The organism is Paenibacillus etheri, from assembly GCF_001012825.1.
Lineage (GTDB): Bacteria > Bacillota > Bacilli > Paenibacillales > Paenibacillaceae > Paenibacillus_AQ > Paenibacillus_AQ etheri.
Genome location: NZ_LCZJ02000033.1, coordinates 274,139 through 331,809, shown reverse-complemented (window position 1 = coordinate 331,809; position 57,671 = coordinate 274,139). Strand labels below are relative to the sequence as shown.

Genomic DNA, 57,671 nt, shown 5'->3' with positions numbered 1-57,671 from the left:
TTTATTCGGCAAAAGGTCTTGGTGGTATGTCGCGTACGTATCATAAGTTGTACCGCTCGCGCATATGTCGTGGATTGTTCCGAGATGAGCCACGTCCTGTTCTGGTGAATAACTGGGAAGCGACGTATTTCGACTTCACTGCAGAGAAGATTGAAGCGATTGCTGAAGTAGGTAAAGAACTTGGTATCGAATTATTTGTACTCGATGATGGTTGGTTTGGCAAACGCGATAATGACCAAAGCTCGTTAGGGGATTGGTTTGTCAATCGTAAGAAGCTGCCGGACGGTCTCGAAGATTTGGTTGAGCGTGTGCACAAGCTTGATATGCAATTCGGTATATGGTTCGAGCCGGAGATGATTTCGCCTGACAGCGACTTGTATCGCAGCCACCCAGATTGGTGTCTTCATGTACCAGATCGTGGACGGTCACTCGGACGTAACCAACTTATTCTTGATTTTTCACGTCAGGATGTCTGTGATGAAATCATTCAGATGCTGTCGGACATTTTGAATAATGCGCCGATTTCATACGTAAAGTGGGATATGAATCGTAACATGTCGGAGATTGGTTCGGCGATGTTGCCACCACATCGTCAACGGGAAACTGCCCATCGTTACATACTGGGCCTCTACTACGTACTGGAAACGATCACTACGAAGTTTTCGCATGTTCTTTTTGAAAGCTGCTCTGGTGGTGGTGGTCGCTTCGATCCAGGCATGCTCTATTATATGCCGCAAACTTGGACAAGCGATAACACTGATGCTGTAGAACGTTTGAAAATTCAGTATGGAACAAGCATCGTTTACCCTATCAGTGCCATGGGGGCACACGTATCGGCGGCGCCGAATCATCAAGTTGGGCGGTTAACTTCGCTTAAGACACGTGGGGACATCGCGATGTCCGGTAATTTCGGCTATGAGCTGGATCTGTCCAAGTTCACCGATGAAGAGAAAGAGCTTGCCAAGCAGCAGGTTGCACTGTATAAGGAAATTCGTTCACTTGTTCAATTCGGTGATTATTACCGCTTGCTGAACCCTTTCGAAAGCAATGAGGCTGCGTGGATGTTCGTAAGCGAGGATCAGAGTGAGGCTATTGTTGTATATAGCCGTGTTCTGGCGGTTCCGTTCGAGCCTTTTGATTCTCTACGCCTAAAAGGACTAGACGCGGGTGCGGATTATGTTGTTGTAGAAACCGGACAACAGCTTGGCGGTGACGAACTGATGTACAACGGCATTCACACACCAAGACTTCATGGTGATTTTCAAAGCTGGCTGTTTAGATTGAAACGTGTGAATTAAGAATTTGGAGAAGGTTGTGGATGAAGTTCATATGAGGTATGCGTTGAAACGGCATTTGATTTGAATCGCTTTACTGACGCATCTGGCATTTCAGCGTATTCGGTAGATGCATTGGCGGCACTAGTCAAGAACGGCATTATTTCAGACAGAGGAGCAGGTCTGATAAGCCCGAATGCAACGACAACTAGAGCAGAAGTGGCAGTTATTTTGTACTGGTTGATGAACCAATATTTTGGTTCCACTAATCAGGAACAGTCTTAACGAATGAGGAAGGCATGACCTTGAGTCGTGCCCCTCTACATTGATCATCCAGTTGGCTGATATCAGATTAGCAATGTATAAAGCGCCTTTATGATGAAGATCATTTTTTACAAATTAGTGTTTATTAGACTTAGTGCCTCTTACTTATTATTCTTTGCTAGTAAATTACTACCATGTTAACAGAGGAGTGCCTTAACTTGATATTTAAAGAATATCATTTTCTTTTGCGGGAAACGACTCGTGGGAATCATCGGCACCATTAGGAACCTTTCAGAGGCAGCCGAAAAGGCGCAAATAGTCGAAATCAAGGGATCTGAAATCATCAAGAACTGGGAAAGGGCGTTAAAATAAAACGGACAAAAGCAACCCACGAACGGTCGGGTTGCTTTTGTGTTGTTTACCTGTGCTCAGGTACTGAGTAGCTTAACAAACGATTTCACATTGTTGGGGAACTTCGGAAACGGAGAAGACATGAAGGAATATCACTCAATGTTTTACGGTGGGAAGTCAAAGGGGAATTGATCCTGGGATTATTACTGTGTTTACGAAATTAACAGATTCCTTTTGTTATACTAATTAAGTAATCTTTGTAAAGGTTGTTCAGTTTAGTATGGACATTAAAATCTCAAGTGAGGCCTTAGAACAGGCATTGTAATAAAATGACATCACATCATGTCCATAACCTCAAAAAATTCGATAACACCGGAGAAGACATGGAGGATTTAATCTCCATCGGCACCATTGGCCTGATCAAGGCTATTGAGAGCTACCGACCAAACAAAGGGACAAAACTGGCCACATTTGCAGCTCGTTGTATTGAAAATGAAATCCTGATGCATCTAAGATCTTTGAAGAAGACTCGTAAAGATGTATCTCTGCACGATCCAATTGGGACAGACAAGGAAGGCAATGAAATTACACTTATCGATATCCTTGGCTCCGAAGCTGATGATGTCATTAAAGAAGTCGATCTTAAGATTGAGAAGAGCAAGATTTACCGCAATCTCGATATTCTGGATGACCGGGAAAAGGAAGTTGTCGTTGGTCGTTTTGGATTGGATACAGGCGGGGAAGAGAGCACGCAGAGGGAGATTGCGAAGGAGTTAGGGATTTCGCGGAGTTATGTTTCGAGGATAGAGAAGAGAGCGCTGATGAAACTATATCATGAGTTTTATAAGGCGAAGCGGTGAATTAAGATAATAGCCTGTAGGGATGAGGAATCGAAGTCTCAATCCTACAGGTTATTTGTGGTTTTTATTATATTAAACTAAAAACACTGTAAGGCCTTCGGCCAGGGCTCCTCCTTAAGCCGATTGGACTCGGGGAGTTGAGGATCGCCCTGCTTGGAGCTTCAGGCACTAAAAAGTATCTATATCAGATTTCGGTAGATATAAGGTAACCGATCTATACAACCCGGTCCCAATATCCGGAAGTACTATTGTCACGGTACGATCCATAGGGATTACTGCTGTTGTATACGTAAGGGTTTCTCCACTTTTAGCTTCCAGCGGGATCGTTGTGATGAGTGTGTTGAGATCTGAAGAGGCGTACACCTCCAGATTGAACGCTCCAGTATAATTCCGTAATACCAGAGACAATGTTTTATTAGGATTTAGTACAATATCATCTACCCGGTCGGAAGTATTCACATTGACTACAACGGCCTGCGGGTCATACACCTCTTGGCTCAATCCCAAACCACTGACCTGCTCCTCATCAGAGAGTGTAATACGACCATCAATTACCTTCAGTCCCAGCGCTTTATTCCAGCTTCCCAGCGGTAGAAAGTCATTGAAGCCTGCACGTACAATCCCGCTGCCCTGGAGCGTTACCGCAGCTGAGCGGCTGCCCCGGGTGAATGTAATCTCTTTGGCCCCTATGGCATACTGAATATGAAATGCTGCGGCGAACTCTTTGAGCGGAACGTAATATTGTCCCTTTAGGAGAAAAGCAGGCTGGCTCTGATAATTCACCATAGCATTCCCTGATCGGATAGCCACTGGCAGAGCAGGGAAGATCATTTTCTCATAAGTGAAATTGTCCCAGGATTTATGCTCCTTCCAATCCCTGTAATCCATGTATGGGATCTGCAGGCTGATACCCGCAGGGATGTAGTAGAATGATGGCGGGTACTTACTTGGATTAGAGAAATAATACTCGATAATGAAAATTTCATCTGAAGCCCATGTTACAGCCGTAACATTCGATTTGTACTGGGAATCGTATTTCCGTACCAGTTCCAGCGTCTTGAGATTGTAAATATGCACGACAGATGATGAGTATCCGTTAAGAGTGCCCTGATCAGTAATCAGCAGCAAATATTTGTGGTTGGGAGATATATACGTCCGCGCGTCCGTGGCGGTATTGTCAAAGAGAACTTTGCTCTTCCCATTAACCGTACCCTTAATATTCCATTTATAGGATAAATATTTGATAAACTTGCTCTGCAGCGTAATTTTTGTGGAGTCTACCGTAATGACTCTGTCGCCGTCCATACCGGATGAATCCCCCTTGTGGTGGTTGAGCGTCACCTTGACAGCTGCTCCTTTTCCCCCGCCATATTGCATTAAATAACAACCCTTGAGATCAGACTTGGGACAAAAGACTGTATAATCCCGCGTCTTTGGCTGTGGAGACAAGGTATAATTGCTATTCTCCACATCCTCCGGCCGGATCAACTCGCCGCCTGTAGAGATGAGCTTGTTATCCGCCAGAGAATAATACTGGTTCGGTTTCTCAAAATATGTATAAATGACATACAGGCCTATGTATTCATGCAGAATAATAGGAGATTTAGATTCAACAACCTTGCGAAGCGAGAAACTGTTATAGTCATACTCATAAAGCGTCCTAACCACTTCTTTTGCAGTACCGCCATACTGTTCCAGAATTGCATAAGCCTTCAATCCCGTGGGGGAATTAACCAGGGAAGCTTTGTTAATAAAGGAGTCGAAATCATCTCCATTAGTTGGCTTAGGCAAATAGGTAGGATTTTTGAAATAATACTCGTTCGCCTTATACTCCCCGGTATCAAAGCTTGTTTTGACTGTTCGGACGGTAATTTTATCCATATTTTCGGCAAAAAGAAAATCAACTTCATGCCGTATTTTGTCTTTAGTTGTCCCTACTGCAGCTTCCGCACCCGCATAATGCGGACCCGGAAAGATACAGGCTAGCAGAACCAGCACGATAAGATGTGCCGTTACTTTCTTCCATTTTATTTGCCGATCCACGTTATGTACGCTCTTCATTTGTTCTCAATTCTCCCCATTCTTGGTATTTTGATAATTCTAAGTCTCTCTATTCTATTATCGGTAATAAATTCCTGGAAAAAAATAATTAGCTCAACTTTCGCAGCCCAAATCTCCAAACAAATCCTCGATATAGATGGGTAATAACAATCCTTAACCTCGTAAAATCCATAATATCATTCAGAAGCTACTCTATTGTAACTTTGATTTACAACGAAGGCTACTACATGAAATGACATCGTGTCGTGTCCACAACCTCAAAAAATTCGATAATACTGGGGAAGACATGGAGGATTTAATCTCCATCGGCACGATCGGCCTGATCAAGGCTATCGAGAGCTACCGTCCGAACAAAGGGACGAAGCTCGCGACCTTTGCCGCCCGCTGTATTGAAAACGAGATATTGATGCACCTTAGATCACTAAAGAAAACGCGTAAAGACGTCTCACTCCACGATCCGATTGGGACAGACAAGGAAGGGAATGAAATTACACTTATCGATATCCTTGGCTCCGAGGCTGATGATGTCATTAAAGAGGTCGATCTTAAGATCGAGAAGAGTAAGATTTATCGCAATCTCGATATTTTGGATGATCGGGAGAAAGAAGTTGTGGTGGGTAGGTTTGGACTGGATACAGGTGGGGAAGAGCGGACGCAGCGGGAGATTGCCAAGGAGCTTGGGATCTCGCGGAGTTATGTTTCGCGGATTGAGAAGCGGGCGCTCATGAAGCTGTACCATGAGTTTTATAAGGCGAAGCGTTGAGATATAGACGATAATTAGAGATTCACAATAGAGTATTTAAGAGCGACTTGCCAACAGGGGAGTTGCTTTTTTGTTAAGTCAAGTAGTTGGCTAAATGAACATGAAAAAAGCATATTCAGAAAATTAACTATTTAATTGCTGAAGGGTGTTATTATGACATACAAAGAAATATATGATCTCCATATTCAATTGTTACATGTATATGAAAATAATGAAAAGTACCAAGGTCCATATCAGAAGTAACTTAATTATTTTAAGAGGCAGTTTTTTATAGCTGAAGATATAGTTCAACGAATTTTTGTTCTAAATCAGTTAATAAAAATTCATGAAAAAAGTAGAGAAATAAAGATAAATTGGTGTTCAGAAGATTTAGATAGGTAACTCTAAAATGATCGTTAGCAAAAAAGGAGTAGTTATAATTGTCGCTAGACTTATATCTACAAGAGTTGAAATGATGTGGAAATAATGAAAACATATTTTTGAGTCACTAACTAATACATGGGATCTTGGAGGTAATATATGAACAATCTAATAAGTAGACATATGATGGATAACCCTTACATTAAAGACGTGATTCGTGAACTTAAACGTCTGGGATATGAGGAAGATGAGGCTACGAAAATTCTAATCAAATACTATAGACCATTAAAGAGGAGCTGGGGTTTTGGGCCTAATGCGATTGAGGGATAGAATGCGGATAACAATTCCCTAAGGGGCCCCAAGATGATAGATAGATTTTGTGAAAGTATCGTGTTAAGTATTCGAATACACGGGTGTGTGGAAGAAGATTTAATCTCCATCGGAACAATTGGCTTGATTAAAGCGATTGAAAAATACCGTCCACTTCTACAGCACGTTATATAGAAAACGAGATTCTAATGCATCTTAGATCTTTGAAGAAGACTCGTAAAGATGTATCTATGCACGATCCGATTGGAACGGAAAAAGAGGGTAACGAAATCACGCTCATAGATATTCTTGGCTCCGAAATTATTTTTAGGTCTACCATAGTTTCGTGTAAGTAAACTCATTCCAAATGAAGCGAACGATTCAATATTTCTGAAAGTAACTCCCATGATCGTGCTTCCAATTTGCCCCTACTGCAGGGAAAATGCGCTAAATCCATAACCACGGCAACCGGATTAAGCAGACCCATGGCAGGATGATTCTCATAATAAGCAAGTAATTCTTTCGATGTCCTGCCTAGAATGATGTCCAGCAAAGAGTCACCACGCAAATCATGCAACCCCGTATTGCAGGTATGACCTTCCCGATAGCAAAATCATCAATACCCAACACCCCTCCAAGTTTCACTCATTCCTCATGATAACATCAGTTTTTTTTGAGTGACTACTTGAAGGGCATAGTTTTAGTATATTTTTGGTGCTTACAGCGTTTGTTGGTTGAGCTTTCTCTTGAACTCCCCAGGCGGCATTCCCATTTCTGCTGAAAAAACAGTGGTAAAATAGTGAACTGTTTTAAAACCTGACATTTCTGAAATTTCTTTGAGGGTAAGGTCGGTATCTGATAGGAGGATACTGGCTTTTCTCATTCTCTCTCTTTTAATATAATTTGAAAACGATTGCCCTAATTCATCCTGGAAAATACGTGATAAGTGTCTCTCTGAAATGTGAATAAAATCCGCTACATCGCTCATTTTCAATGATTGAGATAGATTGTCATGGATGTATAGCTTCGCTTGATATACTAAGGTCGAATAAATACGAATTTCTTTATTTTTTTTGTATTTAATTTGTTGTTCATTAAATAATCCAACAATACTTGAATAGAAAGAAGAACATAAGCCTTGAAAGCAGTCGTTGAACAACAAATAAAAATCACAGGCCATAACGAGGATCGAAGTCCATAATTTCACAACGGAAGATTGGCCAGCATTATTAATAATGAATTTTTTCGTTTTTTCTAGATTAGTGAAAAGTTCTATTAATTTCTTTGTTGATTTTGTTTTTATAATTTCAAATCCAACAAAAATAATTTCCAACCCAGTTTCACTTAAAATTTGATGTTTAACGAAGGGGCGGGAAAGGAAAAGGGACCCACTCGTTATATGAAATGAATGTCCATCATCTATATACTCACCTTCACCGTTGACAATATAACACAGTTCAAAATAAGAATGTTGATGTGGCTTGTTATTGTAATGATAGGGTTGAGCACCCCAATAGTGAATTAGAATGGAAGCATCACTTCCATTGACTTGAATGGATTCCTGATTAAGAACAATTGAACCATCTATAAACAAATCAGTCCATTCCATGACTATCTTCCCCTTCAAAATAATGATGAACCACATTAATGTTCCCGCTTTGATAGTAGCATATTTCTCCACGCGTGTATCACGAATGTCTCAATTTTATAAAAACATGACTGGTTTCTCAAAAGATTAAGGAGAGAACAAGATTTATACTAAAATTAAATATTGAATGATCCAATATAAAAAGGGCATTTTGCCAAAAAGGGATGTGAAGAGTTGTAATGAATAAATATTCGATCGCATTTGATGTCGGAGGATTGTTTATAAAATCAGCTGTTTTAGACGACGATGGGGAAATAGTTCCTAACTCGTATGCTATCTTCCCCTCGAAATCAAAAGAGACTAAAGAAAGTATCATTGAACATTTGGTATTCATCATTAAGCAGCAAACCAATGGAATACTGGATAAAGACTTCGAAATAACTGGAGTTGGCTATGCATTTCCAGGTCCATTTGATTATGAGAGCGGCATAAGTTACATCAAAGGTATCGATAAATTTGAAGAGTTATACGAAGTGAACCTTCGTGATCTATTAATAAATTGTCTTAAACAAGAAAGTTCTTTTCATTCAAAGACAAGTAATGAGTTTCAGATTGTTTTTGATAATGATGCCAGCTTGTTTGCTTTAGGAGAACATGTATCCGGTAAGGCTGGAGGTTACAATAAATCAATTTTTTTAACGATTGGTACGGGTGCAGGATCGGCATTTATGGAAAATGGAAGGTTGGTAAGAGACAGACAAGATGTACCCGAATATGGCTGGATATATAATCAACCATTTAAGCAATCCATAGTCGATGACTATATTTCTAAAAGAGGTATCTTACAACTGGCGAATGAATTAGGCCTTAGTACAACAGACAACGAAGTGGAAACACTAGCCGCTATGGGCAAAAATGAAGATCAGAGAGCAAAGATGGTATTCCAAATGTTTGGGGAATATATTGGAAAAGTTTTAAATCCATATATAAAAAGTTTTAAACCAGATGCGATCATTCTTGGCGGTCAAATTACAAAAAGTAAAGATTTGTTTATGAATGGGATTTATGAAGCGCTTGAGAACAAAACGATAAACATTGAATGTTCCGAAGAAACCTCATTGAGTACATTTAAAGGTGTAGCAAATCTATTAAAGCAATCTATTAGAAAGAAGGGATAAAATAATGGCTAATTTTAATTTGCATCCAGAGATACTAGTATCCAATTCAAGTGATCATGCTTGGCAAGATTACGGAAACATTAAGAATGAGCTTAATCGGGCAATAAAAAAACTAGGAAAGCAAAAGACAATCGTTACAATCGATTGTTACCCTGGCGTAAGAATGGAAGAATTAAAAGTTAACCTTGTTTCAGTAATGGAACCTGCCTATACATTCTTTGCAGATGATTTATATTATTCTAGCGATAAAGTAACGGAAATGATTAAATTTCATCTAACAACGGATAGAGTGTTTGGGAAGATGTCGCTTCATAATTTTGGGGATTTTTTAGATGATGAATGTTTGGAAGAGGCTAGAAGTGATATTAATAACATTGATAGCGGTTTAATCATTATTTATGGTTCTGGTGCTACCCTTGTATGTGATCCTGATATTCTCATATATGCTGATTTAGCAAGGTGGGAAATCCAGAAAAGATATAGTAATAATGAAATTTCCAATTGGAGAGCAGACAACCGTAATGAAGATGCGGTTAGAAAGATTAAAAGAGGCTATTTCTTTGAATGGCCAGTTGCGGACAGACATAAAAGGAAGTTGTTTGAAAAAATGGACTATCTATTAGATACGAACTGCAGCAATGAACCAAAGCTGGTAGAGGGGGCAACCTACTTAGCTGGATTAAAGCAAACAGTCAGCCAGCCCTTTAGAGTTGTTCCTTACTTTGCCCCTGGAGTATGGGGTGGGCAATGGATGAAAGAAAAGCTTGGTCTTGATCCGTCCGTGGAAAATTATGCTTGGAGTTTTAATGGTGTACCAGAAGAAAATAGTCTTTTTCTAAGATACGGGGACGTTAAAATTGAAGTCCCAGCTATTAATGCTGTTTTTAGACATCCAGTTGATCTTTTGGGAGAAAAGGTATATGGACGTTTTGGCGCGGAGTTCCCGATTCGATTTAACTTTTTAGATACTTTTGGGGGCGGAAATCTTAGTTTACAGGTTCATCCATTGGTTGATTATGCGCAACAAACGTTTGGGGTGCATTATACGCAAGATGAAAGCTATTACATCGTTGATGCAGCAGATGATGCTATCGTTTATTTGGGTGTCAAGGATGATATTGATCCCAATGAAATGATTCAAGATTTAAAACAATCATATGATGAAGGCAGTAAATTTGACGATCAAAAGTACATTAATCAATTTCCAGCTAAAAAGCATGACCATTTTTTAATACCAGCAGGTACTATTCATTCGCAGGGTAAAGATTCCTTGGTATTAGAAATAAGTGCAACACCCAATTACTTCACGTTTAAATTATGGGATTGGGGACGGTTGGGGATGGATGGGATGCCAAGACCTGTCCATCTTGAACACGGAATCAATTCTATTCAATGGGAAAGAGACGAGATATGGGTCAGTGAAAATATAGTCAATTGTCTAGAACAAATGGGTGAAGGCGATGGATGGATCGAAGAAAAGACAGGCTTACACGACAGGCAGTTTATTGAAACAAGAAGACATTGGTTCTCAGGACCAGTCATCCATAACACTGATGGCGGTGTCAATGTTCTCAATCTAATAGAGGGGGAAGAAGCTATAGTCGAAAGCCCTACAAATGCCTTTGAGCCATTTGTAGTTCATTATGCTGAAACATTTATCATTCCTGCAATAGTTGCCAGCTATTCGATACGCCCTCATGGTAATAGCGTAGGAAAAAAAATTGGGACAATCAAGGCCTATGTTAGAACATAGCAAAATTTTCGAATAAAGCTGAAGTAAACGCTGTTCGAATCATTAAAGAAAGAGCATTTCGAGAAGGAACATAAGCTTACCCTTGGTATTATTGCAGGGTTGCATTTGACTCTAATCCACATATTTGATAGCTCATGACCCACGTCGAAGAGGACATCATTCAATGATGTCCTCTTCATGGTCCATATGCTATTAAATGAAAGAATAGTATCCTAGAACAGGACAGTTCGTAGCTTTTGCGGTTTTAAAGGCTTCATCTACGTTATTCGAATCATTTAGCAGAAGGGAATAACGATATTGATGGAATCCGCCTAAATCTACTTTGAAATTGGTTTCCCAGAAATTATTCATTACCCATGCATATACATCATCAATATTGTTGACACCTTCTTCACCACATAATTTGATCTCATGTGATTTGATATCTCCCATTGCAATAAGAGGTGTATCAGGTGTCGCGATGATTAGAGAGCTGTTCGATGACTGATAGCACATGCCATCTTGCAAGGCATAGAAATCCGTACATGTTCCAGGTAATTGGTCTATTCTTGGACGGAAGATCGTACCCGTTTTTTCAACCCAAAATTCTTCATTGTCATAGCCTGTTGTGAACGGCAATGCCAAATACAAATTTTCGGGTTCCCACACACTTGTTTTATGGAAGCGGAAATCGACATCAATTCGAGGAATCTCTTTGTATGCAGTTAGGATAAGAGAGCTGGCATTGGTGCCTTTCAGCTGGTAACCGAGCTCAACACGAGAATAAAGTAGTCCGTCTTCCAATACAGTGGCAGATAGGAGTTTTCCGATATCTCTTTGCGTATGCACGGCCTTACGGTTGCGTCCCATCAGGCGCCTTTCCTCGTACTGGGTTGTTTTCACTGGCGTTACTTCATAAATTGGAGTAAAGGCGCTAAACTTGCTGGTTGGTTTGATTAGCTCCTTACCGTTGATTTTGTCATAGATCGAAGTGATGCCTTGTCCTTCTTCATATTGAATACGGAAGAACTTGTTTTCCAGTTTATAAGGAGTTACAACTGAGCCCGTCTGAAGTGTTTCGGTATATGTTGTTGCCAAATCGTTTACACCCTCGACTGCTATCTTGGCACAATTACCTGCTGAAATTAAAGGAGGTTCGGCAATGTCTCTGATCACGTAGCTTTTCTTTTGCTTAGCATCCAGCTTCACTAGGATATTGACTTCGTATCCACGAGCATAATGTCCGATTTGATGAGGTACAACTTGCCCCGTATCCTTCTCCAGTATTTCAACATGCTTATGTCCAAATAAAGATTCCAAACTAACATTTAGGACATCTATTACAGGGAAGTCATGTGGATTAATAGCTCCAAAAGTCAGCTCCTTATGGACTGAGGTAGGAGTTTCACCATGGAAATAAGTTATTTTATTGATAGCTCTTGATGCAGATTCATTGGCTTTGAGCGCAAATAAGCTTTTCCTTAAATCGAGTTTATTGACATTCGGATGCCATGGCTCAACGATGGATGAAGAATAACCCCAAGTGTGCTCAGCATAGAACATTAAATTATATTCGGTACTGTCGAATACTTCTTTGCCAATGATTTTCCCATCCGGATCCAGCTGACGTGCAGCGTACAGCTTTCTGCTTGCTTCGCGATAATGCTGGACGATATTTGGTGTAGAGCCTACGCCATCAGCCCACCAATCGGTCCAATCGCCAGAATAGGTTGGAATTTCAACTTCAGCTTGGTTTAGAATATCAAAGAATTCATCCAGTGTTACCATCTGAAGCTCAATTTCCTGACCGTGTATCGCATTGTATTCATGAATGAACTCGATGATTTTGGTACTTGCAGGAGAGTTATCTCTCATTATTCCTGAGATACTGACTGGTACGAAATCATATGGATGCTGCTGCTCTCTTAGCACTCTTACATAGGCCTCGATTCTTTTTTCGGCCATTTCGAAACTACTCAAGTGTTCATGCATTAGACCATCATGAATCGTATACTCATAATCATATTCGTTACAAACCAGCTCATTCCCGATCAGGTAATGCTCTCCATTCCATACAAGCAACTTATTCCCCTTTGGCGACTGCCAGTAGAAAGGCATTTGCTTCTTGAATAAAGGGTGGTAGCCATGATGGGTATGAATGCAGGACATCAAGTTTCGCATCCCATTCTCATATAGCGCATCAGCATATCCCCAGCCATAGCCGTTAATATCAGCGGTCATGGCAGAAGTAATTTGAATAGAGTAACGCTCCATACTATTTACACTGCGAGCGATGGTATTGTTTAGAACGGTATAATCAACTAATTCTGTCATGTTGAGATAGTTGCCGGATAGTCCGATCTCACCCGATTTGACATATTTAATAAAATCATCTATATAGGATTGATCAGCGGTTTCGAGGAATTTCTCTACGCACCAGAAGCTTTCACAATTCCATTTGAAGCCTTCCCACTTGGTTTTCCCCGCATGAATGGCATTTAGAATATCAATGACTTCTTTAATATAATTAATATGATGCAGTTCTATTTTTTCTTGATAATCGGTATAGCCTATATCTGTGTGACTGTGATGAATCAAATACAGGGTGAATTTTTGTTCTGACATTTGATAACCTCCATCATAAAATTCGTAAAAATAAATCATATGTAATTACAAATGTGGGGAGGAGATATAAAGGTTTCTTCTAGGCATAAGCATATACTCAAACACAAATTCTTTCTCAGTTAATCGATACTGCTCGATGGTGTAGGGACCACAGCTTCCAGAGCCGACTCCCGTCATCGCATAGTCAATGTTCCAGACAGTGCAGCCGCTTTTTTGTAGCTCGAAATGATGTTTTTTGGCAGCCAGTTCTTCTCGGGTATACTCCGAGGCGCAGAAACTGAAAGGCTTTGTGCTGTATGCCTTAAGTGTTGTGTTCGCATTCGAGAGTGAACATTCTTCTGTGCCATAGTGCGAGCCGTTCTCCTGCGGATAAATATAGTTTTCAAAAAGCTCAGGTACGGTTGCGATAAACATACTTTTATAACTACCAGCGTGTTTGTCGCTGTAGCTCTCTTGAGGGCCATAGCCAAAATAGGTGCAATTTTGAAAATCTTCGGTCAGAAAATATCGCATGCCAAAGCGCGGCAGATAGGCTAGGTCCTGACGGACGGATACATGCAATGACACTTCTATAGCACCGCTTCCATACACATTATAAACTGCTTGAATATTGCAGAAAGAAGCAGCACGATCTGCAACAAGTGATAGAGGGCAGGTAATGGTAACACAAGTATTAGATTGTTCTACCGATGTTTCGTAAGTATAGGTATAAGCTGCATCCAGTTCTAGGCTTTTCCATGACCGTTTACTATAACTAGCTATTCCAGCCTCATTCATATCGTTATCAGTAGGGGCACGGTAAATATCAAACTCAGCTGGTCTGGCAAAACACTCGATGCCGTTTATCACACACGAATCAAACGTGCCCAATGCAGTATTGAAATGATAGGAAAATGCTTCTCCACACACCAGCCATCCGGTTTTGGTTTGCTCAGCCGTTACGGCAGAGTACGATACAGGCAAGGACACACTCATGTCCTCTGTGGAAAGATCAAACTGATCAAATCCAAGCGATGTTCCGGCCGGGATCAGCGGATGAGTGTTTTTTTGCAGATATTCAAACTTCAGATAAACACGAGCACCGTCTATTGGCGGCAGCGAAAGCGGTAATGGTGCTTTTGCATGCGGAGCAAGGTTGAAGTTAGCAATGCTACCTTCTGCAATTTTAGTACCGTTTTGCTCCAGCGACCAGACGATGGTAACAGCATCGGAGAGGTCTGCAAAGTCCAGCTTGTTTTCTGTAGAGAATGTATTTCCTGCTCTTGTTATATGAACAGGGCGAGCACAATTCTTCAGCTCCAGCAATCCGGTGTGCGGTGTACGGTCGGGATAAACCAATCCATCCACACAGAAATTCCCATCATGCAGCTTTTCGCCAAAATCCCCGCCATAAAGATACTGCGTATTGCCAATTGAATCATACTGTAGAATGGCATGATCACACCATTCCCACACAAAGCCTCCGGCAAAGCCATCATAACGATAGAACAAATCATAGTATTCGGATAGACTGCCGGGACCATTGCCCATAGCATGGGCAAACTCACACAAGATCAATGGCTTTTTGCATTCCTGAGCCAGCTTTTCTGTATATTCTAGATCAGGGTACATATAGCTTTCTACATCCAGAATATCAAAGTTGAATTTCCCCTGATCCTCAGGTATAAAGTTTTTTGATTCATAATGAAGCAGACGTGAGCTATCTAGTTTTCGCACAGCATCAACAGCAGCTAACGTATTGGCACCTAATCCACTCTCGTTGCCAAGTGACCAGATTACTACACAAGGGCGGTTGATGTCGCGAGTGACTAGACGCTGCACACGATCTACAATAGCCGTTTCAAACCGCGGATCGTGATGGACAAGCGCATACCAGTCATCTTCGCGATCGCCATGACTTGTCCATGCGCCATGCGTTTCCATGTCACCCTCGTCAAGCACATAAAAGCCGTATTCGTCACACAGATGATAAAATTCCGGCGCATTCGGATAATGCGAAGTGCGAATGGCGTTGATGTTATGCTGCTTCATCAAATGCAAATCCATTACCATTTGCTCGCGCGAAGTCACATAGCCGGTATCGGGATAGCTGTCGTGACGGTTTACACCTTTGAACTTGATCGCCTGACCGTTGACAAGCAGCACATTACCCTGAGCGGATATCGTGCGAATTCCGATCGTGTCAATAATTCGTTCCTGTAAGGTATCAAGAACCATCTGATATAAATACGGCTGCTCGGCATTCCAAAGCACAGGATTTTCTAAAGTCAGGCAAAGCGTGTCGTCGCATGTTTCCCCCTGTGCCACGGCCCTGCCCTCGGCGTCCAGGATTTTGACGGATTTAACAAGTGTCGTGCCGAAATCATCAAACTTGAATGATACCGTGGCACGTTCTTGTTGTAAGGACGTTTGTACAACATAATGGCGTACATGATGTTGCGGGCGTTGCAACAGATATACATCACGGAAAATGCCCGACATACGGAATTTATCCTGTGCTTCCAGATAGGTTCCGTCGCACCATTTTAAAACCATAACGGCGATTTCATTCTCACCATCTTGCAAAAACGGAGTTATATCATATTCCGCAGTGGAATGTGAGATCTGACTGTAGCCTATAAATACGCCATTGAGAAATACATAGTGACAGGAATCCACACCTTCAAAATTCAAATAAAACTGCATTTCCTCTGTAAGCTCCACGGAGAAGGTGCGCTTATAAACACCGCATGGGTTCTCTTTTGGCACAAAGGGCGGATTATACGGTATCGGATAATCAATGTTGACATACTGATGCTTGTCGTACCCGTACATTTGCCAGTTGGACGGAACCGGGAGGACGTTGTCCGAAACACCCTCCAGAGAAGTTTCCGCAAAGGAAGGATAATACGTAAACTTCCAGCTTCCGTTCAAGAGCAATACACGCTCATTATTTTCTTTCGATGTGGTGTTTTTGCTGGGTGCACATGGAATGTAATAAGCCCGGTCTGGCATCGTGTTCATGCGAACGATATTCAAATCCTGATGATAAGTATAATTCATACTATCTCTCCATTATCGTTTGATTTATAAAGTGACAGGATAAAATTGATCGCTTTCGGAAAACGCTTTGGCTTGCAGACATACAAGGGCGCTGCGAATCCCGTCCTTTAGTGGGGCGATCGATTCGGTTGTTCTGCCCTGCATCAGGTGTACAAAATTCCGCATGAGTACAATATCACCACCGCCATGACGCGAGCCTTGATCATCGAGACGCACAGTGGTTACTTTATCACTCATATGGTCAAATACTTTGATTTCATTGGTGGCGAAATCGAATTCCACGGTGCCCTTATAGCCATATAACCTAGCCCCTCGCCGCGCAGCCCCTTTACGGGCAAAGAAGTTCTGCGAATACATGACGTGCATGCCGCTTTCGTATTTCACAATCATACTGCCGGAGTCTTCGTTACCGGTGTCTACCGCAAAGCCGCAATAGTCGTTACGCGGAATGTCATTCCGCACATGAGTGATATTGTAAGTGCTATCCATACAGGTTTCCCATTTGTCACATTCGCTGCAGCGAAGGCCGGCAGGCATGTCGCCTTTATAAATTTGTTTGGATTTCATGGCACAAACGTTCACGGGTTCTTCACCGAGCAGATAGTTGATGACATCGATATCATGCGTTGCCTTTTGCAGGAAAAGCCCCTTAGAAGCGGATTCATCTCGATACCAGTCGTGGAAATAAACAAATCCATAGGGAACATCGTTGAACGCCTGTACATGCTCCACCTTACCAATCGTGCCGGCATCCAGAATACGCTTGACCTCCTGCACCAGCGGTGTAACGCGTAACGGGAAGGAAACAACTGTGGGAGCCGTTGCGTTCGCTTCGCAGTCGGCTAACGTTCTCAGATCCTCCATCGTAGTCGCCACCGGTTTTTCCAAAAACAGAGGCAGATTGCGATCCAGTACCTTTTTGGCGAAATAAGTATGCGTGTTGCAGTTCGTACCTACGATCACACCGTCCAGTTTTTCGTTGTCCAGCATTTCATCCGCATCTGTATAAAAGGTAATAGTATCCGGATTCATCTCGCAGCTGCGCAAAAGTCCGTCGATTTTATCGATTCCCATTTGGTGCATCGATTCTTTGGAGCCGTCTTTCTTCATTAAAGCCTGCACGCGCTCATGGTCGGGATCTGCTACTGCCTTGATCTGGACTTCATAAGGTAGCGCGAATAAATCATCCATTAGCATGTCGATCCGCACGCCGTATCCAATAACACCAATATTCAACAAAGGGAGGACCTCCTATTATTTTTTTAGTTCAATTTGTATACGCTCACCGGCTGAAAGGGGAACCGTCTTCATATTTCCAAAGTAATTATGCGTTAAGCGCCGGGCGTTTGTGCGTTCATCCGCAAGTAGCGTAACCATCGTGCTGTACGCTGTAGGATTATACAATTCCAGGTGTATGGAATCCTGATCCCACTGTGTAACATAGCATTCGACATGGTCGAATACCTGAACAGTGCAGCTGGTAAAATCCACATAGACCCCGGGTACTTCCACAAACGTAAGCAGCATGGAAACTTCCGGCCAGTTGGAGCCATAGAGGAATTCACCAACGGTTTCCTTGCCTTCCCAATCACTTGTTTGCACACGTTCATTCATATAGCCTGGAGGCAAATATTTTTTTTCGAGGGTAAACTCCAGATCTTCCGCAAGAGATACATACTGCGGTAAACTGTGTGCAATGGCATGTAGATCCTGCAGATATTTTGCATTACCAGTAAAACGAAACAGCTTGAGAAGACTGTTGCCTGAAAGTGTACAAATCCCAGGAGCAGAATGCTTGTTCTGCGCGTTGGCAAATATCGTGCCGCTGCTATGCACACCACGCTTTGCAGCTGTACTATGTGCAGGGAACACAAAGTCATAGCTCATGACCCATGTCATGGCAATTTCACAGGTATATTCCGCATAGGATAGCCAGATGCTCTTTCGGGTCGTTTCATAGAGCTGGAGATAGCTTTCCAGCATAGCGAAGGCCGCTTCGCTGTCCGGTGCTTGACAGATTTCTCCTGGACAGCCGTTCAGCATGCCTTTTTCTAAATAGTTATTGTAATAATACTCACCGAGCTGTTCGGCGACATCGAGGTATTCCGCAGACTGAAAATATTCGCTTGCCAGTGCCAACGCGCCTACAGCCATACACGCTCCGGCAGAATTGCCTATTACTATTTCTTCTGTAGCCATATCAATGAACTGTCCGAGCTGCCCGTATTTTCGGAACAACCGTACAAATGCATCGCAAAGAGCCCTTACGGGTTGCTCAAACTCGATTGTGGAGTGGTGATTCTCCGAAAGCCACAATAGTTGCTTCATTACGAAATAGAGCAAGTCGGCATTTTTCCGGACGAGCAAAATGGTGTCAGAGTTACTGTCGAAGCCGTCACCATAAAATTTTCCGTTTCCATACATGCCGAACACCCATCCGCTGGGATGCTGCAACCGTGAAAAAATAAAGCGAAGGGTAGACAGTGCGCGCTGACGTGCTTCGGATGTATCTTCCAGTAAGAACGGATAGCTGTTCATGCCTCCACCAATCCAGCCTGCCTGCCAACACTGTTGTGGTATATTCCAGTCGGTCCCTACGGAGTAATATCCTTCTTCTATAAAGTTTTCTCTTTGGTATTTTTCTTTGATACTTATATAGGCCTTATAAAATGGAACGTTATAAAAATGCTCCGGAATCTCCAATGTTGTTTTCGAACTATTCACCTGTTTGAAAAAGTCCCATAAAGATATTTGCTGCCAATGAAAGACACAAGCAGTAAGAGTCAATGTTTCACCTTGCTTGAACAAAGCTCCGGTATCTTGAGATGGAGCTGAGACATCTGGACGAAAGCCCTGTCCGTCGTTTTGATCTCCAAAAAAATATTGCGTATTTTCGCGTACGCCCGGAACGGACAGTACAAAAGAGGCTTGGCGATCGACTTGATTCTCATCGACGGTAAAGCCTGTATAATAACCCCCGCATTGGTGCTCACTGAGCAGGACAGAACCGGATTGATCGTTGAGATCATAAAATCCGCACAAAGAAGATGCCATATCACCAGAAAGCAAAGAAATTCGCGATTGTGTTTTCTCAATATCGAGATGAGGAATGCTGGTTATGACTTCGGCATCTGTAAGTTGGCTATTTTGGGGAGGTGCATAATAAGGCGGATAGGGAAGAGGCAAGCTTGTAAAGCGATTACCATTATAAACCGCACCTGGCATCAATACATAGTTGCTTTTTTTCCATTGTCCTGCCTCCATCGAAAGCGAAAAATTCATTGGAACTGTTGTAACTTCGTGAAAAGACAAGGTAATATCCAAACGTTGGCCATGCGGCAGGGTATGCGTTGTAATCGAAGCACTGCAAGGGTAGCGGGAAAAAGTATATTGACTGTTTTCCAGATTCACGGAAAATTTCTCACAGTCTAGTACTTCACTGCCGTTAAAAGATTTACACATAAGAGAATAACGCATAGTGGGTTCCTTTCTATTTTCGCTTATTAAATAGAAATCCGGTGTAAAATATTGCATACACCGGATTTCATAAAGGAGTGCGAGATTATTTGTTTGTTCTCCAGGCGTCATATTGAGTCTGCTTTTCTTTGATGATATCGTCCACACCTGCAGCTTTCAGGCGCTTGAGGAATTCTGGCAATACCTTAGCAGGGTCAACTGAACCAGAGCTGAGTGCCGGAATCATTTCGGTGGTAACAGCAGAGCAGTTTGCAAGCTGAGTTTTTACAGGTGTCGAATCGAACACGAAGCCCGTTACTGGTGAAATTTCTGCTGTTTTGTCAGCTTCATAGATGATTTTTTGAGTCTCTCTTTGAATCTCACCATCTTTGTTCTTGTCATAGTTAGTACGGTTGAAGTTAGGGCTGTAAGATTGACCAATTTGCCATTCGTTAAAGTTGAAATTGTATTTGCCTTCAACCATAGTAAACTTGCCATTTTCGTCGTAATTGTAGTCAACGCCCTCTTCACCAAGCGTAATCAGTTTGTACAGATCATCGTTGGTGTTGAGCAGTTCAACTAACTGCAAAGCTTTTTCAATATGTTTGGATTCGGAATTGATTGCAATAGCAGCAGTAGAAGCTGCGCCCGCAGGAATCATCGTGCGAGAGGTAGAAACGGTAACTGCAGGAGCATTACCTGCGCTTTTAGTCATAGACATATTGCTGGCGTCAGGATTACCAGGATATTCAATGCCGTCAGGCCAGCTGCCAGTTTTCTCAGCGACAAATTTAGCTGCTTTACGATCAGGAGAAGTATCTTTTACTGTTGCGCCATCCTTGCGAACATAACCTTTGAGGAACCAGTCACGCATAATTTCAGTGTACTTCGCAAAATCTTCCGTCTCAAACTGGTTGATGACTTTGTCTTGATTGTCAAGGTTAATCCAGCCGGGGATACTAGTATCACCCACGGCTTCCATGTTCCATAACAGCGGATTGCTGGCAAACAAGCTTTCAATGGAACTGGTCTCAAAACCGATCATTTCTCGGTGTTTTGCTAGAGCATCGCCAAGGAAAGGCCCTATCTTATCAAGTGCATCAATTGCAGTCTTGTCTTTCACGGCTTTCCAGTCAAAACCGGTTTCATCTACAAGATCAGAACGGAATTTAAAGCCATCTCGTTTGGCAGTGCCCCACTGTTGATAGTTCACGAGTCCATAGATCTTGCCATTTACTTTAACACCTTCCCACAGTCCTTCAGGGATACGGGAATAAGTCTCAGGCGCATATTTAGTGAGGAGGTCAGTCAGATCAGCATAAGCACCTTTGGTTGCGTTTTCAAAGAAGTTAATGCCACCCCAGTTTGCAGTGAAGCTGAGATCCCAATCGTCGCCGGAATTGATCATCAGATTCATTTTCTCGGCATATGTGCTGCTGTCTACAAGAATCAGATCCAGTTTTGCATTGATTTCTTTGCCAATGATTTCGTTCGCTTTCTTCATGACGCGGTCAAAGTCATTGACAGGGCTGTTCATCATGTAGAATTTGAGCTCAACCAACTTTTCATCAGCTGGAGCAGAAGTCGAAGCAGAATCCGGAGCAGAATCATCGGTAGATCCTGTTTCTTTCTGCCCGCAGCCGGTCAGCATCATGGTAAACACCATCGTTACAGACAACAGAATTGCGGAAAATCTTTTCATTGTAGTTCCCCCTAATTTTTATTTAATTTTCCGGTGTTTTACCGGTAAAATTACTCTTTTACAGCGCCTATTGTCAAGCCTTTTTCAAAGTACTTTTGCAGTAAAGGATACAGCAAAATAATAGGGCCGATGGCGAGTACGCAAGTTGCCATGCGCGCGCCTTCACTAGGCAGCATTCCAATAGCAGCCTCCATTGACTGTGAAGCTTGTGCGTTCGACTGCAAATATCCAATGTTGTTCATCAAAGATTGCAGGAGATATTGTAGGGGGCGTAGATTTTGTGATTCAATATACAATGATGCGGTCATCCAGTCATTCCAGTAGGCAATGGCTACAAACAAACCGATGGTTGCAAGCGACGGTTTGGAAAGCGGTAATGCAATCCGGAAAAAAGTACGGATTTCACCCGAGCCATCGATGCGCGCTGACTCGATTAATGAATCTGGAATCGTACGGAAGAAATTTTTCATAATCAGTATGTTAACCGTCGACACCAGATAGACGATAATCAGCACCCAGATGGTGTCCTTCAGATGCAGGATGCGCGTCAGCAAAATGTACTGTGGAACAAGACCGCCGTTGAACAGAACCGGAAGATACACAAAGAAAGTGAGCGCTTTGCGGTGAGTCACTTCGGGACGTGTCAGTGAATACGACAGCATGGAAGTAATCAGCAGATGTAAAAGTGTGCCGACAACCGTGACAGAAATCGTAACGGCATATGCATTTAGAATAGAGCCTGCTCCACTGAATACATACTGATAAGCTGCTGTGCTGAACTCTTTGGGCCAGAAGCGATATCCATCAAGCATCAACGATCGCTCATCCGTAAACGATATGGATACAACCAAAAGCAGCGGAAGGATGCAGGCTAGGCTCATGGCAATAAACGTAAGATGAATCACTAATTTTGAAAAATGTAGTTTTCTCAGAAGCATGTATTTTCCTCCCAATTAGAAACGGATTTAAGTCTTTTTTCAAAGACAGTATTCCGTTTCTGCAGATCGATCAGAAAGTGCAAATTTCATCCTTTCGGATCGATTAAAATAGTGCGCTATCGGGATCCTTCTTTTTAATGATGTAATTCGAGATCAACACAAGGAAGAAACCAACTACCGCTTGATATAAACCAATTGCCGACGCCATGCCGTAGTCATTGACCTTTTTCAGCGAGCGGAATACAAGTGTGTCGATAACGTCTGTTGCTGAGTAAAGAGCACCCGCATCATTTGGAAGCGTGTAGAATCCGTTCCAGTCACCCAGACCGCCATTGAACAATTTCCCAACCCATAGCAGTGAAAGAACAATGATGGTTGGTTGTAAAAGCGGCAATGTAATATGTTTAATACGTTGCCACTTCGAAGCACCGTCCAGTTGCGCAGCTTCATAGTAGTCGGTGTTAATCCCGGCAATCGCCGCTACATACAGCACCGAATAGTAACCGACGTTCTTCCATATATAAGCAATTGGCAAAATGTATCGCCAGTAGGACGGCTCACTGTACCAGTAAATGGTCTCTCCACCGTTTTCGCTAATCATGCTATTGACAATACCACGGTCAACACTTAGTAGGCTGAAGAGAATGAACTGGATGACAATCCATGAGAGGAAGGTCGGCAGCAATATCGATCCCTTATAGGTAGCAGATACAAATTTGTGTTTTACTTCATTTAATAGAATAGCCAGTGCCAATGCGCAAAGCGTAACGGCAACTGCTTGTATTACATTGTAAAAAAGTGTATTGAAGGTAACGCTTCTCGCTGCGTCGGATTTAAAGAAAAACTCAAAGTTTTTGAATAGCGGGTCCATCCATGGACTTCCGAGAATACCATCGCGTGCATTGTAATCTTTGAAGGCAATGATAACGCCGACCATCGGGATGTAAAATAAGATCGCAACAAAAATTAATCCAGGTGCCATCATTAAATAGAAAGGTGTCTGACGGCGCATGCTGCGCAATGTTCTGCGAGGCTTACCCGTGCGATTCGGAATTGCATTTGTAATCGTCTTCATTGTTTCACCCCCTTTCTCTGCATTGATTGTACGTCTGCTATTACTGTAGCTAAGAGGGGGGGGAGCTTCAACAAACAAATATGTTGTTCTTTTTGTTTTTCAACACTGGGTATCTCTAAAAAATAACGATTTCTACAAAGTGTTATAAATCGTTGAGGTATAATTAATTTATCACTATAATAATAATCAATATATTCTTAGGAAGCTGTCACTTGGAGGTCTTAATGAAGCTCTCAAATAAAACACAAAAAGGTAGAACGAGCTTTTTACGCAAATCTTTTTTCTCTTTTTTGATTATCTCGATTATCATCACTGTTTTACTTACGACTTTTTTGACATTTAATTATTTACGTACTACGATTTCATTAATTAACGGTTATAACGAAAAACTGATTGCTCAATCCAATTACAGTATCACCTATCTCGACGAGACCGCCAAAAAATTTGGAAATGCTCTATACACCGACAAAGATATCATCGCCTATTTAAACATGGATGAGAATGATGTGCGTGTTGCAATTGCAGCAAGCAGGGTAATTGACAAACACTTTCTGACACTGAACGACATCGATAGCGTGTATCTTTACAATACGGGGTTGGATTTGTATTACTCCTCACGCAGCGGTGAACTAAAGTCATCGTCTGCATTTTCAGATCAGGCCATTGCAAAGTTGTTAACAGACAAAAAATTTGTAAAAGAGTATCGTGGTCGACCCATTGTGGCATCTGTTGATGAAGCAACACAACCGGCAAATGTGTGTTCATATATATTATTTGAACCAGGGAATACGGAATCTGGCCTAAAAAATGCTATCGTTGTCAACATTCGAACGAAAGCGCTTACGAACTCTATCCAGGCGATTAACAGTAGTGATGCAGTTCCTGAAACATCTTTTTTTGTGGTTGACACAGGCGGTTCTATTTTAAGCATGGCCCTCTCACCGGATTTTGCTCATGACATGAGTGAAGTGCGGACATTAGGTCGGAAAGTGCAGGAACTGGACGGCAACATGAATCAGGTGCAAAAAATTGACGGAATCAGTTATCTTGTTTCGAGCAGTAAAAGTAATGCAAACAACTGGTACATCATGGGCGTTACACCCTTCAAAAAAATTTTCAAGGATGTTATCACTGCATCAATCGTGTCGGCAGGGATCGTAGCAGCTGTATTTATTTTTTGTGCAGTCATTTGCCTGTTCTTGGCACGTAGACTGAACAATCCTATTCAAGCCATTACGAAAATCATAAATGGGGAAGCACCTGAAAAAAGCAATCCACTCGTGTCCGACACGGAAGAATTTCAAGTTATTCTATCGGTATTTGAATCGATGAAGGAGCAAAATTTGCAGCTTGATAAACTCATGCGCGAAACCGGCTATGCTGCCAAACAAGATTTACTAAATTCCCTGTTAAGTGAAAGTTCAACGTATTCGATGAATACTATTCTGGACAAGCTTCATGATCTGGACTTGGATTATATCGCCTCCAATCAGCTGTGTATGTGTCTATTCAAAATAGATAATTACAGTGTATTTAGGTCAGAAAATAGTCAAGAAGAGCGTTGGGCATTGCGTTATGCTATTGTGAATATTGCATCAGAAATAGCGGAGGAAATTCCGTGTGAAATATTTAGTTGTGATTCTGATAAATTTGTAGTGTTAGTTGATTGTGCAGAAGTAACGCAATTTAAGTTAGTGCAGGAAAAAATAGAGCGATATTTGCGCGAAGTACAAAGTAAAACGCAACAATTTATTCGTATATCTTTATCTATGACGTACAGCACCTTGTTTAAGGGAATGGAACATTTGCCTAGCATGTATAACAGTATGAAGGGTTCGATTCAACTCAAGATCCGTTATGGACATGGATGCATTATTTCTCCTTATATGATGGATGAAATCAATATGGATGATTTCCATGTACCTGTGAAGAAGGAAGAACAGCTGATCGAAAAAGTACTTGAAGGAGATATTGAAGGTGTTTTTGTCATATATCAATCTATCAAAAAGCAGTTATATAATTGTTCTTACAATGAAATCATATCATGCATTATACATTTGATTTATTGTCTTTATTCCGGTGTACTTAGCAAGATGCCTGCCATAAAGGATAATCAAGATCTATTTCTGCAGGAGTTGTTGCACAATCTGCAAGATGCAGAAGTGAGCACGGATATCGATGATGTAATGAATACCTTTTTGACAAAGCTCTGCAGTAAGGTAATGATGTTAAAAAACTCGTCAAACAATAACGATTATTTAATTCAGCGCATTCTCGGAATTGTAGAACAGGAATATTCCGATACCGGCTTATGTTTAAGTTCAATTGCTGAAAAGTTGCGTATGTCTCCGAATTATGTAGGTCGATTGTTTAAAACGTCATACGGGCAGTCGATTGCACAATACATCTTTGATTTGCGAATGAAAAAGCTTGATGATTATATGCGAAGCACCAATCTGACCTTGTCGGTGATTATAGAGAAGATTGGCCTTGAAAGGAACAATTATTTTTATACTCGATTCAAGAAGCATTTTGGCATGTCTCTCAGTGAATACAGGCTGCATCTGGGACATGATGTTGATGATGATGATTGAATTCAGGCTTGTACATTATAATTAAATTTTTGATTAACGCCCCTTATCTCTTTCGTTGGAGACGTGGGCTTTTTTTGTTTGGACTGATCTTAGAGAAAATATTAAAAATATGAGGTACAGGGAATATTATTCGTTTTGAAAAAGCAGAAAAACATCAAATAGTACATTTTTTGAGATTGCTGGCTAGAGAACAGGCCAGCTACAATGCAAGTAACTCAGCTGTATATTTTGTTGAATAGCTGAGTTGATTAATATCAAAAAAATGCAGCCTTTTAACAACCTAGGGGGGATTCATGAGCAAGATTATTGTTGCAAAGAAGCACAGCTTGATACTTGGAAGACAGGAAAATAGGTTGTAGTAGAAGCTTACTGAACCCCTAGTGTGAAAATATAAGAAATTGCCAAACAGTCCCTTTTCCTAATGGAAACGGGGCTGTTTACATTTTAACTTGTGGAGATTTCTACAAAAGAGACTTTTTAGAGAAATTATTAAGAATATGAGTTACAGCACAAAGTTAAAGTTGTAGAAAAAGCAAAAAACATCAAAAAGTTCAGTTTTTGAGATTGCTGATTTGAGATCAGCACGGCTAAAATGCAAGTAACTCAGGATAAAGTTCATAAAGGAAGGGATAGAAACCATGAACAAAACAAAGACAGGATATATCATCCCCCATACACATTGGGATAGAGAATGGCGTTACCCTATATGGGAAAATAGATTATACCTTGTAAAGCTAATGGACGAATTAATTGAGACCTTAGAAAATAACCCGGATTACAAAACATTTCTTCTAGACGGACAAGTTATTCCTATTTTGGACTACTTACAGGTAAGGCCAGAAAACAAGGATAAACTTGTCAAATTTATTAAGGATGGAAGAATAGATGTAGGGCCTTGGTATACCTTGCCAGACCTTTACCCCATTAGCGGGGAATCCATCGTACGTAACCTTCTAAAGGGAAGAAGAGAGGCAGAAAAACTAGGGAATTGTTTGGATATCGGCTATGAGTCCTTCGGATGGGGACAGCCGTCACAGCTTCCGCAGATCTATAAGGAATTTGGAATAGATACGGTTATCGTATCCAAGAATGTAGACAAAAAACGAGCTCCACACTGTGAGTTCAAATGGACAGGCAAGGATGGTACAAGCGTCTATGCAACAAGATTAGGTGAAGATGCAAGAGCTAACTTTTTTATGAATGCCTATATTCATATTATGAACGGTGTAGCTTACAAGTCGGATGACTACAATTTTGACATGGGGAATTATGGTCAAGTCTATCATCAGGCGGATAGTGAGAACTATATACAAGACTATTTCAAGATTGAGGATACAGAAAAAATACACCCAAAGGTTATAAAAGAAGCGGTTACTAAGGCATGGAATAGTATGAAGGACACACTTATGCCAGATGACAGAGCAATGATGGATGGTACGGATTCCACAACGGTTCAACCTCAATTAATGAATCTGATACAGGCAATCAATGAACAATTTGACGACATCGAGTTTAAGAGCTCCACATTAGGAGAATATGTGAAGATTCTCAAGGAAAAGCTCAGCTTGGATGAGTTGATTGAGATCCACGGTGAAATGAGAGACGGACCAACAACCTCGTTGTCTGGGAATGCTCTAATGACAAGACCACATATCAAAACACTGAATAAAAAGGTTCAAAACAGCTTGTTTAATCAGGCAGAGCCTTTATCAGTAGCTAATATGATGGCAGGTGGCAAGTATGATGAGTCATTCTTGCAATTAGCTTTAGATTACATGTTATTATCCCATGCGCATGACTCCATAAATGGAGTAACCCAAGATAAAACGGTAGACGATGTACTCTATCGATTAAACCAAGCTTTGGAAATATCAAATGCGATATCCAATAAAAGCTGTCAGGATCTGATCAGACATATTGATCTGTCACAATATAATCGCGAGGATATCATACTTGTGGTGTTCAATCCATATGTAAAGCCAAGAAATGAAATAGTAAAGGCCTATATTGATACCCCGCAAGTTCAAAATATATGGGAGTTTGACATTGTGGACTGTGATGGAAATGTATGTGAGTTGCAGCATATATCCAGAACAGAGGTAACATCCCCAGTGGTACATCTTCAGACTAGACCGTTCCCTTATTACTCCGACCGTCATTGTGTAGTATTTAATACGGGAGAAATACCAGCAGGCGGCTATAAGGTATATAGATTGTGCAATAAAGTAGAGTTTAGTAGAAAAACAGAATTTTGGGCAAAGACTAGAACAACGGATGGGAAAGAATTAGCTACATCTTCTACATGTATGCAAAATGAATTTATCAAGGTTGAAGTGAATCCGAACGGAACCATTTCCATTCTAGATAAAGTAAATGGAAACTGCTTCGATAATCTCAATTACTTTGAAAGTACGGGAGATGTAGGCGATTATTGGATGTACTATCCTCCATATCATAATCAGACGTATAACAGCAAAGGCTGTAATGCCAGCATTTTCTTAATGGAGAACGGCAATCTTGCAGCTACTATTGGGGTTAAGCTTACCATGGAGTTACCTAAATATGCCTATCGTCCGGACAACTATGTAAGAGGCAAGAGTGAGCGTTCTGAACAAACAGAGCATTTGACCATAACGACTTATTATACATTAAAGAAAGATGCTAAAAATGTAGAAGTTAAGGTTGAGATCGATAATAACTGTAAAGACCATCGTATGAGTGTTCTATTTGATACTGGAATCGAAGCGAGATCTGTTGATGCGCAAGGGCATTTTACAGTAGACAACAGAGATGTTACACCGCTTAAGGATGACAGAGGTCACTATTATAATGAATTACTAACCCAACCATTGCAGAACTTTGTGAGCATAGCAGATGATCATAAGGGCTTTGGAATTGTTACCGATTGCTTAGGAGAATACAGTGTATCGCCGGATTGTAAACATAAAGATGGTGGAGATGGAACGCTGTCCATGACTCTGTTTAGAGCTGTAAAAAATATTATCTGTACTGAATGGAGAAGTGCAGGGGTATTCCCAAATCAAGAGGGGGGACAATTGCAACAAAAGCTGGTGTACAACTATGCGATTTGCCCTATGAATTCAAGTTGGGAAAATAGTGATCTAAGTGAAATGGCAGATTGCTTCAATATTCCATTAAAGCCTGTTCAGACATGTGTGCCAGCGATGCTAGTCGAGAAATCAGAAGGAATCCTGCCGCCTAAACATAGCTTCTATCAAGTAACAGGTAAGTTAAGCGTATCCTGTATCAAAAAGGCTGAGGATAGCAACAGCATCATTGTACGTTTATTTAACCCATATCCTACTGAGCAAAGTGGAAGTATTATTTTTGGATGTGATGTACAAAACGTGTGCATGACGAATCTGAATGAGGAAGAAATGGCCGCTTCAAGTTTAAATATTATTGATAACTCTGTAGAACTTAATATCAAGCCTAATAAGATCGTAACTCTGAAGTTAGATCTAGCGTAAAGTTTAAAATCTGATAGATAGAAAGGAAATTACAATGCTGCAACAATATAATATAAAAGATGAATTATTTGGGTTTATCAATCTTGAAACTGGCGGAGATGGACTATTTCAACTTGGAAAAGACGGAGTTAAAGAAATTTTAACTCCTCATGACAAAAAAGTGGAATTTATTCTATTTGAAGATAAAACCTTATGTTATGTAAAATCTGCAATGGGCTATCCAGCCATATATCCGGTATATAAACCGAAGTATGAAGGGAATGCAAAAGCTATACTGATGGACTTAGACGGTACAAGTGTGCATAGTGAAAGTTTTTGGATGTGGATTATAGAGCAGACTGTATCGAGACTTACCAACAATGCTAAATTTACATTAGAGGCTAGTGATGAACCGCATGTTTCGGGGCATTCGGTATCCGAGCATTTGCAATACTGTATAGACAAATATTGCCCTAATCAGACAGTAGAAGAGGCAAGAAAACACTACTTTGCAATAACAGAATATGAAATGAATGAGATACTGCATGGCAGGGGAAAGACAGATGCATTCACACCTGCTCCTGGACTTAAGGATTTTTTATATGAGTTGAAAGCCAAAAACATCAAAATAGGTTTAGTCACTTCAGGTCTATATAATAAGGCGATGCCTGAGATCATATCCGCTTTCAAAACGCTGGGAATGGGAGATCCGCTAGATTTTTATGATGCGATCATTACAGCAGGGCAAGCATTGGTAAAAGGGCAAGTAGGAACGTTGGGAGAGCTCGCCCCAAAACCTCATCCATGGCTGTATTCTGAAACTGCAAGAGTTGGACTTGGTCTAACTGAAGAAGACAAGGGACATGTATTGGGATTTGAAGATTCATCAGCCGGGGTTGTATCGATCAGGCTGGCTGGTTTTTCAGCTATTGGAATCAATGGAGGAAATATCAGTAAGAGCGGAGTGCAGTCCTTATGCTTAAAAGAATATGATAATCTTTGCAATGCACTGCCGTTAATTTTATCCTAAATATACCTTAGTTAGTAAGTATTGAGTCGAGTGAAATCCAGGTATCCACTCCTGATTTTCGTTCGGCTTTTTCTATCCCCCATCGTATCCACAACCTCAAAAAATTCAAAGTATGTGATCAATAATCCACTTATATATACCGATTCAACCGGAAATATGCATGGAATGGGTGGGAAAAGTGGGAGTGCTGGTGGAGGCGCGTATACAGTTCCAAAATGGATATTTAAAGACTTTAAAATTGTTAAACTCAAAGCACAACAGTTAAACCTAATAATGTAAAGGTACCGCTGGATGGTTCTAACTCCTCTAATAAGTTGAAAGCGGAAGTAAATAGTCATAGCTTCAAAGTTTCCAACAAACATCTTCAGAGTGCTGGGGGAAACTAAAATTCAAGTTATTGTAGGAGCTGATGGTAAGATATGGACTTCTTATCCGATAAAGTAACAATAATCTTTCATTTTTCATTAGGTAATGATAAGGAAATTGAGAGAGAATTAGTTTTAGCAAAAAACTTTAAACTACTTGCCGATATTGAAGGTGAGATAGAAATCATCATTAACAACAAAATTTTCTTTTCAGAAAAATATCTTTTGCTATTAAGGGGAACTTGAGTCGCAGTTCGTAAAGTTATATTCTCTAAGAATTAACGACTTTATCGGCAAGTAATAGTACGGAGACACCAGATGGCTTTGTTCTATGTGGTTCTTTTTTTGATGGGGGTACCAAGTGTCTATTGAACCCATCATTTTACCAATAACACATCTAATAATACCGTTACAAGGATTTTTGGATTTTATTTGTACGCACAAGAAATGCTTGGTTTTATATCCTAAATAACGTAATAGCGTTACGAATAACAGGTCGATTATGGTCAGATACCACAATCCCTTTACTCTTCCCTTTTAGTAGTAGTAAGTTTATTTCATTCCAGTTTACATCGTATCGTGTCCATAACCTCAAAAAATTCGACAACACCGGTGAGGACATGGAGGACCTGATCTCCATCGGCACCATCGCCCTGATCAAGGCTATCGAGAGCTACCGCCCGAACAAAGGGACAAAGCTGGCCACTTTTGCTGCTCGTTGTATTGAAAACGAAATCCTAATGCACCTTAGATCACTAAAGAAGACCCGTAAAGATGTATCTCTGCACGATCCAATTGGGACAGACAAGGAAGGGAACGAAATTACACTCATCGATATTCTTGGTTCCGAAGCAGATGATGTCATTAAAGAGGTCGATCTTAAGATTGAGAAGAGCAAGATTTATCGTAATCTTGATATTTTGGATGATCGGGAAAAAGAAGTTGTCGTTGGGCGATTTGGACTTGATACAGGTGGAGAAGAGAGGACGCAGAGGGAGATTGCGAAGGAGCTTGGTATCTCACGGAGTTATGTGTCGCGGATAGAGAAGAGGGCACTCATGAAGCTTTATCATGAGTTTTATAAGGCGAAGCGGTGATTTTAAGTTATTTAGCTGTTGTGAAGTATACGTAGATTGTTAACCTCCTTGGAAGAGTAAGGAGGTTTTTTTATTTTGTTGTTCAAAATTTCGATAATCAGCCGAACCTTTCTCAGTCATTCTTCCTTTTCCGGAGTTATTCTAAATGGGAAGGATGATTATGGAATGGTTGAGATCCATTCTGCTGGTCGTCTCTTTAAGCACATTAGGTTACTTTTCCTATGTTAAATCTTCCACGCCCATGGAAGCGGATATGAGAACACACTCCTCCAAAGTATTGGGTCGAACTGCGTTGTTGATGGATGAATACTTTGCTCATATTGCGAATTCAATACAGGTCGTATCTGTTAATCAAAATGTTATTGAAACTTTAAAACGATTGATTTGGTTTTATCAGATTTTATCGTATGAAACAGGTGGTAGACACATTAAAATGTCAGGATTTTATAAAGATGTGTCTTTATAAAATAAATACTAGACGTATGGAATGAACTATTATTACTTGGAATACCCCGCAATATGCGGAGATGTTAAGTGAAATACCAATAGTTAATTATTAAGAGGTTTTTTATGAGAGATCATGATTCAGAGTCCGAATTGGAATGGCCGAACCTTGTAAAAACAAAAGTGGAGTAAAAGCCTGAAAGCAATTATTTCACGACGTATTATGACTAAGAAAGGTGTGATTATAGAAATGAAAAAAATCTATGTGGTAAACAAAACTCATTTTGACATTGGTTTTACCGATTTAGCAGAAAATGTCTTGCACAAGTATTGCCATGATTACATTCAAAACGCAATCACTTTAGCTGAAGACTTAAGAAAAGAGGGCAAAGACTTTGTTTGGACAACAGGTAGCTTTATTATTGAATATTACTTCAAAAACATGGATCAAGAAGCTTGTAAAAAGCTAGACGACGCCATAAAGAAAGGTTACATTCGCTGGCACGCAATCCCGTGTACGTTTGAATCTGAAACTATGACACCTCAAACTTTACATTACATGACTTCAATCTCAAAGAAGTTAGATGCTCGTTATGGATACAAAACAACAAGCGCAAAGATGACCGACGTCCCAGGACATACTATCGGGATTGTTGATGAGTTATATCGTCAAGGAATTAAATTCCTACACATTGGTGTAAATGGCTCGAGCTCAATTCCAGAAGTTCCAGATACATTTCTATGGAAGAATGGCGAAAGTGAGATAATTGTCTCTTATTCAGACGACTATGGTGGCGTAATCGGAATTGATTGCATAGATAACAAGCTGGCGTTTATGCATACTCATGATAATAGTGGTCCAGGAACAAAAGAGAAAATTAACGTCTTTTTGTCAAAAATGGCGAATGAGTATCCAGACTATGAGCTTGAAATGACTTCAATGGATCAGTTTGCAAATGAAATTTGGGAAGTACGTGACCAACTGCCAGTTATTACAGAGGAGATTGGGGACACATGGATTCATGGAATGATGTCTGATCCGAAAATCATTCGTGATTATCGGATTTTAACTAATTACATGTTTGATAACAAAATAGAAAATGATGATGCTAATTTCTATGCGATGTTAGTTCCAGAGCATACTTGGGGAATGGATATCAAACGCTATTTCAGTGACTATATGAATTATGAAAAGAAAGACTTCCAACGAGCGCGTAGTTTAGACCAAATTACGGATCCTGATTTAACCTACGCTTATGGAATTGTTAAAGATGCAACTGTTGGCGAAATGCAATTCACTTATAATGAGTGGACTGATCGTTCGTACAAATTTTATGAGTCTTCATGGAAAGAACAACGCAAGAACATTGATCGTGCAATAGCTTGTTTGGAGCCTGAAGATCAAAATAACATTAAAAAACTTATCGAAGTTCCATATCATATCTTTGAAAACCAAGGTATTGAATGTGGTTTGGAAGAATTGATTTCGGTAAACGGGTATCAAGTTATGTTTACTAGCGATGGTTCAATTAACCACTTAGAAAAGGATGGAACACTTTACTTTGATCAGGACAACAAACTCGGGGTTCTGAGCTATACAATTGCTGGGCAAAATGACTATGATAACCTACGTTACAACTATTTGCGTGAATTACAACATAATTGGTGGGCAATTGACTTCTTAAAGCCAGGAATGGAGATTCAAAAACGAATTCAATTGAATGAAAATTTCACACCACATGTTGTGAAATTAGTTATGGAAAATGATTCGATTATTGCAACTTTAAAGTATAGCCAAAGAGCTGTGGAGGAGTATGGTGCTCCAAGAGTTGTAAAGGTTAAATATCAATTTGGAGATAAAGTTGAAATTGCACTATTATTAAAGGATAAAGATGCAATTCGTTATCCAGAAATTTATTCTTTTGACATTACACCACGTTTGAATTCGCCGTACTTAACTAAGATTCGTAAAATTGATACCGTTATTTCACCTTTTGAAGTGGTAGGTCACGGAAATAAGTTGCAACACATGATTGAAGAGTTAATTTACGATGGCAGCGATAAAAAAATCAATATTAAACCTATGGATGCCCCTCTTTTGGGAATCGGAACAAATAACAATCTAAGTTATAACAACAAATACCATCAAGACAATAATAAATTTACGTTTACACTATTGAACACAACATGGGGAACTAATTTCACGATGTGGTATGAAGAAGATATTTTTGCTCGTTTTGAGTTAGTGTTGGGATAACAATTTCCTGCGAACATAATGAGCATACAGGGCGCTCATGAAGCTGTATCATGAGTTTTATAAGGCGAAGCGTTGAGATATAGACGATAATTAGAGATTCACAATAGAGTATTTAAGAGCGACTTGCCAACAGGGGAGTTGCTTTTTTGTTAAGTCAAGTAGTTGGCGCTAATAAAATGAAAATAAAAAAACAAGGTAAAAACAGGAATCTTTTCTATCATTTTAAATAAGACATGAAATTAAATCAATTTCGAGCTCATTCGGCGGTAGCGGCACTGCAGGCGGGTGAGCATTTCTGCCATAGGTAGGGTAATCTCCATCGGCATCAGTATTTTGGTGCTCCAGCTTTTCCATTGTTGCTGCGTGGATTGAAATCGACAGTTATGTATCGAAACGTGGAAACAGAAGAAGTACGCAGCGGTCAAGGTTGGATGTCGCGAGGCATTCTGCTTCGCTTAACGGGAGATTATGACAGCGCATTAATTAGGCTGAGTCAAGTATGAAAAATATAAGGTAGGTTTACTAGAAAAGCACAGAATAAAAACTGCCCTAGTCACTAAATATAGTGCTAGGACAGTAATTAACACTTCCTCAGAACGTGAATTTATTATTTGCTCTCTGAAATATTATAAACAGTATTCCTATATTCAGAAGGGGAGGTACCAATCCGTGCTTTAAAAATACGACTAAAATAGCGAGGATCTGTATAGCCAACCATTTCAGAAATTAGCTTGATATCTAAATCTTCCCTTTCTCGAATTAATCGAATGGCGTCATTGATTCTTAAATCTATAAGGTATTTCATCGGCGAGTCACCCGTATATTTTTTGAATACTCTAGCAAGATAGGTGCCATTAAAATTAAAGTGCTTTGACAAATCTTCAACTTTAATATCCTCTGAGAAATGTCCCTTAAGATATTCGATCAATTGATTAGCTAATTCCTCATTACTGAAATATTCTAAAGTTCGAGATTGTATTAAGTCATGAATAATATTCCATATTTCCTCTTTTATTGATGTTAAACTGTTTGCAGTAAATAATGAAGTATGCAAAACATACTCAACATGAACAGAATTGACAATAGCGTCAAGTTGATAGTGGTGAGTTAGGAGATTTATGATTTGCATCAAATTTTGTTCGACTGTTTTTTGGGGCAACATTCTATTGTCATATTCCTCTAGTACTGAAAAGAGGTCTTTTTTTAAGATATTTAAGTTATTGGAACACATACTTATTTTAAGTTTATTTTGGATGTTTGGTTCTAAATAGGGTGATATTGGTTTATCTTGTATATTTCCACACGAATATACGACCTTTTTTCCTATAACAAAGTTATTTTCTAATTTCCAACGTATTTCTTGAGAAGTATCAGGAATTTTATCATAGGAAATAGGTTGGTTATTATGGCATATGCTAATGGCTGTGATGTCGATACAGGACTGCAACTTGTGTAGAAATTTATTCGCTAAATGATGTATTTCTTCGTTTGAACTATTCTTGTCTATAGTGAAAACAATATACTTTTGATTAGGACATAGTTCATTGATAAGCCAAACTTGTTGATCACTTCCAAAAACATGAACAAATAATTGATCCCAGTTTATTTTTTCCCATAAAGAAGAAATGCTAGAAACCATACTACTAGATAGAGAATTATGAAATAAATTACCTAAACCTACAAGAAATAAGACAAAATAATTTTGCTTATAACAAAAAGGCAATGAATGAATATCTTCCATTCCATTCAATGTGGATAACAACATAGTGGATTCGTTAGATTTATATTTTTGGTTAAGAGACGAATAAAATTTTTTAAGTAAAACGGTAAGTTCCTCTGCATCGAGAGGCTTTAGAAGATATTCTTTTACACCTAATTTAATCGCTTGTTGCGCATATTCAAAATCACTATAGCCACTTAATATAACAATGTATAAATCTGGATCTAATTCTTTTAATTCCTTAGTTAATTGCAATCCATTCATAACAGGCATCTGTATATCCGTAAAAACAACATCTGGTTTTAATTCTTTATACATATGAAGTGCTTCTAAACCATTCGAGGCAGTTCCTATAACTTGAAAGTTCATTTCTGAATTTGTTATTTCATTTATAGTATCTTGTAGAATAATTGGTTCATCTTCTACGACCAATACAGTGTAATTTCTTGTGTTTGTCATAGTTTACCTCCTATTGTAATAGAAACTCCTCGATCAGGTAATGGTTCAATTTTAAAAATGACTTCATCCCCATATAAGATTTTTAACCTTGCAAATATGTTAATTAACCCCATACCGTTAATCTGACTATTTGAAATATCACGGTAAATATTGAATTCCGAAAACTTCTTTTGAAGCTCTACTAATTTTTGCTTTGTAATGCCGATGCCATTATCGGAAACTGTAATAAACCAGTTATTATGATCAATTGTGCCTTGTATATCTATTATCCATGGAGGAGAAATTTCGGTAGCGAATTTTATACTATTTTCTACTAGTGGTTGAATAATTAATCTTGGAATTTCAATGTTATATAATTCTTCAGGAATATTTAATTGGTAGATCAAATTATCCTGAAACCTGATCTTCATAAGGTTTAAATAGTTATAAGTGTAATCGAGCTCATCTTTGATAAGTACAGGGCTACTACTAGAACTCGACACATAGCGTAGCATAGTTGAAAGATTGGTGCATATGTCTACGATCCCTTTATTGGCAGATTCTTTCCCCATAATTTTGATGATAGCTAACGTATTATATATAAAATGAGGATTCATCTGTGATTGCATGGCAGTAAGACGAGATTGTATTTCAAGTGATCTTGCGGCAACAACAGCATCTAACGAATCTTGCAATTGGTCGCACATTTTAACAAATACATGGTGTAAACCTTCAATTTCAACAATACCGCTATTCATATTCTGAGGAAGATGGATGGGTAACTCATCTAATTTTAGTTTCTTCATGTTGGTATGTATTTGTCTGATTGGATTTGACAGTTTTCGAGATAACAAATAATTTATTACCATTGTAAGACATACAGCAATAAGACCAATCAAAGATAAAGTGTTACGTAATGCATTAATTGGAGCTAGAAGCTCATCTTCAGGTTCTGTTGCGAGTACCGTCCAACCCGAAAAATCTGACTGAGTTCCAGCAATAATTAGTTTTTCATTATCGATCGTATTTTCATTTTTTAGAATAAATGAGGAATTTGTTGATGGAGTAATTGAAGCAAAGTAATGATCTAAAGACAACTCAGCATTATTTAAAGGATAGATTAATTGCTGGTTTGAATCATAGATAATGATTTGTTTAGTATTTTTAGATAATAATTTATTCAAGTTTGTATTAATAATATCAATTATTTCTTGATAGTTGACTTGAGTTTCAATTATTGCAGTAGGTTTAGGATCAGAAACATTCTCAGAAAAAGAGCGATAAAGAGAAACTACTTGTGTACCTTTGCTAGCCCAAGCGGTAACATGTGGAGGAGTTATTAACTTTTTACCGTCCAGCTTAAGGATGTCAGTAATTAGTGATTGATTATCTAATTTACTTGTATCTATTTTTTTTACGAAGTAATTATGACCAAATCCAGCATAATTTCCATTCAGATTTAGAATATTTATTTGATAATTTTTATAGTGCTGAGGTTCATAAATTAAGGTAGCAAGGTAATTAAATTCTCTTTGTAACTTATAATCATGCGTCTCAAATAGCTTACTGTCAGTAAAGATAAGACTTTTGGCTTGTTCGGCAAAGAGCACTCTTTTTTGCATAGTGTTCATCTCAGCTAACACCATATCTAATTCCTGAATAGCTGTATTAGATAACTGGGAAAGCGATTCTGTGGCTCTCTCTTCTAATATAGTCGATGTATATTTATAAAATATGACCATGAAAAGAGAAATGGTTACAATCATAATCGTTGTGTAATTTTTAAAAAGTTTAAATTGAATTTTGTTTAGTTTTGACATAAGTTATATTCTCCATAGTTTCATCAGACAAGGACGTTTGTTTTGAGAGTAAAAAAATGTAAGCGCTATCAGTTTATTGAATATACGATCCAGTTAATATGCTATAACATGTTACAGCTGTATTCTTGCATGACCATATAAATGTGTCAAGTTCTAAAAGTCCACCATGTAGGTTTCTTTTATCTATTCTAGAGAATAAATAATTTGTTTATTGTTTATGTAACGACTTATAACTCATAGTCGATGAAAAGCATTCATAAAAGGGGGACTTTCGAAGTGAAGAATAATCTACGAACAACTTTTTCAAAAGCATTAACAGGGGTTATGCTTACAAGTCTTGGTTTAAGTTTATTAACAGGCTGTGGTGAAAGTTCAAATACGGGAACTTCGACATCAAATGTAAGCGATACCAAAAAAACTGATGTTACACTTTCTGTAATGGCTTCAGCAGGCTGGATTAGAGATGTCGATAAAAAGTTGGCAGAGAAATTTAAAGAACAGACGGGTATTAAGATTGATTTTCAAGAAAATCCTGGTGATCAATTTGAGAATGTATTAATGACCAGACTTGCAACTGGAGAAGGTCCCGATATATTTATGGCAGAATCAGGATTATCTTTACTAAAAGTTCAACCAAATAAATATGCTGTAGATTTGTCCAATGAGTCATGGGTTAGTAAGTATCCTGACTATGCGAAGGTTCAGGCTAGTTATGATAATAAAGTTGTAGGTTTTACTACATGGGGAAGAGATTTTAGTGCGATGCTCTACAACACTGAAATTTTTGAAAAATATGATCTGAAAGAACCTACAAGCTATGAAGAATTTAAACAGGTTAGTGAAAAATTGCTTGAGAATGGCATTACACCAGTCTATTTCCCAGGTAAAGAGGAATGGTATAATGCGCAAGCATTCGATGCTGCAGTAAATATTGAATCTAAGGCAACTGGATCTTATGAGAAATTAAATAATAACACTATGAAATATGCAGAATCAGAAGAAGCTTTGAAGTATTTAAGAAATCTAAAAGATAGCGCTGATAATGGCTATTTTGGAGAAAACTTCTTATCAGATACTTATGATCAAGGTATTGCAGGTTTGGTAAGTGGTAAATATGCGATGTGGCAAGGGTGGTCTACTTATGTAAATGATATTGAAGCAGCAGGTGGTCCATCGGCTGACAAATTTCTAGCCTTCCCTGCCCCATACGGAGATGATTTGAAAACTTTAGCAATGAACGGAACAGGAATGACGCATCTAATTAACAAGGACAGTAAAAATATTGATGCCGCCAAACAATATTTTGAGTTTTTAGCAGAGCCAGAGAATTTGCAGGAATATTATGATGGTAGACCCGATCTTCTGGAACCGACATTAGAAGGTGCAACAGCCAATCCTCCAGTAAATTACACGCATGTCTTAAAAACTGTAAATGATAAAACATTGTTAACCTTGCCTCAGTCTATTTTATATAACGGAGCAGATGGAAGTCTTGGGAAAAATGTACAGAGTATGTTTTTTAATATGATGACACCAGAACAGGTGCTTCAATCCCTTGATGCTGCTAGAGCTAAAATGTTTGATGCAACGAAATAGAAGTTTCTGATTAATGCAGAATCCCTTTTGCAAATAAATTTAGGATTTATTTTAACAAAAGGGATTTTGACAATAGGAGAAGATACACATAGAAAAGGTGATGGATTGAATGAAAACCAATACTTTTATTCATAAGACTTTGTATCCTAGACGAATGGTGTTTCCAGCATTCATCCTATATACAATTCTCTTTATGATTCCTACTGTAATGGGAATATATTATGCCTTTACAAATTGGAATATATATAGTGATGCTATTCATTTTAATGGACTGGATAACTTTAAAGTTCTCTTCATAGATCAGTCGTTCAAGTACGTGAGACCCATTACAAATACGGTTGTATTTGCTTTCTTTACATCTGTGTTGGAAGCAGTCATCGGTTTATCATTAGCTATTATGCTTAATAGAAAAATATTTTCGCGAAATACATTGCGTTCTGTTTTCTTTATGCCACAAGCTATATCGACAATTGTAATCGGTATCATTTTTACGACGATCTTGCATCCAACTGGTCTTTTGAATAATTTTCTTGATTTAATCGGACTAGACTTCTTGCAGCAAAATTGGTTGACGAATACAGCAACCGCAATGCCTTCTGTTATAGCCGTAGAGGTCTGGCGATATTTTGGACTTAATATGGTTATCTTCTTAGCAGGATTACAAGGCATCGATCAGAGCTATTATGAGGCTGCTCGAATTGACGGAGCGAATAGCTGGAATCTATTTGTAAAGATAACCATTCCATTTATTATGCCGGCAGTTACGATCAATACTGTTCTAAACATCGTACATGGATTTAGAGCTTTTGATATTGTATATGCTCTAACCAACGGAGGACCAGGCAACGCGACAGAGGTTATTGCTACTATGGTGTACCGCGAATACTCTGCAGGAAACTATGGTTTATCTAATGCGATGAATTTAATTCTACTTATTATGACCACTGTTATTTCTGTGTTAGTTAATAGAGCTACCAGTAAGAGAGAGGTGACCCTGTAATGAGGAGAAAAAAAGGATTTTCAATCCTATTGCAAATCGTATGTTGGGCCTTTTCTCTCATTGTATTGGTACCTTTTGTTCTCATCTTATTGAATTCACTTAAACCTTCTGCAGAAGCTGCCTTTTTCTCCATGTCGCTTCCTTCAGAATTCAAGTGGGATAATTATGTTAATGCGTTTGTAAAAGGACATGTATTAAGAGGATATTATAACAGTTTGGTTATGTCTTCTGCATCAGCGATAATAGGTGTTGTCTTTGCTGCTCTTGCTTCTTTTATCATAGTAAGATCGACAAATTTCACGAATAAGGTATTATATGGATATTTCTTCTTCGGAGTGGTTGCAACTGGAAATATGGTAACGACGACGATGATCATGAGTAAGCTGCATTTAATGAATAGTATAACAGGTGCGATATTGCTTCTTGCTACGCAAGGGATATCCTTTGCAATGCTGCTATTTACTGGATTTATTAAGGGTATACCTAGGGAATTAGATGAGGCTGCTGTTATGGATGGAGCAAAGGCAGAAACTCTATTTTTTAGAATCATTTTTCCACTGTTAAAGCCGGTTACAGTTACAGGTATCATGCTGAACTTCTTGGGTGCGTGGAATGGCTTCGAAACTCAGTTATATATATTAACGGATAGTAAGAAATGGGGAGCTATTCTATCCATGTATGGCGTATATGGTGAATTCTCGTCACCTTGGTCTAAAGATTGGGGTCTTATATCTGCGTATATTGTCTTAACCATTATCCCTGTCCTGATCGTTTATTTAATTGGGCAGAAATATATTATTGAAGGTATGACTGCTGGAGCCGTGAAAGGTTAGTGCACTGTAAGTTAAGTTAGTTATAGCGTTCTAGCAAAGGCCTGCGATTTTCGAAAAATACTTATGAATGTGAGGGATGTTGGAATGAGTAAGTTTGTCCCTGGGAAAATATTACACTTGATTCTGTGTTTTTCATTGATTATAGGCTCCTTCGTTGGCGCTATTCAAAATGTAAGCGCGAACGGCTTGGAGGGGAATATTTACAAAGAGTTTTTTGTATCTACAACAGGCAACGACAATAATGATGGGTCTTATGAACACCCGTATCTGACCATTGCAAGAGCCCAACAAGCTGTTCGTGGAATCAATACAGCTATGACTGGCGACGTTTATGTTTTTATTGCGCCGGGCAATTATTACATCCATGACTCGTTGAAATTCGACGAACGGGATTCAGGTTTTAATGGACATCAGGTTTTTTATAGAAGCCTCGGAGCTCCTGGAAGCGTGCATTTAATTGGTGGAGACCCTGTTGCAGGCGGTTGGGTGCAGACGACTGCTTCCGATGTGGGTGGTACGGGTTATTTAAGTGAGTTGCCATCTTCTGCGGAGGGCAAAGTGTATAAAGTTCAGCTTGATCCCTCAAAATACAACTTTAACCAACTTTATATTGGCTCCCTAGGAGATGTTGGCTTCGATAAAGCCACCATGGCTCGTTTTCCCAACAAGGTGAATGATCCTAGGTTCCAAGCGTGGAATGGCGAATATCTCTTATCGACCAACGGTTCAAACAAAGATATGGGATACAAAGCGAGCGACCTGACTCCGGAGCATAAAAAGGCTCTGCAAGATGCTCAGGCAAGCGGCCGGTCAGAAATTGCTCAACTTTTTGTTTTTGACTGCGGAGGATATGCTTTTGAGTCTAACACTCTTCCTATTAACCGGATCGACACAACGAATAGTAAATTGTATTCACCGTACGATTCTAAGCATCCTGAAATGTATATTACTAAATACAACATTAATGCTAATGCCCGCTATTTCTTGCAAGGCAACATTTCCTTCTTGGATTCACCAGGCGAGTATTACTATGATAAACAGACAGGTTGGCTTTACTACTATCCGACAGACGCTGACAATATTGCAAACGTCGCGGATATGAACAACTTGAATATTGTCGTTCCGACGACGAAAGAAATTATTCGTTTAGAGGGAACGGATAAACCCACGATTGCGGAATGGGGTCAAACACCGAATCCTGCAAAACAAGTCAGCAACATTACGTTTGATGGATTTACTCTTGAATGTACAGAATCAGATAATTATATCGTAGATGGTTGGAGCTACGGTGAAACCTGGTACGATGGTGGTACGGCAATTCCATATCCACCACCAGAGGCATTGGGGAGCACACAGCCCTATTATAGTGATTATGCTGTTCGTCCCGCATATATGTATGGCGGGTTTACATTGATCAACACCAACCATATCACGATTCAAAACAGCCGTATTACCAATATGGGGTTGTTTGGAATTATTGTTTGGCGTGACAATACATTCAATACGTTCCAAAAACTTGCTATAGACAACACCGGCATGGGCGGCATTAACACGGATGGCGGTTATCCAGGTGTTGGTAAATACAACAACAACCATACCTTCTACAATCTGTCCATTCACCATGTTGGACAAGTCGATGCTTTTGGTGCTGGATTGCAAGTTATGAATACAGGCTTTAGCAATTTTAAGAACCTCGAAATTTACTATGCTCCTAGGCGTGCAATATCGTTTGTTGGTCAGGCACAGACTATGCCTAACGTTAGTCCAAACTTTGACCCGGTGAGAGATGTGTATAACTACGGCAACCGTTTTGAATATATTTATGTGCATGATGCTGAACAAGATACCGCTGAGGATAGTGCTATATTCATTGGAGCTCTATTTAAAGGCAATGATGTACAGAGAAAATACGGCACAAAGGACCCGTCAAAGGCTATTAATCCAGATACACAACAGCCATATGGTGATTCAAAGGCGGGCAATATCTTTAATCAAATTGTAACTTCGGAGATTGGTAGTGCGCCTGACGTTCGAGATCCTAATACGGTTCATGGTATGGACTTGGCTATGGGCGCTACAGGTACTTATCTTTCTAATATTGAAGGTATTAACAATCAAAGTGCTAATTTACGTATTGAACCGACTCAAAATGGTGATGTATTTTATGTCGATAACTTAAACAGCGATTATCCAACGTCAGCGTATAATCCGCGTCTCTATTATTCGTTTGACAATTCAAAGATGGAATATGACCGTATCGGCATCAACCGTCAAGAATTCCCATTTACTTCCGAAATATATAATTCGAACCATCCGGAAATGCAATTGAATAGCTATTTTTCGGATAACTTTGAGAGCGGAAAGATTGATACAACCAAATGGTCTGTAGAGAAAGGAAATCCCGTTATTTCCACCGCTTATACAGCAGAAGGTCCGTTTAATGGTCACTACTCTCTTTTCATCAATGGTGGCGCTAAGGGAAATTCAAGCGGCGTTGCATTAAGCAGAACATTCAGCAACAACTTAAACAAAACCGTATCCGGTTGGTTCTTCGATAAACGCCGCGATTATGCTGGTAATGACTACAACGAAGGCTTAAATGATTCGGATGTAATGGGTCAATCCTACATGAGGGTTGATGACAGTACTTCTGCCGACCATGTCGGGTTAGGAATTAACGGTCATCTAAGCAAGAACTATTTCACTTATCTTGATGGTACTGGAGAAAAGGTAACGACCATTCCACGTAGTTTTGGTTGGCATCAGTTTAAGTTTGACTACTCGACTCCTGGCGTTGTTGAACTTTCTATTAATGACAAGCCTGTAACAACCCTTGATAGAGAATCATTTAATTATATTGGTATGGGAAATTATGACGGCAATGGCGCTCCTGGCAAGAACACAGGTATGTCCTATTTCGATGATATCGATGTTTATGGTGGTGTAGACGCTCCGCCAGTGCAGCCTACTCAATCGAAGCCGGATTCAATACCACCCTATACGCCACCGGGACCACCTGTTTCGGTAATCGACTGGGATTTTGAAAACGGTAGTATGCCGGTAACTGAGATTGCCAGTACGGGTACCGGACAGACTGTAACATATAATACTTATGGTTTTACAACTTTTTGGGGATCTAATCCGAATTTGAAAGTTGTAGAGAACCCGAAGAAAGTTCTGTCAAACGATAACGACAATATTATGATAGAAGACGATAGTGAAAATACTATTATAGAAGATGATAACAATAATTCGATGATAGAGAACAATAGCGATTATAGTATGATCGTAAATAATCAGTCTGCGCAGTATTATGATGCTGCGACTCCGAATGGTTGGAGCAATTACACTCTTACGCTTAAATTTGCGCTGGCAAGCGATTATACAAGCACTGAAAAACCATTACGTTTCTTTATTAATACGCAGCCGATCCTCCAATCCGGTATTCACGCGACTAAAATGACTTACCAACCGGCCGGATACAATGTTTCGTTTGATAAAAAAAGCAATAAAATGGAATTATACCGTGCAGACCAAAATTCTGATGGTACCAACATCAACAACCTAATTTCTGGATCGACTAGCGCTAATTTGCCTGCTGACTTATTCAGTGCTGTCACGGGTACGGGTAGTTGGCATACCTTGTCCATCACTGCGAGTGAAGGTACCATAACCGCAACACTTGACGGAACTACCACGATTACAGGGCAGGACTCAACCTATACAAGCGGCTTTTTTGGTATTATTCCTTGGGATGGTAACTTCGGAAAGTTTAACGTGTGCTTAGACGATATTAGTATAAAGACAAACACGCCGAACATGGTGTACGATGCGAATCTCAAACTTGGTAACGCAACACTTAACGGAAAGTTCAACCCTGGTTATACATCCTATCAGGCGTCAATAGATAAAAAAGATAATGCGGTTACACTGATTAAGCCATCTTCAGATAATGGCGCAACATTCTCCATTTTACTGAATGGCACAGATATGACGAGCGATTTCGATGATACGGAAACGGCGCAAACACTGCCCTTAGTATTCGGTCCGAACACGCTCACTATCGTTCAGACATCAAGTGTAGGGGCAACGACTAATTATACCGTTGGTATTTACAAGCCCTATACAACTGCAACAATAGAAACAGTTTCATCGGTATCAGCACTGGTCGGGACACCGCTAACACTTCCAACAACGGTTGCTGTAGCATTTGATGGAGGAGATCCCCAACAAATTCCGGTTAAGTGGGATATGCTGAACAATCATGTTCTTAATACTCCGGGAACATACACGGTTACTGGCTCATTGGAGGGAATGTACGAGAAAGTGAGCATCACTGTCTATATTAACGGCATAACGTCAATTGACTCATTATCGCCTATATCAACAGGGATTGAGGAAGCACCTGTATTACCTACATCAATTTCTGCGCAAACGATAGAGAATGGTCAGCCCGGAAGAACGACATTACCGATTACTTTTGTTGATCTTGATCCTTCTTTATATTCAAAAGCAGCAACAATTATTGCTGTTGCCTATGTGGATGGACGTAGTGCTACTATATTACAACATGTTGTTGTCTCAGAAACGGCGGCTCAGGACAAGACGCTTATGAGCATAACAACACCCGCACCAATTACAGGAGTAGAGAGCGGAACAGCCAAGACGGCAGAAGCCCTTGGATTGCCTGCTTCAGTAGAACTGGTTACCGATGCGGGCAGAGTGATTGCTAGTGCGACCTGGGATGTAGGTGCTTCAAGCTATGATCCAGCGAAAAGGGCAGCACAGACCTTCACTGTAGATGGAATAGTAACGTTGCCTGTTGGTGTGGTGAATTCAGACAACGTAGACTTGACGACTAAAATCGGTGTAACTGTAAAAGCAGGAACGACGCCAACGCCGAAACCAACACCAACACCAACACCAACACCAACACCAACAGCAACACCAACAGCAACACCAACACCAATACCAGGTCCAACAGCAACACCAGATCCTAAGCCTACGCCAAAAACAGAAGATAATAAAAAGCCAACTAAGCCAACAGATCCAGTAAAACCAACTGAGCCAGAGACTCCAAAAGTAGATCTGTCTGATATTTCAGATCACTGGGCTAAGGCTTCTATTGCAAAAGCAGTTGAACTAGGTTTTGTCAGTGGCTATGAGGATGGAACCTTCAGACCGAATGGTACCTTAACTCGTGGTGAGTTTTCAACGATGTTAGCTAGAGCGCTGAAATTGGATGCTGTTGATTCTGAGTTTAGTTTTTCGGATCAAGGCAAAACACCAGTATGGGCTCAGTCATTCATTCAAGCACTTTCAAAAGCAGGTTTCATTTCTGGATATAAAGATGGTACTTTCCGTGCAAATAATGAAATAACTAGAAGCGAATTAGTTGTTCTTATTGTTCGTGTACTTGGTCTTGAAGTGAATCCAAATGCAACACTTGCGTTTGTTGATGCAGATCAAACTCCAGCATGGGCAAAACCTTATGTAGCAACAGCAGCTAAAGCAGGTTTGATTAAGGGGAATGGGGATGGCAAATTTAATCCGAATGCTTCTTCAACCAGAGCTGAAGCAGTCACTTTAATATTAGCTATGCTAAATACTAAATAACTAACGCTTTGATACGACGCACCGTCCTATACTGGTGGTGCGTTGTTATAACTTTAGCTTTCATATGGAAAATTTAAGGAGGAAAAGATAATGATATTGGGAAATAAACGAACGCGAGAAAGTTTTGACCAGAACTGGATGTTCCATTTAGGCGATCTACCTATCATGCATGCTGTAAAAGGAGGGATGACAGGTGGGTTAACTGACTGCGAGCAGATTGCTGAAGGGGAATGGCTGAAGATCGCTTATTTTGATGAAAGAGAACCGTCTGTCATGAACGATCGGGAGTGGAAGAGTATCGATCTTCCACATGACTGGTGCGTGGAAGGGAATTACGTAAATGACGGGGGGAAAGTCAAACATCATAAGAGCCACGGTTATCTCCCTGTTGGAATTGGATGTTATCGTAAAGTTTTCGAGATTCCTATGGAAGATTTGGGGAAGAAACTATCGATTGAGTTTGATGGGGTTATGCGAAACTGTACCGTATGGGTTAACGGGCATTTAATGGGAACTCATCAAAGTGGGTATACAGGCTTCTGTTATGACATTACGGATATTGCACGTTACGGCGATGAAGGGAAGAATGTCATTTTCGTAAAAGTTGATGCTCGTGATTATGAGGGCTGGTGGTATGAAGGATGTGGGATTTACCGCCATGTATGGCTAGATAAGACGGACAGACTTCACGTAGGAAGACATGGAACTTATGTGACCACGCCAGTAGTAGGCAAAGATGAGGCCACGGTTAACGTATCAACAAACGTACATAACGAACATCCTCATGACGTGAATTGTATAATCAAGACTTTAATCGAGGACGGAACAGGTCAAATAGTCGCTTCCAGCTCAGAGAACATAACCATTCAAAGAGACAGTCAAACAGATGTTGAAACTGTAATGACATTGATGGAGCCCATGCTCTGGTCGCCCGAGAAGCCGTACCTTTACGAAGTGATTACGGAAGTTTATGACGCTAATGAGAAAGAAGTAATGGATGTTTATAGGACTCCACTCGGCGTGCGAACGATAGAGTTTACCGCGGATAGGGGATTTTACTTAAATGGTGAACAGTATTTGATCAAAGGAACTTGCAACCATCAGGATTTCGCTGGCGTAGGAGTTGCTCTGCCTGACCAAGTAACCGAATATAAAATCAAACTTCTCAAAAGTATGGGGTGCAATGCATACAGATGCGCTCACCACGCTCCTTCGCCTGAGCTCCTGGATCTATGCGACAGAATGGGTATGCTCGTGATGGATGAGAACAGGAAACTGGATATATCTCCGGACGGGATCGCAGATCTGAAAGAGATCCTCTATCGAGATCGAAACCACCCTTCCATCATTTTGTGGAGCATGGAGAACGAGGAAATATTAGAAGGCACGATTTTGGGAGCGAGAATGCTTGAAACGATGTCACGAATTACACGTGCCATTGATCCTACTCGCCTTACTATTGCATGTATGAATCACGGGTGGAATGATGGAGGATACAGTAATTCTGTAGATATAACCGGATATAACTATGGCCAAAGAGAAGATCAATATCTTATCGATCATGAACAATTTCCAGATCGGATCATGATCGGGAGCGAGAGTACGAGCTGTACGACGACACGTGGAATCTATGAGAATGATGATGTTAAAGGATACTGTTCTTCCTATGGAGATCAGATACCGGAGTGGTCATGTTCGCATGAGAAATCATGGCAGGATGTGGTGAATCACCCTCATTTGACGGGCATATTCGTTTGGACTGGATTCGATTACAGAGGAGAACCAACACCTTATGAATGGCCGTGCATCGGGTCTCACTTCGGGATCATGGATTACTGCGGATTCCCAAAGGATGCTTATTATTTCTATAAAGCCGCCTGGACGGAAGAGCCGGTGGTACACATTCTGCCTCACTGGAACTGGCCGGACAAAATTGGGCAAGAGATTGATGTGTGGGCGTATAGCAATTGCGAGACTGTAGAGTTGTTTGTTAACGGTCATAGTCTGGGTGAAAAGAGCGTGGATCGAAATTCACGAATGGAGTGGAAGGTCTGCTACGCTCCCGGTGAATTGACAGCGATAGGAAAAATAGCCGGAAAGGAAATCACGAGAAAAGGTGTGACTACAACAGGAACTCCTGATCGTATTCGTTTGGAGCTGGATAAAAACGAAGTGAAAGCAAATGGCACGGATATTGCAATGATTAAAGTATCCCTATTGGATTATTTAGGTAAAGTTGTTCCTACGGCAGATAACGAGATTATGTTTACAATCGAGGGTCCCGGCAAAATTCTCGGTGTTGGAAATGGTGATCCAAGCAGTCACGAACCTGATAAAGAAAATCGTAGACGAGCATTCAACGGACATTGTTTAGTGATAGTTCAGGCTAACAAGGAACCGGGAGATATTGTGATAAGAGCAACTTCGGTTTCTCTTCAAGCTGCCGTGGCAGTAATACGAGTGGAATAAAATTGATATCTGATTTGTCCCTGGCACTTAGTGCCAGGGAGTCACGATACGATTAGAGATAGAGCGTGTATCAATCGAACAAACAAACAACAGGAGGCTTACATATGTTGAATATTGGTATTATTGGATATGGTGTTCGGATCGACATGCTGATGGATGATTTGTTCGCGCTGCCTTATGAAGTCTGTATCAAGGCAGTAGCCGATCCCGACCATGAACGCGTGCGGGCTTTAATGAAGAAAGACGGCTCCAAAGAATCGATGCACCAAATGGGAATCGATAAAATCGACGGACTTTTGCGCAGCTGCGAGATGAATCCGGATACCATTACCTTTTATACGGATGCGGACGAAATGCTGGAAAACGAAAAACTGGACGGCGTGATCGTAGGTACGAACTGCAACTTGCATACTTATTTCGCCAAAAAGGTGCTGGATAGCAATCTGCCGTTGTTTTTGGAAAAACCGGTTGCGACTACGATGGAGGATCTGAGAACGTTAGCCGAATGCGAAGCGAACGCAACGGCTCCCACAGTTGTTTCCTTCCCGTTACGCGTTACACCGCTGGTGCAGGAGGTCAAGCGTATTCTGGATGCCGGCACGATTGGTAAGGTGGAGCATGTACAGGCCTTCAACGATGTTCCCTATGGATTTGTTTATTTCCACGACTGGTATCGAGATGAATCCGCTTCTAAGGGGCTTTTCCTGCAAAAGGCGACGCATGATATCGACGTCATCAACTATCTGCTCGGTGAAGAACCCGTGAACGTTTGTGCCATGAAATCCAAACAAATTTATAAAGGCGACATGCCTGCCGGCCTTCGTTGCAGCGAATGCGACAAATGGGAAACCTGTATGGACAGCACTTATAATATCACTTATGTGCGGAATGACACTCCGCGTAACGACTATTGCAGCTTTGCGGTAGACACCGGTAACGAAGACTCCGGCAGTATGATTGTGAAATACGAAAGCGGCATGCACGTCATGTATTCGCAGAACTTCTTTGCCCGCAAAGGGGCTGCGCGCCGAGGGGCAAGGTTATATGGCTATAAGGGCACCGTGGAATTCGATTTCGCCACCAATGAAATCAAAGTATTTGACCACATGAGTGATAAAGTAACCACCGTGCGGCTTGATGACCAAGGCTCGCGTCATGGCGGCGGTGATATTGTACTCATGCGGAATTTTGTACACCTGATGCAGGGCAGAACCACCGAATCGATCGCCCCACTAAAGGACGGGATTCGCAGCGCCCTTGTATGTCTGCAAGCCAAGGCGTTTTCCGAAAGCGATCAATTTTATTCCGTTACGTTTTAATTGGTAGAAGTCGAAGTCAAATCGTAATCCTAATGCACAAGGCAGATAAGGAATATACCTTATCTGCCTTTATTAACGAACTAATCTAACTTAATCGGCCGATACAACTGGACGATTTCTTCTAGCCTTTTGGTTCAAAAAGTCCACCAAGTAAGTTTCTTTTCTCTATTCTAGCGAATAAACAATTCGGATACTATTTAAAGAATGAATTAATTAAATATAAACAGAAGTATGAATTTTTTTGCAATAAAATGAAAGCGGTTCCAAAAGAAAAGGAAGGGATCCGGTAACTGATTTAAACGATGAGAGGAGGTGGTGTATATGTGATTGCTAAAAAACAGTTAGGAGACGTTTTTAATTTGCAGTTCATTATTATGAATCTATGAAACATGCCTTTAGTTCAGTTAGTCGCTTTGAATGATGACAACATGAAGGGGGAAAACAATATGAATAAAGTTAGAAAAGCTGCTTCTAGCTTGCTTGTGTTTTGTTTGATAGCCACTAGCTTTGCGTTTCCAAAAGATATACATGCTGCTCCTCAGATAGATGAACAAGCAAAAGCCGAGGCAGAGTGGGCGGAAGTAAGTTCCATAATAGATAAGTATCCTATCATTTACACTCAATTGCCAACAATTAGCAATGAAACAACTGTATCTCCAGATGGACCTCTAATGGGAAATGGGACCGTTAATGCTTTCATGGGAGGAGATAAGAACAAGCAACAAATTTATATCTCGCATGCAGATTCTTGGGAAAAGAGCTATAGTCTTAGTGCCTTTTCTACTACGACCCATGGGAAAATTACGTATGAGAGACTGGATGAAGGTACGGGTAATAAGCCATTTAGATACGATCAAAGTATGAAAGATGGAATTGTTAAGGCGGTTTCAGAGAAAGGCTTTGAAACCAGCACCTGGCTATCAGCTACAGAAAATTTGATTGTAACTGAAATTACCAATACAACAGATGCAAATATGGAAATTGGTGTAAGTACGGTTGTTCCTACCCATAAATCTGGGACTGTAAGCTCCCATACTACATCAATTGATCCAGTTAACAAGCTGATCTCCTTTAGCAAGCATTTACGTACCGAAGAAGGGTTCGATTATGCTGTAGAACTTTCTACCGTATTGAAAGTTATGGATAAAGATCTTGTATTTAGTCAGGTTGATGACAAAACCTGTATGGCAAAATTTGAACTAGCTGCAGGCGAAACTGTAACTGTTATCGCAGCAACAGAAGGCGGTAAGAGCTCCACGACATCGTTGGAGGACGCTAAGGCACATGTTTTAGGCATTGATTCAGAAGCTGCGCTGTATACGGTGAAGCAGAAGCATCTGGATTGGTGGAAAGAATACTGGTTAAAGTCGTACATTAAGCTGGCTAATGAATCCTCTTTAATGGAGAGAATCTATTACGGTCAACTCTATGCTACAGGGGCAGCTTTGGAAGCTCAAAGTGATAATCCTGCAGAAGTATTTGGTGGCAATTTATTTCCTTGGACAGGTAGTACTAACACAGCGTGGAGCGGTGGATTCTTTATGAATATAGATGTTCAACGGGCACCAAATGCAGCCATTGTAGCGAATAGGGTGAATCAAATTGCATCTTATACCAGATTAATTGATGATTACTGGGAAACGGGGCGGAATATGGCATCCGATCCTAAAGAATTGAATAGGGTTATTGGTAATTCGAATTGGTATCCCAAATTTACTGAAGGAATAAGAGGCGTCTTGTTCCCAACATTTATGCCGCCATGGGGATATGCATCTGCCCCTGCTTATGATAGTGCTCCAATCCATGCGGCCATGGCATTAGTTCCAATGGTTAAATACTGGGAATATACGTGCGACGATGAATATTTAGAACAATTCTTATACGACAAGTTGGTCGATTTAACTGAGTTCTTTGAAGACTTTGCCATTGTAGATGAGGTAACAGGGAAATACGTTATAGGAGGATCTACTATTGAAAGCGGAACTCTGCATAAGAATGCGTTTCAGGATCTAGCTGGTACTTACTTTGTATTTGATAAAGCGATTAAGGCGAGCAAGGAACTAGGTATAGACGCTGATAAGCGAGTGAAGTGGCAAGAGTTTCGTAACAATTTATCGCCATTGCCAACGTATGTTATTCCAGAGGGCCAACCTGGCGGAGGGCTAACGGTATTCACGGAAGCAGAGGGAGTACCTGCTGTTCCAAGAAACGCTCCAATCATTCATACGACTTACCTTACTGATCTAGTAGGCATGGCAACTGATTCTGAATTGCTCGAGTATACTCGGAATTATCTTAAATATATTGCACCATGGTATGAAGGCCATGACAAAGAAGATCGCACAACAATGATTGCAACTAATGTTGGTTATGACATTGACAAGATTACTGACTTTTTGTCTAAAGGACTTCTTGATCGCCCCGCCGGTGAATGGGTTGGAATACGAAATAATCATACAGTGGGAGCATCCGTTCAGGCTTCTCTGATCTATAATACAATTACGCATTCTCTGATGCAGAGCAATCAAGACTTCATAAATGTATTTGCGAACTGGCATAAAGATCAGCCAGCGGAGTTTACACGGTTGAGAGCGAAAGGTGCATTCTTGGTGGATGCAAAACAGAATGAGAATGGAATAACGACTTATGTAAATATATTCAGTGAAAAAGGTAAAGATTGCACTGTTCTAAATCCATGGAAAGGTCAAGAATTGGAGGTTTATGAGGACGGAAATCTAATTGAGACTGTTAAGGGCACGAATATATTAGGGGATACTTATAAGTTTGCTACGAAGGCTAATGCATCCTATGAGCTGAAGCCGCAGGGTGGTGTGCAAAATCCCACACTTGTAAACATTATAACCCCTGAAGCAGTAACTGATTTTGAAATTGGAATTTTAAAGACAGATTTGATTCCCCAATTGCCGGAATCTGTAAAGTTAGAGACAAGTACAAATAATATGAAGGCTGAAGTAACATGGGACATTAGTAACATAAGCTATGATCCTACAATGAAAGAAGGACAGACATTCTCGGTACCTGGTACAGTGACTCTTCCTGAAGTAGTAGACAATCCCAACAATGTATCCTTGCAAACATCTATAAATGTAATTGTAAATAAAATCCCACAGTCCAGCATGACAGCAACGGCAACAAGTGAAGAGACAGGAAAGGATGAAGCGCGTTTTGCGATTGATGGAGATCCGCTAACCATGTGGCATACCAAGTGGGATAAGTCTGATGTTCTGCCTCAATCTATTACTTTGAATTTGGGGGATGTTTACAAGGTTAATAGACTTTCCTATCTCCCAAGAAGCACAGGAGGAACAAGCGGCATTATAACTAAGTATAACGTTTATGTCAGTATGGACGGAGCTAACTTTACCAAAGTGACAAGTGGAACTTGGCCATTTGATACTAGACTGAAGCAAGTGACGTTTGATCCAATCAAAGCACAGTATATTCAGCTTGAAGCAATAGAGGCATATAATGGATGGGCAACAGCAGCAGAAATCAATATTTATAGTGATTCAGAAACAGAGCCTCAGGATAAGACACTTGTGAGCATAAAAACACCAGAGCCAATTACTGGAGTAGTCTACGGAACAGACAAGACGGCAGAAGCCCTTGGTTTGCCTGAAACCGTAACATTGGTAACAGACTTTGGAGATGTGCCGGCTAACGTAACATGGGATGTAGAGAATTCAAGTTACGATCCAGATGTAAAAACAGAGCAGAAATTCGATGTAGATGGAACAGTCGAATTGCCAGAAGGTGTGGTAAATCCAGGTACCGTTGAACTAACAACAAGCATTAGTGTTACTGTAAATGCAGAGTCAGATTCAGAACAGGACAAGACTCTAGTGAGCATAACAGCACCAGAAGCGATAACTGGAGTAGCCAACGGAACAGCCAAGACAGCAGAAGCCCTTGGATTGCCTGCGACAGTAGAACTAGTCACCGATACGGGCAGAGTAATTGCTAGTGTGACCTGGGATGTAGCTGCTTCAAGCTATGATCCAGCGAAAAGGGCAGCACAGACCTTCACTGTAGATGGAATAGTAACGTTGCCTATTGGTGTGGTAAATTCAGACAACGTAGACTTGACGACTAAAATCGGTGTAATTGTAAAAGCAGGAACGACACCAACGCCGGAACCAACATCAACACCAACACCAACACCAGGTCCAACAGCAACACCAACACCAACACCAACACCAACACCAACACCAACACCAGGTCCAACAGCAACACTAGATCCTAAGCCTACGCCAAAACCAGAAGATGATAAAAAGCCAACTAAGCCAACAGATCCAGTAAAACCAACTGAGCCAGAGACTCCAAAAGTAGATCTGTCTGATATTTCAGATCACTGGGCTAAGGCTTCTATTGCAAAAGCAGTTGAACTTGGTTTTGTAAGTGGTTACGAAAATGGAACTTTCAGACCGAATGGTACTGTAACACGTGGTGAATTTGCAACCATGTTAGCTAGAGCGCTGAAGTTGGATGCTGTTGATTCTGAGTTTAGTTTTTCGGATCAAGGCAAAACACCAGTATGGGCTCAGTCATTCATTCAAGCACTTTCAAAAGCAGGTTTCATTTCTGGATATAAAGATGGTACTTTCCGTGCAAATAATGAAATAACTAGAAGCGAATTAGTTGTTCTTATTGTTCGTGTACTTGGTCTTGAAGTGAATCCAAATGCAACACTAGCGTTTGATGATGCAGATCAAATTCCAGCATGGGCAAAACCTTATGTAGCAACAGCAGCTGAAGCAGGATTGATTAAGGGGAATGGGAATGGCAAATTTAATCCGAATGCCTCTTCAACCAGAGCTGAAGCAGTCACTTTGATATTAGCTATGCTAAACACTAAATAACTAACGCTTTGATACGACGCACCGTCATATATTGGCGGTGCGTTGTTATAACTTTAACTTTCATATGGACAATTTACTGGATGTTCCATTTAGGCGATCTACCTATCATGCATGCTGTAAAAGGAGGGATGACAGGTGGGTTTTGCGGTTACTCTTAGACAACTATCAGAAACATATGGCGGTATTTGCTTGGGCTAATCCCAATTAGTTTGCGGAACACCTCTCGGAAATGTGCTGTATCTTGGTAGCCAACTTTTTTTGAGATACTGGCCATTTTATTGTCTGTTTCGATTAACAAATGGCAGGCGAGCTCTATCCTTTTATGCTGCAAGTACTCTGGAAAATTCATTCCTGACTGTTGCCGAAACAATCGTATGAAATGCCGACTGCTCATGCGAGTTTCCGTAGCCAACTGCACTAGAGTGATATAATCTATCATATTCGACAATTCTACTTGACCCATTCTACACCAGGCTGTATACACCCAGTATAAATTCTCGAACGTTATATTGGCTTAACATGGACTTCGTAATATCCGTATAAGCGTTGATCGTGTCTCTCGCTAGCCAAACTGCGTTCGAATCCGCGGAGCTTTGGGTTGTAGGCAGACCTTTTTGCATTAGAGCATCTTGTACTTTTTGGGTTTGACTTGACATAATTAGCTGGTTTTGTGTTGCTGGTAAAAGATTGTGAGGATTGAGTGAAATGTAATGTAACCCTTGTGATATTTTTTGCTACAAATACATCACCTTTCCTACCAAAAAAACCGATATATATATTGTAGGGTCCTACTGCTTTACAAAAAGGAGGGGGATATGTATATGAAAACTCAAAAACGTTTTAAAAGAGTAAAATGGTTAGGAAGTCTATTAGTTTGTGTAAGCGTCTTTACTTTTTCCAGTATTTCATTCGCTGAAGCATACGTGCCAAATGATATTGATACTGGGATCGTAGACCTAAATTATAATCGTCATGAAGTTTTGGCCGTCAATGGCGATCATATTAGTAGTTTTGTTCCCAAAGAAGGTACCCAGTCCAATGGTAAATTTATTGTGGTTGAACGGGATAAAAAATCACTCGCAACCTCACCCGTAGATATTTCCATTATTGATTCGATCACGAATCGCACGTATCCAGGTGCAATT

36 protein-coding genes and 2 pseudogenes (1 of these 38 cut by a window edge) are annotated in these 57,671 nt (G+C 40.3%); 24 read left to right on the top strand and 14 right to left on the bottom strand.

Features of this window, described 5'->3' with window-relative positions; all coding sequences use genetic code 11:
- The 3 genes from UQ64_RS21040 to sigK (UQ64_RS21035) all read left to right on the top strand — a co-directional run.
- On the top strand, positions 1-1,298 hold the 3' portion of the coding sequence (locus tag UQ64_RS21040) for an alpha-galactosidase (protein WP_060625420.1). 889 nt of this gene lie to the left of the window's left edge; 1,298 of the gene's 2,187 nt are visible here — the last part of the coding sequence; its start codon lies beyond the left edge, outside the window; the stop codon is at positions 1,296-1,298.
- Positions 1,299-1,358: 60 nt separating this feature from the next.
- Positions 1,359-1,559 carry an S-layer homology domain-containing protein gene (locus UQ64_RS30280; protein WP_082651237.1) on the top strand — a complete coding sequence of 67 codons (201 nt, stop codon included), beginning with the start codon at positions 1,359-1,361 and terminating at the stop codon, positions 1,557-1,559.
- A gap of 659 nt (positions 1,560-2,218) precedes the next feature.
- Positions 2,219-2,749, top strand: a complete 531-nt coding sequence (gene sigK, locus UQ64_RS21035) for an RNA polymerase sporulation sigma factor SigK (RefSeq protein ID WP_082651236.1) — start codon at positions 2,219-2,221, stop codon at positions 2,747-2,749.
- Between the two features lie 168 nt (positions 2,750-2,917).
- On the opposite strand, the gene UQ64_RS21030 is transcribed toward sigK (UQ64_RS21035), so the two are convergent.
- Positions 2,918-4,810: a hypothetical protein gene (locus UQ64_RS21030; protein WP_060625419.1), complete on the bottom strand. Its 1,893-nt coding sequence runs from the start codon at positions 4,808-4,810 to the stop codon at positions 2,918-2,920.
- Between the two features lie 232 nt (positions 4,811-5,042).
- Between UQ64_RS21030 and sigK (UQ64_RS21025) the strand changes: the two genes are divergently transcribed.
- From sigK (UQ64_RS21025) to UQ64_RS30270, 3 genes and pseudogenes are all read left to right on the top strand, one after another.
- On the top strand, positions 5,043-5,573 hold the full coding sequence (sigK, locus tag UQ64_RS21025) for an RNA polymerase sporulation sigma factor SigK (RefSeq protein WP_082651235.1): 531 nt from the start codon (positions 5,043-5,045) through the stop codon (positions 5,571-5,573).
- Between the two features lie 519 nt (positions 5,574-6,092).
- Positions 6,093-6,263: a hypothetical protein gene (locus UQ64_RS31020; protein WP_156417630.1), complete on the top strand. Its 171-nt coding sequence runs from the start codon at positions 6,093-6,095 to the stop codon at positions 6,261-6,263.
- 93 nt (positions 6,264-6,356) lie between these two features.
- A pseudogene (locus tag UQ64_RS30270) lies at positions 6,357-6,562 on the top strand (RNA polymerase subunit sigma-70); the annotation flags it as partial.
- Positions 6,563-6,600: 38 nt separating this feature from the next.
- Here UQ64_RS30270 and UQ64_RS21020 read toward each other — a convergent pair.
- Complete coding sequence (locus UQ64_RS21020; protein ID WP_209445853.1) at positions 6,601-6,819, bottom strand: hypothetical protein; 219 nt, start codon at positions 6,817-6,819, stop codon at positions 6,601-6,603.
- A 141-nt stretch (positions 6,820-6,960) separates the two neighbouring features.
- Positions 6,961-7,851, bottom strand: coding sequence for an AraC family transcriptional regulator (locus UQ64_RS21015; protein ID WP_060625417.1), 891 nt, complete (start codon positions 7,849-7,851; stop codon positions 6,961-6,963).
- Positions 7,852-8,069: 218 nt separating this feature from the next.
- Here UQ64_RS21015 and UQ64_RS21010 point away from each other — a divergent pair, with 218 nt between their 5' ends.
- Both UQ64_RS21010 and UQ64_RS21005 read left to right on the top strand, forming a co-directional pair.
- Positions 8,070-9,008, top strand: coding sequence for an ROK family protein (locus UQ64_RS21010; RefSeq protein ID WP_060625416.1), 939 nt, complete (start codon positions 8,070-8,072; stop codon positions 9,006-9,008).
- Positions 9,009-9,012: 4 nt separating this feature from the next.
- Positions 9,013-10,761 (top strand): class I mannose-6-phosphate isomerase, encoded by a 1,749-nt coding sequence (locus tag UQ64_RS21005; RefSeq protein ID WP_060625415.1) that lies wholly within the window; start codon positions 9,013-9,015, stop codon positions 10,759-10,761.
- Between the two features lie 192 nt (positions 10,762-10,953).
- Here the strand turns inward: UQ64_RS21005 and UQ64_RS21000 are convergent, their stop codons facing one another.
- The 7 genes from UQ64_RS21000 to UQ64_RS20970 all read right to left on the bottom strand — a co-directional run bounded on the left by UQ64_RS21000 (position 10,954) and on the right by UQ64_RS20970 (position 23,578).
- Positions 10,954-13,365, bottom strand: coding sequence for a glycoside hydrolase family 38 N-terminal domain-containing protein (locus tag UQ64_RS21000; RefSeq protein ID WP_060625414.1), 2,412 nt, complete (start codon positions 13,363-13,365; stop codon positions 10,954-10,956).
- Between the two features lie 45 nt (positions 13,366-13,410).
- Positions 13,411-16,407: a glycoside hydrolase family 2 TIM barrel-domain containing protein gene (locus UQ64_RS20995; RefSeq protein ID WP_060625413.1), complete on the bottom strand. Its 2,997-nt coding sequence runs from the start codon at positions 16,405-16,407 to the stop codon at positions 13,411-13,413.
- A 24-nt stretch (positions 16,408-16,431) separates the two neighbouring features.
- On the bottom strand, positions 16,432-17,646 hold the full coding sequence (locus UQ64_RS20990; protein ID WP_060625412.1) for a Gfo/Idh/MocA family protein: 1,215 nt from the start codon (positions 17,644-17,646) through the stop codon (positions 16,432-16,434).
- Positions 17,647-17,661: 15 nt separating this feature from the next.
- A complete protein-coding gene (locus UQ64_RS20985; RefSeq protein ID WP_209445852.1) occupies positions 17,662-19,869 on the bottom strand; it encodes a hypothetical protein in 2,208 nt (735 codons plus the stop codon).
- Positions 19,870-19,969: 100 nt separating this feature from the next.
- Entirely contained in the window at positions 19,970-21,565 is a 1,596-nt protein-coding gene (locus UQ64_RS20980; protein WP_060625410.1) for an ABC transporter substrate-binding protein, read from the bottom strand.
- Positions 21,566-21,615: 50 nt separating this feature from the next.
- Positions 21,616-22,503, bottom strand: a complete 888-nt coding sequence (locus UQ64_RS20975) for a carbohydrate ABC transporter permease (protein WP_060625409.1) — start codon at positions 22,501-22,503, stop codon at positions 21,616-21,618.
- Between the two features lie 103 nt (positions 22,504-22,606).
- Positions 22,607-23,578, bottom strand: coding sequence for an ABC transporter permease (locus tag UQ64_RS20970; protein ID WP_060625408.1), 972 nt, complete (start codon positions 23,576-23,578; stop codon positions 22,607-22,609).
- 224 nt (positions 23,579-23,802) lie between these two features.
- On the opposite strand from UQ64_RS20970, the gene UQ64_RS20965 reads away from it, so the two are divergent.
- The 8 genes and pseudogenes from UQ64_RS20965 to UQ64_RS30265 form a co-directional block, all read left to right on the top strand.
- Positions 23,803-26,172, top strand: coding sequence for an AraC family transcriptional regulator (locus UQ64_RS20965; protein WP_060625407.1), 2,370 nt, complete (start codon positions 23,803-23,805; stop codon positions 26,170-26,172).
- A gap of 638 nt (positions 26,173-26,810) precedes the next feature.
- A complete protein-coding gene (locus UQ64_RS20960; protein WP_060625406.1) occupies positions 26,811-29,663 on the top strand; it encodes a glycoside hydrolase family 38 N-terminal domain-containing protein in 2,853 nt (950 codons plus the stop codon).
- A 34-nt stretch (positions 29,664-29,697) separates the two neighbouring features.
- Positions 29,698-30,672, top strand: a complete 975-nt coding sequence (locus tag UQ64_RS20955) for an HAD family hydrolase (RefSeq protein WP_060625405.1) — start codon at positions 29,698-29,700, stop codon at positions 30,670-30,672.
- A gap of 419 nt (positions 30,673-31,091) precedes the next feature.
- Positions 31,092-31,283 (top strand): DUF7878 domain-containing protein, encoded by a 192-nt coding sequence (locus UQ64_RS20950; RefSeq protein WP_060625404.1) that lies wholly within the window; start codon positions 31,092-31,094, stop codon positions 31,281-31,283.
- Between the two features lie 308 nt (positions 31,284-31,591).
- Positions 31,592-32,134 (top strand): RNA polymerase sporulation sigma factor SigK, encoded by a 543-nt coding sequence (gene sigK, locus UQ64_RS20945; protein ID WP_082651232.1) that lies wholly within the window; start codon positions 31,592-31,594, stop codon positions 32,132-32,134.
- Between the two features lie 160 nt (positions 32,135-32,294).
- Positions 32,295-32,600: a hypothetical protein gene (locus tag UQ64_RS20940; protein ID WP_156417628.1), complete on the top strand. Its 306-nt coding sequence runs from the start codon at positions 32,295-32,297 to the stop codon at positions 32,598-32,600.
- A 201-nt stretch (positions 32,601-32,801) separates the two neighbouring features.
- On the top strand, positions 32,802-34,835 hold the full coding sequence (locus UQ64_RS20935; protein ID WP_060625402.1) for a DUF5054 domain-containing protein: 2,034 nt from the start codon (positions 32,802-32,804) through the stop codon (positions 34,833-34,835).
- Positions 34,836-35,182: 347 nt separating this feature from the next.
- Positions 35,183-35,338, top strand: a pseudogene (locus tag UQ64_RS30265) (GH36 C-terminal domain-containing protein); the annotation flags it as partial.
- A 104-nt stretch (positions 35,339-35,442) separates the two neighbouring features.
- Here the strand turns inward: UQ64_RS30265 and UQ64_RS20930 are convergent.
- Together UQ64_RS20930 and UQ64_RS20925 are read right to left on the bottom strand one after the other, a co-directional pair.
- The gene (locus UQ64_RS20930) at positions 35,443-37,014 is read right to left on the bottom strand and encodes a response regulator transcription factor (protein WP_060625401.1); all 1,572 of its coding nucleotides are present in this window, start codon (positions 37,012-37,014) and stop codon (positions 35,443-35,445) included.
- Positions 37,011-38,813: a sensor histidine kinase gene (locus UQ64_RS20925; protein WP_060625400.1), complete on the bottom strand. Its 1,803-nt coding sequence runs from the start codon at positions 38,811-38,813 to the stop codon at positions 37,011-37,013. Before UQ64_RS20925 ends, UQ64_RS20930 begins: the two co-directional genes overlap by 4 nt.
- A 276-nt stretch (positions 38,814-39,089) precedes the next feature.
- Here UQ64_RS20925 and UQ64_RS20920 point away from each other — a divergent pair, with 276 nt between their 5' ends.
- From UQ64_RS20920 to UQ64_RS20890, 7 genes are all read left to right on the top strand, one after another.
- Positions 39,090-40,409 (top strand): ABC transporter substrate-binding protein, encoded by a 1,320-nt coding sequence (locus UQ64_RS20920; RefSeq protein ID WP_060625399.1) that lies wholly within the window; start codon positions 39,090-39,092, stop codon positions 40,407-40,409.
- Between the two features lie 109 nt (positions 40,410-40,518).
- The gene (locus UQ64_RS20915; protein WP_060625398.1) at positions 40,519-41,409 is read left to right on the top strand and encodes a carbohydrate ABC transporter permease; all 891 of its coding nucleotides are present in this window, start codon (positions 40,519-40,521) and stop codon (positions 41,407-41,409) included.
- A complete protein-coding gene (locus tag UQ64_RS20910) occupies positions 41,409-42,242 on the top strand; it encodes a carbohydrate ABC transporter permease (protein ID WP_060625397.1) in 834 nt (277 codons plus the stop codon). The genes UQ64_RS20915 and UQ64_RS20910 overlap by 1 nt, the downstream gene beginning before the upstream one ends.
- Positions 42,243-42,326: 84 nt before the next feature.
- Positions 42,327-47,858 carry an S-layer homology domain-containing protein gene (locus tag UQ64_RS20905; RefSeq protein WP_060625396.1) on the top strand — a complete coding sequence of 1,844 codons (5,532 nt, stop codon included), beginning with the start codon at positions 42,327-42,329 and terminating at the stop codon, positions 47,856-47,858.
- A gap of 90 nt (positions 47,859-47,948) precedes the next feature.
- Positions 47,949-50,327, top strand: a complete 2,379-nt coding sequence (galA, locus tag UQ64_RS20900; protein WP_060625395.1) for a beta-galactosidase GalA — start codon at positions 47,949-47,951, stop codon at positions 50,325-50,327.
- Between the two features lie 104 nt (positions 50,328-50,431).
- Complete coding sequence (locus UQ64_RS20895; RefSeq protein ID WP_060625394.1) at positions 50,432-51,646, top strand: Gfo/Idh/MocA family protein; 1,215 nt, start codon at positions 50,432-50,434, stop codon at positions 51,644-51,646.
- A 446-nt stretch (positions 51,647-52,092) separates the two neighbouring features.
- Positions 52,093-56,526 (top strand): S-layer homology domain-containing protein, encoded by a 4,434-nt coding sequence (locus tag UQ64_RS20890; protein WP_060625393.1) that lies wholly within the window; start codon positions 52,093-52,095, stop codon positions 56,524-56,526.
- Positions 56,527-56,680: 154 nt separating this feature from the next.
- On the opposite strand, the gene UQ64_RS30260 is transcribed toward UQ64_RS20890, so the two are convergent.
- Complete coding sequence (locus tag UQ64_RS30260) at positions 56,681-56,965, bottom strand: helix-turn-helix domain-containing protein (RefSeq protein ID WP_280818234.1); 285 nt, start codon at positions 56,963-56,965, stop codon at positions 56,681-56,683.
- A gap of 25 nt (positions 56,966-56,990) precedes the next feature.
- Complete coding sequence (locus UQ64_RS31765) at positions 56,991-57,182, bottom strand: hypothetical protein (RefSeq protein WP_209445851.1); 192 nt, start codon at positions 57,180-57,182, stop codon at positions 56,991-56,993.
- A 165-nt stretch (positions 57,183-57,347) separates the two neighbouring features.
- Here UQ64_RS31765 and UQ64_RS32320 point away from each other — a divergent pair.
- On the top strand, positions 57,348-57,671 hold a 324-nt coding region (locus UQ64_RS32320; RefSeq protein WP_245238138.1), incomplete at its 3' end, for a thiol-activated cytolysin family protein.

Excerpts from the sequence above, each read along its gene's own strand:
- UQ64_RS21010 (WP_060625416.1), top strand. The coding sequence starts at position 8,070 with ATGAATAAATATTCGATCGCATTTGATGTCGGAGGATTGTTTATAAAA.
- sigK (WP_082651235.1), top strand. The coding sequence starts at position 5,043 with ATGACATCGTGTCGTGTCCACAACCTCAAAAAATTCGATAATACTGGG.
- UQ64_RS20950 (WP_060625404.1), top strand. The coding sequence starts at position 31,092 with ATGGACTTCTTATCCGATAAAGTAACAATAATCTTTCATTTTTCATTA.
- sigK (WP_082651236.1), top strand. The coding sequence starts at position 2,219 with ATGACATCACATCATGTCCATAACCTCAAAAAATTCGATAACACCGGA.
- UQ64_RS21000 (WP_060625414.1), bottom strand. The coding sequence starts at position 13,365 with ATGTCAGAACAAAAATTCACCCTGTATTTGATTCATCACAGTCACACA.
- UQ64_RS20980 (WP_060625410.1), bottom strand. The coding sequence starts at position 21,565 with ATGAAAAGATTTTCCGCAATTCTGTTGTCTGTAACGATGGTGTTTACC.
- UQ64_RS20895 (WP_060625394.1), top strand. The coding sequence starts at position 50,432 with ATGTTGAATATTGGTATTATTGGATATGGTGTTCGGATCGACATGCTG.
- UQ64_RS21030 (WP_060625419.1), bottom strand. The coding sequence starts at position 4,810 with ATGAAGAGCGTACATAACGTGGATCGGCAAATAAAATGGAAGAAAGTA.
- UQ64_RS20960 (WP_060625406.1), top strand. The coding sequence starts at position 26,811 with ATGAACAAAACAAAGACAGGATATATCATCCCCCATACACATTGGGAT.
- UQ64_RS20995 (WP_060625413.1), bottom strand. The coding sequence starts at position 16,407 with ATGAATTATACTTATCATCAGGATTTGAATATCGTTCGCATGAACACG.
- UQ64_RS20915 (WP_060625398.1), top strand. The coding sequence starts at position 40,519 with ATGAAAACCAATACTTTTATTCATAAGACTTTGTATCCTAGACGAATG.
- UQ64_RS20905 (WP_060625396.1), top strand. The coding sequence starts at position 42,327 with ATGAGTAAGTTTGTCCCTGGGAAAATATTACACTTGATTCTGTGTTTT.
- UQ64_RS20935 (WP_060625402.1), top strand. The coding sequence starts at position 32,802 with ATGACTAAGAAAGGTGTGATTATAGAAATGAAAAAAATCTATGTGGTA.
- UQ64_RS20965 (WP_060625407.1), top strand. The coding sequence starts at position 23,803 with ATGAAGCTCTCAAATAAAACACAAAAAGGTAGAACGAGCTTTTTACGC.
- UQ64_RS20955 (WP_060625405.1), top strand. The coding sequence starts at position 29,698 with ATGCTGCAACAATATAATATAAAAGATGAATTATTTGGGTTTATCAAT.
- UQ64_RS20910 (WP_060625397.1), top strand. The coding sequence starts at position 41,409 with ATGAGGAGAAAAAAAGGATTTTCAATCCTATTGCAAATCGTATGTTGG.
- galA (WP_060625395.1), top strand. The coding sequence starts at position 47,949 with ATGATATTGGGAAATAAACGAACGCGAGAAAGTTTTGACCAGAACTGG.
- UQ64_RS20975 (WP_060625409.1), bottom strand. The coding sequence starts at position 22,503 with ATGCTTCTGAGAAAACTACATTTTTCAAAATTAGTGATTCATCTTACG.
- UQ64_RS20970 (WP_060625408.1), bottom strand. The coding sequence starts at position 23,578 with ATGAAGACGATTACAAATGCAATTCCGAATCGCACGGGTAAGCCTCGC.
- UQ64_RS31020 (WP_156417630.1), top strand. The coding sequence starts at position 6,093 with ATGAACAATCTAATAAGTAGACATATGATGGATAACCCTTACATTAAA.
- UQ64_RS20940 (WP_156417628.1), top strand. The coding sequence starts at position 32,295 with ATGGAATGGTTGAGATCCATTCTGCTGGTCGTCTCTTTAAGCACATTA.
- UQ64_RS30260 (WP_280818234.1), bottom strand. The coding sequence starts at position 56,965 with ATGATAGATTATATCACTCTAGTGCAGTTGGCTACGGAAACTCGCATG.
- UQ64_RS20930 (WP_060625401.1), bottom strand. The coding sequence starts at position 37,014 with ATGACAAACACAAGAAATTACACTGTATTGGTCGTAGAAGATGAACCA.
- UQ64_RS21005 (WP_060625415.1), top strand. The coding sequence starts at position 9,013 with ATGGCTAATTTTAATTTGCATCCAGAGATACTAGTATCCAATTCAAGT.
- UQ64_RS21015 (WP_060625417.1), bottom strand. The coding sequence starts at position 7,851 with ATGGAATGGACTGATTTGTTTATAGATGGTTCAATTGTTCTTAATCAG.
- UQ64_RS20985 (WP_209445852.1), bottom strand. The coding sequence starts at position 19,869 with ATGTGTAAATCTTTTAACGGCAGTGAAGTACTAGACTGTGAGAAATTT.
- UQ64_RS31765 (WP_209445851.1), bottom strand. The coding sequence starts at position 57,182 with ATGTCAAGTCAAACCCAAAAAGTACAAGATGCTCTAATGCAAAAAGGT.
- UQ64_RS20925 (WP_060625400.1), bottom strand. The coding sequence starts at position 38,813 with ATGTCAAAACTAAACAAAATTCAATTTAAACTTTTTAAAAATTACACA.
- UQ64_RS20890 (WP_060625393.1), top strand. The coding sequence starts at position 52,093 with ATGAATAAAGTTAGAAAAGCTGCTTCTAGCTTGCTTGTGTTTTGTTTG.